60 protein-coding genes, 2 pseudogenes and 1 riboswitch (1 of these 63 only partly in view) are annotated in these 57671 nt (G+C 37.4%); of the genes and pseudogenes, 45 read left to right on the top strand and 17 right to left on the bottom strand.

From position 1 onward, the window contains the following. The 8 genes from KHA97_RS09210 to KHA97_RS09170 all read left to right on the top strand — a co-directional run. Nucleotides 1–1543 carry the 3' end of a carbohydrate binding domain-containing protein gene (locus KHA97_RS09210; protein ID WP_213124465.1) on the top strand. 2531 nt of this gene lie to the left of the window's left edge, so the window shows 1543 of its 4074 coding nt (coding positions 2532–4074); its start codon lies off the left edge, out of view; its stop codon occupies nt 1541–1543. 136 nt (nt 1544–1679) lie between these two features. Beyond that, nucleotides 1680–2525: a DUF72 domain-containing protein gene (locus tag KHA97_RS09205; RefSeq protein ID WP_213124464.1), complete on the top strand. Its 846-nt coding sequence runs from the start codon at nt 1680–1682 to the stop codon at nt 2523–2525. A gap of 409 nt (nt 2526–2934) precedes the next feature. Further along, nucleotides 2935–4293 carry a bifunctional metallophosphatase/5'-nucleotidase gene (locus tag KHA97_RS09200; protein ID WP_325167435.1) on the top strand — a complete coding sequence of 453 codons (1359 nt, stop codon included), beginning with the start codon at nt 2935–2937 and terminating at the stop codon, nt 4291–4293. Between the two features lie 66 nt (nt 4294–4359). Next, nucleotides 4360–4662, top strand: coding sequence for a YunC family protein (locus KHA97_RS09195; protein ID WP_213124462.1), 303 nt, complete (start codon nt 4360–4362; stop codon nt 4660–4662). A 71-nt stretch (nt 4663–4733) separates the two neighbouring features. Further along, nucleotides 4734–5480: a sporulation protein YunB gene (gene yunB, locus KHA97_RS09190; RefSeq protein WP_213124461.1), complete on the top strand. Its 747-nt coding sequence runs from the start codon at nt 4734–4736 to the stop codon at nt 5478–5480. A 72-nt stretch (nt 5481–5552) separates the two neighbouring features. Beyond that, nucleotides 5553–5731: riboswitch (Lysine riboswitch) on the top strand. A gap of 95 nt (nt 5732–5826) precedes the next feature. Next, nucleotides 5827–7398, top strand: coding sequence for a Na+/H+ antiporter NhaC family protein (locus KHA97_RS09180; protein ID WP_213124459.1), 1572 nt, complete (start codon nt 5827–5829; stop codon nt 7396–7398). Nucleotides 7399–7591: 193 nt separating this feature from the next. Continuing rightward, entirely contained in the window at nt 7592–9112 is a 1521-nt protein-coding gene (locus KHA97_RS09175) for a sodium-dependent transporter (RefSeq protein WP_213124458.1), read from the top strand. Beyond that, complete coding sequence (locus KHA97_RS09170) at nt 9112–9228, top strand: methionine/alanine import family NSS transporter small subunit (protein WP_213124457.1); 117 nt, start codon at nt 9112–9114, stop codon at nt 9226–9228. Before KHA97_RS09175 ends, KHA97_RS09170 begins: the two co-directional genes overlap by 1 nt. Nucleotides 9229–9263: 35 nt before the next feature. On the opposite strand, the gene KHA97_RS09165 is transcribed toward KHA97_RS09170, so the two are convergent. Both KHA97_RS09165 and KHA97_RS09160 read right to left on the bottom strand, forming a co-directional pair. After that, a complete protein-coding gene (locus KHA97_RS09165; RefSeq protein WP_213124456.1) occupies nt 9264–10244 on the bottom strand; it encodes a M23 family metallopeptidase in 981 nt (326 codons plus the stop codon). A 60-nt stretch (nt 10245–10304) separates the two neighbouring features. Then, nucleotides 10305–10988, bottom strand: a complete 684-nt coding sequence (locus KHA97_RS09160; protein ID WP_213124455.1) for a YhcN/YlaJ family sporulation lipoprotein — start codon at nt 10986–10988, stop codon at nt 10305–10307. A 111-nt stretch (nt 10989–11099) separates the two neighbouring features. Between KHA97_RS09160 and KHA97_RS09155 the strand changes: the two genes are divergently transcribed. Next, entirely contained in the window at nt 11100–11375 is a 276-nt protein-coding gene (locus KHA97_RS09155) for a YutD family protein (RefSeq protein WP_213124454.1), read from the top strand. Nucleotides 11376–11413: 38 nt separating this feature from the next. Here KHA97_RS09155 and KHA97_RS09150 read toward each other — a convergent pair whose 3' ends face one another. Continuing rightward, nucleotides 11414–11728, bottom strand: coding sequence for a cytosolic protein (locus KHA97_RS09150; RefSeq protein ID WP_213124453.1), 315 nt, complete (start codon nt 11726–11728; stop codon nt 11414–11416). 134 nt (nt 11729–11862) lie between these two features. Between KHA97_RS09150 and KHA97_RS09145 the strand changes: the two genes are divergently transcribed. Then, nucleotides 11863–12300, top strand: coding sequence for a DUF86 domain-containing protein (locus KHA97_RS09145; RefSeq protein ID WP_213124452.1), 438 nt, complete (start codon nt 11863–11865; stop codon nt 12298–12300). 62 nt (nt 12301–12362) lie between these two features. Here KHA97_RS09145 and KHA97_RS09140 read toward each other — a convergent pair whose 3' ends face one another. Then, nucleotides 12363–12872, bottom strand: a complete 510-nt coding sequence (locus KHA97_RS09140) for a phosphatidylglycerophosphatase A family protein (RefSeq protein WP_213125716.1) — start codon at nt 12870–12872, stop codon at nt 12363–12365. A gap of 141 nt (nt 12873–13013) precedes the next feature. Between KHA97_RS09140 and yutH the strand changes: the two genes are divergently transcribed. Then, the gene (yutH, locus tag KHA97_RS09135; protein WP_213124451.1) at nt 13014–14018 is read left to right on the top strand and encodes a spore coat putative kinase YutH; all 1005 of its coding nucleotides are present in this window, start codon (nt 13014–13016) and stop codon (nt 14016–14018) included. A gap of 57 nt (nt 14019–14075) precedes the next feature. On the opposite strand, the pseudogene KHA97_RS09130 reads toward yutH, so the two are convergent. After that, a pseudogene (locus tag KHA97_RS09130) lies at nt 14076–14332 on the bottom strand (NifU family protein). 84 nt (nt 14333–14416) lie between these two features. Between KHA97_RS09130 and KHA97_RS09125 the strand changes: the two are divergent. Further along, on the top strand, nt 14417–14749 hold the full coding sequence (locus tag KHA97_RS09125) for a YuzD family protein (protein ID WP_213124449.1): 333 nt from the start codon (nt 14417–14419) through the stop codon (nt 14747–14749). Nucleotides 14750–14796: 47 nt separating this feature from the next. Here the strand turns inward: KHA97_RS09125 and KHA97_RS09120 are convergent, their stop codons facing one another. Continuing rightward, complete coding sequence (locus KHA97_RS09120) at nt 14797–15864, bottom strand: NAD(P)/FAD-dependent oxidoreductase (protein WP_213124448.1); 1068 nt, start codon at nt 15862–15864, stop codon at nt 14797–14799. Nucleotides 15865–16184: 320 nt separating this feature from the next. Here KHA97_RS09120 and KHA97_RS09115 point away from each other — a divergent pair, with 320 nt between their 5' ends. Both KHA97_RS09115 and KHA97_RS09110 read left to right on the top strand, forming a co-directional pair. Next, the gene (locus KHA97_RS09115) at nt 16185–16421 is read left to right on the top strand and encodes a YuzB family protein (protein WP_213124447.1); all 237 of its coding nucleotides are present in this window, start codon (nt 16185–16187) and stop codon (nt 16419–16421) included. A gap of 65 nt (nt 16422–16486) precedes the next feature. Beyond that, nucleotides 16487–16849: a HesB/IscA family protein gene (locus tag KHA97_RS09110; RefSeq protein ID WP_213124446.1), complete on the top strand. Its 363-nt coding sequence runs from the start codon at nt 16487–16489 to the stop codon at nt 16847–16849. An 809-nt stretch (nt 16850–17658) separates the two neighbouring features. Here the strand turns inward: KHA97_RS09110 and KHA97_RS09105 are convergent. Then, entirely contained in the window at nt 17659–18657 is a 999-nt protein-coding gene (locus tag KHA97_RS09105; protein ID WP_213124445.1) for an NAD(P)/FAD-dependent oxidoreductase, read from the bottom strand. 333 nt (nt 18658–18990) lie between these two features. Between KHA97_RS09105 and KHA97_RS09100 the strand changes: the two genes are divergently transcribed. From KHA97_RS09100 to KHA97_RS09085, 4 genes are all read left to right on the top strand, one after another. Then, nucleotides 18991–20208, top strand: coding sequence for an NAD(P)/FAD-dependent oxidoreductase (locus KHA97_RS09100; protein WP_213124444.1), 1218 nt, complete (start codon nt 18991–18993; stop codon nt 20206–20208). Between the two features lie 180 nt (nt 20209–20388). Further along, a complete protein-coding gene (locus tag KHA97_RS09095; protein WP_213124443.1) occupies nt 20389–20715 on the top strand; it encodes a YuiB family protein in 327 nt (108 codons plus the stop codon). 136 nt (nt 20716–20851) lie between these two features. Next, nucleotides 20852–21562: a 3D domain-containing protein gene (locus KHA97_RS09090; RefSeq protein WP_213124442.1), complete on the top strand. Its 711-nt coding sequence runs from the start codon at nt 20852–20854 to the stop codon at nt 21560–21562. Between the two features lie 244 nt (nt 21563–21806). Then, nucleotides 21807–22232 (top strand): hypothetical protein, encoded by a 426-nt coding sequence (locus KHA97_RS09085; RefSeq protein ID WP_213124441.1) that lies wholly within the window; start codon nt 21807–21809, stop codon nt 22230–22232. A 79-nt stretch (nt 22233–22311) separates the two neighbouring features. Here the strand turns inward: KHA97_RS09085 and KHA97_RS09080 are convergent, their stop codons facing one another. After that, complete coding sequence (locus KHA97_RS09080; protein WP_213124440.1) at nt 22312–22803, bottom strand: divergent PAP2 family protein; 492 nt, start codon at nt 22801–22803, stop codon at nt 22312–22314. Nucleotides 22804–22951: 148 nt separating this feature from the next. Between KHA97_RS09080 and KHA97_RS09075 the strand changes: the two genes are divergently transcribed. The 5 genes from KHA97_RS09075 (at nt 22952) to KHA97_RS09055 (ending at nt 27116) form a co-directional block, all read left to right on the top strand. Then, nucleotides 22952–24451, top strand: coding sequence for a leucyl aminopeptidase (locus tag KHA97_RS09075; protein WP_213124439.1), 1500 nt, complete (start codon nt 22952–22954; stop codon nt 24449–24451). A 95-nt stretch (nt 24452–24546) separates the two neighbouring features. Next, entirely contained in the window at nt 24547–24810 is a 264-nt protein-coding gene (locus tag KHA97_RS09070) for a hypothetical protein (RefSeq protein WP_213124438.1), read from the top strand. Between the two features lie 581 nt (nt 24811–25391). Then, entirely contained in the window at nt 25392–25775 is a 384-nt protein-coding gene (locus KHA97_RS09065) for a PaaI family thioesterase (protein ID WP_213124437.1), read from the top strand. 66 nt (nt 25776–25841) lie between these two features. Then, the gene (locus KHA97_RS09060) at nt 25842–26207 is read left to right on the top strand and encodes a DUF2188 domain-containing protein (RefSeq protein WP_213124436.1); all 366 of its coding nucleotides are present in this window, start codon (nt 25842–25844) and stop codon (nt 26205–26207) included. 18 nt (nt 26208–26225) lie between these two features. Continuing rightward, nucleotides 26226–27116 (top strand): aminoglycoside phosphotransferase family protein, encoded by an 891-nt coding sequence (locus KHA97_RS09055; RefSeq protein ID WP_213124435.1) that lies wholly within the window; start codon nt 26226–26228, stop codon nt 27114–27116. A 35-nt stretch (nt 27117–27151) separates the two neighbouring features. On the opposite strand, the gene KHA97_RS09050 is transcribed toward KHA97_RS09055, so the two are convergent. Both KHA97_RS09050 and KHA97_RS09045 read right to left on the bottom strand, forming a co-directional pair. Continuing rightward, nucleotides 27152–28330: an MFS transporter gene (locus tag KHA97_RS09050; RefSeq protein WP_233713511.1), complete on the bottom strand. Its 1179-nt coding sequence runs from the start codon at nt 28328–28330 to the stop codon at nt 27152–27154. Between the two features lie 167 nt (nt 28331–28497). Further along, complete coding sequence (locus tag KHA97_RS09045; protein WP_213124434.1) at nt 28498–28890, bottom strand: kinase-associated lipoprotein B; 393 nt, start codon at nt 28888–28890, stop codon at nt 28498–28500. Between the two features lie 85 nt (nt 28891–28975). On the opposite strand from KHA97_RS09045, the gene KHA97_RS09040 reads away from it, so the two are divergent. The 3 genes from KHA97_RS09040 (at nt 28976) to KHA97_RS09030 (ending at nt 31136) form a co-directional block, all read left to right on the top strand. Further along, nucleotides 28976–29755: a peptidylprolyl isomerase gene (locus tag KHA97_RS09040; RefSeq protein WP_233713426.1), complete on the top strand. Its 780-nt coding sequence runs from the start codon at nt 28976–28978 to the stop codon at nt 29753–29755. 138 nt (nt 29756–29893) lie between these two features. Beyond that, nucleotides 29894–30103 (top strand): hypothetical protein, encoded by a 210-nt coding sequence (locus KHA97_RS09035; RefSeq protein WP_213125713.1) that lies wholly within the window; start codon nt 29894–29896, stop codon nt 30101–30103. A 493-nt stretch (nt 30104–30596) separates the two neighbouring features. Continuing rightward, complete coding sequence (locus tag KHA97_RS09030; RefSeq protein ID WP_213124433.1) at nt 30597–31136, top strand: superoxide dismutase family protein; 540 nt, start codon at nt 30597–30599, stop codon at nt 31134–31136. 201 nt (nt 31137–31337) lie between these two features. Here KHA97_RS09030 and KHA97_RS09025 read toward each other — a convergent pair whose 3' ends face one another. Together KHA97_RS09025 and KHA97_RS09020 are read right to left on the bottom strand one after the other, a co-directional pair. Next, nucleotides 31338–32501, bottom strand: a complete 1164-nt coding sequence (locus KHA97_RS09025) for a MalY/PatB family protein (RefSeq protein ID WP_213124432.1) — start codon at nt 32499–32501, stop codon at nt 31338–31340. Nucleotides 32502–32572: 71 nt separating this feature from the next. Further along, the gene (locus KHA97_RS09020; protein WP_213124431.1) at nt 32573–33388 is read right to left on the bottom strand and encodes an alpha/beta fold hydrolase; all 816 of its coding nucleotides are present in this window, start codon (nt 33386–33388) and stop codon (nt 32573–32575) included. 173 nt (nt 33389–33561) lie between these two features. Between KHA97_RS09020 and yugI the strand changes: the two genes are divergently transcribed. The 8 genes from yugI (at nt 33562) to KHA97_RS08980 (ending at nt 41998) form a co-directional block, all read left to right on the top strand. Beyond that, the gene (gene yugI / locus KHA97_RS09015; RefSeq protein WP_213124430.1) at nt 33562–33954 is read left to right on the top strand and encodes a S1 domain-containing post-transcriptional regulator GSP13; all 393 of its coding nucleotides are present in this window, start codon (nt 33562–33564) and stop codon (nt 33952–33954) included. A 559-nt stretch (nt 33955–34513) separates the two neighbouring features. Next, entirely contained in the window at nt 34514–36058 is a 1545-nt protein-coding gene (gene pruA / locus KHA97_RS09010) for an L-glutamate gamma-semialdehyde dehydrogenase (protein ID WP_325167434.1), read from the top strand. Nucleotides 36059–36089: 31 nt separating this feature from the next. After that, complete coding sequence (locus KHA97_RS09005) at nt 36090–37280, top strand: ornithine--oxo-acid transaminase (protein WP_407658011.1); 1191 nt, start codon at nt 36090–36092, stop codon at nt 37278–37280. Nucleotides 37281–37322: 42 nt separating this feature from the next. After that, nucleotides 37323–38567 carry a Glu/Leu/Phe/Val family dehydrogenase gene (locus tag KHA97_RS09000; protein WP_213124427.1) on the top strand — a complete coding sequence of 415 codons (1245 nt, stop codon included), beginning with the start codon at nt 37323–37325 and terminating at the stop codon, nt 38565–38567. A gap of 464 nt (nt 38568–39031) precedes the next feature. Further along, nucleotides 39032–40381: a glucose-6-phosphate isomerase gene (locus KHA97_RS08995; RefSeq protein ID WP_213124426.1), complete on the top strand. Its 1350-nt coding sequence runs from the start codon at nt 39032–39034 to the stop codon at nt 40379–40381. A gap of 97 nt (nt 40382–40478) precedes the next feature. Next, nucleotides 40479–40883, top strand: a complete 405-nt coding sequence (locus tag KHA97_RS08990; RefSeq protein ID WP_213124425.1) for a YugN-like family protein — start codon at nt 40479–40481, stop codon at nt 40881–40883. A gap of 58 nt (nt 40884–40941) precedes the next feature. Continuing rightward, nucleotides 40942–41163, top strand: coding sequence for a hypothetical protein (locus KHA97_RS08985; protein ID WP_213124424.1), 222 nt, complete (start codon nt 40942–40944; stop codon nt 41161–41163). A gap of 112 nt (nt 41164–41275) precedes the next feature. Continuing rightward, the gene (locus KHA97_RS08980; RefSeq protein ID WP_213124423.1) at nt 41276–41998 is read left to right on the top strand and encodes a TerC family protein; all 723 of its coding nucleotides are present in this window, start codon (nt 41276–41278) and stop codon (nt 41996–41998) included. A 295-nt stretch (nt 41999–42293) separates the two neighbouring features. Here the strand turns inward: KHA97_RS08980 and KHA97_RS08975 are convergent. After that, nucleotides 42294–42596: pseudogene (locus KHA97_RS08975) on the bottom strand (response regulator); the annotation flags it as partial. Nucleotides 42597–42926: 330 nt separating this feature from the next. Here KHA97_RS08975 and KHA97_RS24595 point away from each other — a divergent pair. The 7 genes from KHA97_RS24595 (at nt 42927) to KHA97_RS08935 (ending at nt 50293) form a co-directional block, all read left to right on the top strand. Next, the gene (locus KHA97_RS24595) at nt 42927–43943 is read left to right on the top strand and encodes an N-acetylmuramoyl-L-alanine amidase (RefSeq protein ID WP_407658010.1); all 1017 of its coding nucleotides are present in this window, start codon (nt 42927–42929) and stop codon (nt 43941–43943) included. Between the two features lie 220 nt (nt 43944–44163). After that, nucleotides 44164–45090: an ROK family protein gene (locus tag KHA97_RS08960; protein WP_213124422.1), complete on the top strand. Its 927-nt coding sequence runs from the start codon at nt 44164–44166 to the stop codon at nt 45088–45090. Between the two features lie 16 nt (nt 45091–45106). Next, nucleotides 45107–45694, top strand: a complete 588-nt coding sequence (locus KHA97_RS08955) for an SIS domain-containing protein (RefSeq protein WP_213124421.1) — start codon at nt 45107–45109, stop codon at nt 45692–45694. A gap of 65 nt (nt 45695–45759) precedes the next feature. Further along, complete coding sequence (locus KHA97_RS08950) at nt 45760–47262, top strand: FGGY-family carbohydrate kinase (RefSeq protein ID WP_213124420.1); 1503 nt, start codon at nt 45760–45762, stop codon at nt 47260–47262. 344 nt (nt 47263–47606) lie between these two features. Further along, nucleotides 47607–48134, top strand: a complete 528-nt coding sequence (locus KHA97_RS08945) for a sigma-70 family RNA polymerase sigma factor (protein ID WP_213124419.1) — start codon at nt 47607–47609, stop codon at nt 48132–48134. Continuing rightward, nucleotides 48127–48858 (top strand): hypothetical protein, encoded by a 732-nt coding sequence (locus KHA97_RS08940; RefSeq protein ID WP_213124418.1) that lies wholly within the window; start codon nt 48127–48129, stop codon nt 48856–48858. Before KHA97_RS08945 ends, KHA97_RS08940 begins: the two co-directional genes overlap by 8 nt. A gap of 454 nt (nt 48859–49312) precedes the next feature. Then, complete coding sequence (locus tag KHA97_RS08935) at nt 49313–50293, top strand: NAD(P)-dependent alcohol dehydrogenase (RefSeq protein WP_213124417.1); 981 nt, start codon at nt 49313–49315, stop codon at nt 50291–50293. Nucleotides 50294–50512: 219 nt separating this feature from the next. On the opposite strand, the gene KHA97_RS08930 is transcribed toward KHA97_RS08935, so the two are convergent. The 3 genes from KHA97_RS08930 to KHA97_RS08920 form a co-directional block, all read right to left on the bottom strand. After that, the gene (locus KHA97_RS08930) at nt 50513–50977 is read right to left on the bottom strand and encodes a low molecular weight protein-tyrosine-phosphatase (RefSeq protein WP_213124416.1); all 465 of its coding nucleotides are present in this window, start codon (nt 50975–50977) and stop codon (nt 50513–50515) included. Between the two features lie 1045 nt (nt 50978–52022). Next, complete coding sequence (locus KHA97_RS08925; RefSeq protein ID WP_213124415.1) at nt 52023–52445, bottom strand: hypothetical protein; 423 nt, start codon at nt 52443–52445, stop codon at nt 52023–52025. Between the two features lie 335 nt (nt 52446–52780). After that, nucleotides 52781–52933: a hypothetical protein gene (locus tag KHA97_RS08920; RefSeq protein WP_213124414.1), complete on the bottom strand. Its 153-nt coding sequence runs from the start codon at nt 52931–52933 to the stop codon at nt 52781–52783. A 476-nt stretch (nt 52934–53409) separates the two neighbouring features. Between KHA97_RS08920 and KHA97_RS08915 the strand changes: the two genes are divergently transcribed. The 4 genes from KHA97_RS08915 (at nt 53410) to KHA97_RS08900 (ending at nt 55818) form a co-directional block, all read left to right on the top strand. Beyond that, a complete protein-coding gene (locus KHA97_RS08915; protein ID WP_213124413.1) occupies nt 53410–53730 on the top strand; it encodes a PadR family transcriptional regulator in 321 nt (106 codons plus the stop codon). Nucleotides 53731–53801: 71 nt separating this feature from the next. After that, nucleotides 53802–54143 carry a DUF1048 domain-containing protein gene (locus KHA97_RS08910; protein WP_213124412.1) on the top strand — a complete coding sequence of 114 codons (342 nt, stop codon included), beginning with the start codon at nt 53802–53804 and terminating at the stop codon, nt 54141–54143. A gap of 163 nt (nt 54144–54306) precedes the next feature. Next, the gene (locus KHA97_RS08905) at nt 54307–55068 is read left to right on the top strand and encodes an ABC transporter ATP-binding protein (protein WP_213124411.1); all 762 of its coding nucleotides are present in this window, start codon (nt 54307–54309) and stop codon (nt 55066–55068) included. Continuing rightward, on the top strand, nt 55069–55818 hold the full coding sequence (locus KHA97_RS08900) for an ABC transporter permease (RefSeq protein WP_213124410.1): 750 nt from the start codon (nt 55069–55071) through the stop codon (nt 55816–55818). Nucleotides 55819–56057: 239 nt separating this feature from the next. Here KHA97_RS08900 and KHA97_RS08895 read toward each other — a convergent pair whose 3' ends face one another. Continuing rightward, entirely contained in the window at nt 56058–57503 is a 1446-nt protein-coding gene (locus tag KHA97_RS08895) for an RCC1 domain-containing protein (protein ID WP_213124409.1), read from the bottom strand. Nucleotides 57504–57671: the final 168 nt, after the last annotated feature.

The raw sequence follows: 57671 nt of genomic DNA, 5'->3' as shown, positions 1-57671 counted from the left end.
TGACGGAAGTTCAAGAGCAACGATGGAAGCGGTAAACGGTGAAGCGAAGGTTGCCGTTCAAAACGTAGGAGCGAATCCTTGGGACGTGCAATTGTATCAGCCGGGACTTGCCTTAACAGAAGGGAAGACATATGTTGTTTCTTTCGATGCAAGATCCACAATCGAGAGACTACTAGAAGTAGTCATTGATAATGGAGCCCCTGCTTATCATCGTTATTTTAATGAAACTGTTCAGTTGACTGATACGGAAAAAACATATTCTTTCGAATTTAAAATGACGAAGGATGACATGACGACATTCCAATTTTTACTTGGCAATGTAGGTGGACAGCAATTAGCGAATTCACATGATGTATTTATTGATAACGTGAGATTAGAAGTTAAAGGTGCGAGGGAAGCTCTAGGAGGCAGTGATGACGTTGATCCAGTCGATCCAACGGACCCACCGGAAGAGAAAAAGTGGAAGGAAGTTGGAGAAAACCTAGTGATTGACGGAACATTCGATACAACGAAAGAATTTGGAACGGCACCTGATCAATTGATAGATGGTTGGAATATCTTTAACATGGGCAAGCATGTCGATTGGGCTGGTTTAGCAGATTTTTCAGTTGAAAATAGCAGTCTCAATGTAAAAGTAAGGCAAGTAGGATGGAACTGGTACGATATACAACTTTTGCAGAATCTAAACGTCCCAAGTGGAACATACAAAATTCAATTTGACATGAGTTCAGAACAAGACAGGCCAGTTTATGTAGAACTTGCAGGCTCAGGTATCAAAACATTTAATATTACGAAAGAAATGAAATCGTACGAAGTGATCGTTGATGTTCAATCTGATGGGGTAAAACAATTCATGTTCGGATTGGGAAGGAATTCAGGTGATGTTGAACCACCAGTTCCTTATACGATCAACATCGATAAGGTAAGGCTTGTAAAAGTGGTAGAAGTAACAGATGAGCCGACAGATCCAGAAGATCCAGTCGATCAAAAAAAGGATCAAGTTGAAGCGAATTTCCAGATGAACGGAAATAATGCGGTAACTTCTGATGCTGATTTCGAAAATTTTTTAGATGAGTTGAAAAATGAAGGAACTGTTGTCATTAATTTAGCTAACAATAAAGACAATACGTTTGTTCGTCTCAGTGAAAGGCAAGTAGAGTTATTAAAAGAAAAATCAGCAATGGTTAAAGCTAATTTGAACGATGATGTTATTTTGTCTATCCCTTCTCAAGTATTTAAAAACGATAAAGGAAAAGTTGAAATAAGTGTTAAGAAAGAAAAGACCGTTAATGGGGCTGTCAGCTCTGTCTACAATTTGGAAATGAAGCAAGGCGGACATACGATCTCTGAGTTTGGTGATCTAAATGTAACGTTGTCTATGAAAGTGGACAAAGGAAATGGAGATCTCAGCATTTACTATAAGGGAAAGAATGATTGGATTAAACTTGGAGGGACTAATCTAGATGGACTAGTGACAGTCGATACAAACCAATTTAGTTCTTTTGCAGTTTTTGCTCAAGATCCTTCCAATAAAAAGAAGTAGTTATGGAAAGAAGGCGGCCCAAATTTGTAGCCGTCTTCTTTTACTTTTTGTACGCTGGATAGCCCATTTTTCTTCAATAATAATAAAAAGTTTGGTACATTTTTAATATCAATTAGTAAATAAAGTTGGTGAGCGCATGATTTATATAGGCGTAACAGGGTGGGGAGATCACGATACACTGTACAGCCATGGAATAGGAGCCCGTGATAAGTTAAAGGAATATGCGGCGCATTTCCCAATTGTAGAAGTGGATGCTTCCTTTTATGCGATTCAGCCGGAAAAAAATAGTGCGAAATGGGTACAAGATACACCTGATCGCTTTCGTTTTGTTGTGAAAGCCTATCAAGGTATGACGGGCCACCAAAGAGGCGAAATACCTTTTGCTAATAATGATGAAATGTTTGAAGCTTTCATTTTGTCAATCCAACCATTTATCCAAAGCGGAAAACTAGCTATGGTTTTATTTCAGTTTCCGCCATGGTTTGACTGTACAAAAGAAAATGTTGGTTACTTACGATACTGCCGTGAAAAAATGCAGGATATTCCAATAGCTCTCGAGTTTCGAAATCAGACTTGGTTTTATCCTCAATATAAAGAAAGTACGCTTCAATTTATGGAAGAAGAGGGATGGATTCATAGCATTTGTGACGAACCACAAGTGGGATTAGGATCGGTTCCTACGATTCTGCATTCGACAAATAAGGAAAAAACATTAGTCCGTATGCATGGTCGTAATGTTGCCGCTTGGATGAAACCGAACGGGAATAATTGGAGAGAAGTTCGCTATCTGTATCGCTATAATAAAGAAGAACTGCTAGAATGGAAAAAATGGATTATCCAATTACAAAAAGAAACGAAAGATATATATGTCCTTTTCAACAATAACTCTGGTGGAGATGCAGCGGACAATGCTAAACAATTTATTGAAATGCTTGGGATTGAATATACAGGTTTAGCATCGAAGCAGCTTGGTTTATTTTAGTTGTTCTTTAAAAAGGTAAACTGAGAAATCGTCATTGCATACCGAGTTGTGAAGTAAATTTCTAATTTGAACACATTCCGTGATTCATAAAACGCTCAATTGCTAGATTGAGGTATTATGCAATCGTGCCTGAGTAAGTTCCAGTTGTCCCGCGAATCAATCTTTATCACGGCAAATCTTGTGTGGCTGTCGAAATTGTATCGTGAATCAGTCTTAACCACGGCAGCTCTTCTGTCAATGTCTCAATTGTGCCGTGTATCAGTCTCAATCGCAGCAGACCTTGTACTCTATGCGTCAGTTTTGCCGCGTATCCGTTTCAATCAAGGCAAAACTCGGCCATTTGTTACAATTTCGCCGTCCATTTGGAAAATCCTTATATTATTTAAAGGAATTGTTAGGAAGTGTATCCGTGAAAGAAAAGATTCACATTTATCATACGAATGATCTCCATAGCCATTTTGAAAACTGGCCAAAAATCAAATCCTTCCTCTCAGAAAGGAAATCCTTCCACGAAGCAGCAGGAGAAGAAATATTTCTTTTCGATTGTGGGGATTTTATGGATCGCTGGCACCCGTTTACAGAGGGTTCGATGGGGAAAGGGAATACAGCTTTATTTAATGAAAGCCATTATTCCGCTGTCACCATCGGAAATAATGAAGGAATTACTTTGCCATTTCAAGATTTGGATGCTTTGTACGAGGAAGCCAATTTTGATGTAATTGTGGCGAATTTATATCTTCCCGATTATAAAAGACCGAATTGGGTTCAACCATATGTCATTTATGAAACGAAGCATGGTTATAAAATTGGCGTTACTGCAGTGACAACCTATTATCAAAAACTATATAGGTTACTAGGCTGGGAGCTTTCGGAGCCTTTTACGGAACTTGAAATGCAGCTTAATCGTTTGCAAGATGAGGCAGATATGATCATTGTTCTTTCGCATTTAGGGATCCATGATGACGAAAAAATGGCGGCATTATTCCCACAAATCGATTTAATCCTAGGAGCCCATACTCATCACTTTTTTCACGAGGGGCAAAAGAGTCATAACACCATGATGGCGGCAGCAGGAAAATATGGTCGTTTTGTCGGGTATGTAGAAGTTGATTTAATGAAAAAGCCTGTCAATATCAAGCCAACGCTTTTTGAAACAGCGTTTCTTCCGCCCGAAAATGATGACTTTAATCAAGAACTTGAAAATATCGGTAAGAAGCAACTCGACGTCAAAGTAACTCAGTTACATCATCCCTTAGAGTTTTCCTGGGATCGACCATCTCCTTTGACAAATATCCTGTGTGAAGCCTTACATGAATGGTGTCAGCCGGATTGTACGCTAATTAATTCAGGATTAGTTCTTACTTCTCTTCAAAAAGGAGATGTAACGAAATACGATATTCATCAAATGCTGCCCCACCCTATAAATCCATGTACTGTTGAACTGACTGGTGCAGAGTTAAAAGAAGTCCTTTTACATGCGGAAAAAGATAAAGAATGGGTAGATCTTGAAGTAGTTGGTTTAGGTTTTAGAGGATCTGTCATGGGGGTTTTCGTTCATTGCGGTGTTGATGTAGATAAAATAGAACAACAGGTTTTAATTAAGGGAGTTCCAATCGATCCTGAAAAAACGTACACACTTGGAACAACCGATATGTTTACATTTGGCAGGTTTTTTCCGGAAATAAGACGATCTGAAGTAAAGCATTATTTTATGCCTGAATTTCTCCGCGATATAATGGAATGGAAATTAAAACGCATGCAAGATTGACCAATATCTACAGTAAACTATTTTCGCCTCTGTACATACATATGAGTATGGGGAGGAGTGAATAAAATGGTTTCTATGGAACCTTTAATGATAGAAGGACATACGTTTATAGCTACAACTGTTTTATTGCCAAAGACCACTTTACTGACAATTTCAAATGATAAAGGATATATAATGTGCGGGGCTCTTGATGTGGCATTGCTTAATGAGCGCCTCGTAGACCGTGAGATAATTGCTGGAAGGGCTGTTGGCGTAAAAACAATAGAACAATTAATGCGTGCGCCCCTTGAATCAGTTACGATTACGGCGGAAAAATTAGGGATTCACGTAGGGATGTCTGGCACGGATGCATTATTAAAAATGGTATAGAAAATGTAGGACAAATTTTCTAAACTAACTTTACCTTCTTAAGCATACATTTGCATTAAGGGGGGATTTTTTTGGCTGTATTCCGTTATCGAAAAATACGGCGTGGCCCTTTGCCATTTCGTTACGTCATGCTTTTATCTTTTGTGTTTTTCATTTTTTCCACTGCATTAGGACTTTGGATTGTAAATAATGGGATAAAACCGACATTAATCAACTATGCTGAATCCCAAACGAATAAAATTGCTCCAGCAGTCATCAATAAAGCAATTGAGGATGTTTTACCAAATGTAAAGGACCTAAATGAAGTTGCTGAAATATTGCCAAATGGGGCTGTAAAATATAAAGCAGATATTATTAACAAAACACAAGCCGATTTATCGAGGGCCATCCAAGTAAATTTAAAGCAGGCTGAAAAAGGAAACCTAGAGTCACTCCAAGCAGAAACAGGTGCACAAATTGATTACGACAAATCAAGTAAAGGTGAAGGAATTGTTTATTCTTTTCCGATCGGGCAAGCGACTAACAATGCTTTGCTTGGAAACTTAGGACCAAGAATCCCGATTAGATTTACGGCAGTTGGTAGTGTACGTTCAAGTGTTGACTCAAAAGTTGAGCAATATCCCATCAATAATATATTTGTAACAGTTTTTATTCCAATTGAGGTCAGTGTTCAAATTATTATTCCTTTCGGATCAAAAAAAACAGTTGTAAAGCAGGAAGTTCCACTAGCTATCGGATTATTTCCTCTGGCCGTCCCTGATTTTTATAATGGGAATGGAAATACGAACCCATCTATCCAATTTCCGACAAATCCTTAGTGCTATTGTAAGTAAGGTAGGAAAATGCTATATTGATATAGGTGTTTAAATTAAATAGACCTTATCAAAATCGGATGAGGTAGAGGCGCGAAAGAAATGAGTAATCTGTGTAAGGATGACGAACGATGATCACAGAGGAAAGGTTCTTTTGCCGAAGCGAGGATCTTCGTCAAATGGTTCTCGCTGGTGTTGCTTTGAAAAAGAGTAACACTCTCATACTTTGTAAAAAGATATGGGGAGCTACAGATCACGATGGAGGAACTGTACATTACAAGAGTAATGATAGATCTCTATCATTGCTCTTTTTATTTTAATGTCTAGCTCCATTGCAAAATTAGGAGGAATTATGGAACATTCAATTTTATCTTTACTTCCGCCGATATTGGCGATAGTGATGGTTATTATTACAAAAAGAGTGCTGCTCTCTTTAGGAACAGGGATAGTCGTTTCGGCATTGCTGTTGTCAAAAGGTAATGTTTCGGAAGGTGTAGCAATATTATGGAGCGCAGTAAAAGGAATTTTTATTGAAGATGGAGCTTTGAATACATGGAATGTGTATATTCTATTATTCTTATTTTTACTTGGTGTGATTACAGCTCTGATTAATATTTGTGGAGGAAGCAGAGCCTTCGGAGAATGGGCGATGACGAAAGTTAAAAATCGTGCAGGTGCTCAAATTCTTGCAGCTATTTTTGGTATCATCATCTTCATTGATGATTATTTTAATGCACTTGCAGTCGGACAGGTGGCTCGTCCTATTACAGATCGACATCGAGTCTCAAGGGCAAAGCTTGCATATATTATTGATTCGACATCTGCTCCAGTATGTGTTGTGTCTCCGATTTCTAGTTGGGGAGCTTTTATTATTGGGATTATCGGTACCGTTTTAATCCAACACAAAGTAACTGATATATCAGCTTTTACTGCATTTATTAAAATGATACCGATGAATTTGTATGTATGGACTACGTTGGCGATGGTTTTTATCATCGCATGGCGAAATATTGATTTTGGAAGTATGAAAAAACATGAAGAGCGGGCAATCTCGACAGGGGTTCCATATGATCCGAGTAAAACCATTCAAGGTGGAGTTAAAGATGATCTGCCAATTAGTGAAAAAGGAAAAGTCGGTGACTTATTATGGCCGATTATTGCTCTTTTTGTAGGAACATTAGGTGCTATTATTTGGAGTGGAGCAAAGGAAACTGAAGGTAAAATTACATTGATGGAAATATTCGGAAATGCTGATGTGTCAGAAGCGCTTGTGATCGGTGGTTTATTTGGATTGTTTGTCACCATCAGTTTGTTTTTCCGACAATATGTCAAGCATCGTTCAGTCGAGCGGGGAATGCTTTTTACTGGGATTAAAGTAGGCATTAAGTCAATGATGCCTGCTGTGTTAATATTATTATTTGCTTGGGCGATCATTACGCTAATAGATGAATTGGGTACAGGTTTATATTTAGGAAGCTTAGTTGAAAAATCACAGTTGAATCCTGCCTTTTTGCCATTCATATTATTTATTGGAGCAGCGGCAATGGCTTTTGCTACAGGTACATCTTGGGGATCATTTGGAATTTTGCTTCCAATTGCTGGTCAAATTGTTTCTGTGACGGATATATCCTTGTTGTTACCAGCTCTTGCTGCGGTCCTAGCAGGTGCAGTTATGGGTGATCATTGTTCCCCCATTTCCGATACGACGATACTTTCATCTACAGGAGCGGCTTGCAACCACATGGATCATGTCATGACTCAATTGCCATATGCATTAGTATCTGGGGCAATTAGTGCAGTTGGGTACTTAGTACTAGGTGTAACGGATAGTACGATTTTAGGTTTAATTACAGTAATAATATTATTAGTGGCTTTACTTGCAGTATTACGTAAATATAACCAATCGGAAGTAAGAACAGGGTGATATCATCCTGTTCTTTTGTTATATTAATATAACTTTTATTGAAAAATGACAAGTCCGAAAAATGCCAAAAACTAGAAAAAAATTAAATATTTTCTGTTTTGACAAGATGGGCTTATCTAGCTATAATATCTTTAGATTACAAATAATCTGAAAAAATAAAATCTTCCAAATGGAAGGAGAAAGGGGAAATTAAATGGAAAATCGCGCGCAGTTCGGTTCGAGAGCCGGTTTTATTTTTGCGGCAGTTGGTTCTGCGATTGGACTCGGAAATATTTGGCGTTTCCCAGCGGTTGCCTATGATAATGGAGGAGGAGCATTCTTTCTTCCGTATTTATTTGCATTACTGACAGCTGGTATTCCGCTTTTGATTCTTGAGTTCGCAATCGGACACAAGTATAGGGGATCTTCACCTTTGTCATTGGCAAGGGTTAAAAAAGGCGGAGAATGGATTGGTTGGTGGCAAATCTGTATATCCTTTGTCATTGCGACATACTACGCGGTAATTATTGCTTGGGCGCTAGCTTACACGTATTTTTCATTTAAGCTTGAATGGGGCACAGATACAACTCCATTCTTAATTGAAAATTATTTAAAAGTTGGCGGTACAGATACGATGGGAAGTTTCGTTCCAGGAGTATTATTTCCTCTTATCCTTGTTTGGCTTATTGTACTTGGGATTCTTTTCGCCGGCGTTAAAAAAGGAATTGAAATGGCTACAAAAATCATGATTCCTTTACTTGTAGTTTTATTTTTAATTATCGTAGTTCGAGCATTAACTCTTGACGGTGCTATGGAAGGCTTGAATCAATTTTTTAAACCTAACTGGTCCACAATATTGGACGGAAAAGTTTGGGTAGCAGCTTACGGACAAATATTCTTCAGTTTATCTATTGGTTTTGCAATTATGATTACTTATTCAAGTTATTTACCGAAAAAGTCCGATATTACGAACAGTGCATTTATTACCGGATTTGCTAACTCAGGATTTGAGTTACTTGCTGGATTTGGTGTATTCGCTGCATTAGGTTTTATGGCTGCGCAGCAAGGCGTACCAGTAAATGAAGTTGTAAAAGGCGGAGTTATTCTTGCATTTTCTATTTTCCCGACCATTATCAATCAATTGCCTGCATTTAACGAAATATTCGGTATCTTATTCTTCGTTTCCTTAACATTGGCAGGTTTGACTTCACTTATTTCTATTGTTGAAACGTATATTGCCGGTATACAGGAAAAATTTAATATTAGTCGTACAAAAGCCGTTCTTTTTGGCGGTGGAGTTACTGCAATCGTTTCTTTAGCATTTTCTACACAAAATGGTCTGAATCTTCTGGATGTAGCCGATTACTTTATTAACCAATTCGGTGTAGCTATGGCGGGACTCTTTGAAGTTATTTTCATTGCTTGGTTTGCGAAACAGCTTAAACCACTTCAAGCCCATGCTGATTCAGTATCCGATATTAGATTGGGAGCATGGTGGAGAATCAGTCTTTCAATCATAACGCCAGTCGTTTTAGGTTATATGATGTTTGATAATTTACGTCAAAACTTGACTGGTGATTATGGTAACGGTGATTACCCACGTGAATTCATATTCAAATATGGTTGGACAGTTGCCATCGGTGCGATTCTAGTAGGCGTATTGTTAACATTAAAACCGTGGAAGGGGCATGCCCTTGAACAACCTGCTTTCGAAGAGAAGAAGGAGGTTTCATAATGACTGGTAGTGCAATTACTATGATGATAATTGGGGTCGTCATTATTTGGGGAGGATTAGCAGCGAGTGTTGCTCTTGCCATTTCTAAAGCAAAAGAAGCAAAAAGAAATTCGTAATATTAAAAGCTTCGGGTGTCAGAAAACCCGAAGCTTTACCTTTTTGCTCGTTCAAGTCGTTCCCATAATCTTAAATGGGGATATGGATCAAATGACCACTCATGAATCCCATTATCCTTGTACATTCCGAAATGTAAATGTGGAGGAAATTTTCCAGAGGTCCCAGGAGGACCGTATCCGGAACTACCTACGCTTCCTATTACTTGACCTGGTGAAACGATATCACCAATCTTTAAATCTTTAGAGAAACCATTTAAATGTGCGTAATAATGATACGTATTATTTAAATCACGAATCCCAACTCTCCATCCCCCGTACTTATTCCAGCCTTTTAATTCAACTACACCGTATCCAACTGCGCGTACAGGCGCTCCATAACCTGCGAAAATATCCGTTCCTTCATGGATTCGCCTGCCACCCCAGCCACGTCGGTCCCCCCACGTGTTTTTATACGTATAATTATACCCTTTCGGAATAGGAAAAGCCCTATCGTCTAAATCTACTCGATTAAATTTTCTATATACTTTAGCATTTGTCATGATCGATCTAACGGTTTGGTCCCGTTTATAATAATCCCAGATAGCTATACGAAATGCTTGATCGTTCATTCCGTACTGAGAAAGGTATTTTGCCAAAGTGAATAAAAGATCCTCTCCGTTATTTTTATCTGCTTTTCCATCGCCATTGCCATCCATTCCTTTTCCATTGAAAAAATCAATCCTTATAGGATTCGTATCGTTTGGATTCGGATTTAAAGGACCTGCCCATTGTTGGGGGGATAGGTAATATCCTGTTATGCTGTTGGGCTTTGGTAAATCCTTTCTTACGTAGCGGATACTCCGTTCGAATTGATCGATTGCAGCTACATAATACCAAGGTATTCCTGAGACGGATTCAGTTTTTTTATATAAGTTCATTCTTTTATCATAAATTTCTTTTTGTGATAATTCTTTTGCTTCTACTGTACTATAAGGTAGGAAAAAAAATATTAAAATGACGGGCAAGAGTTTTTTCATCGATAGTACCTCTTTCAAAATGATGCTTGGCCTCGAGAAATCAGGCCAAGCATTCAAACGTTATTTTTTATTTTCAAACTGCTGCCTGTAATTGGAGCGTTCCAAATGATGATTCCGATCACCAATTGCTTCACCATTAGCATTTTCACCGTCATTTAATTTTCTACCTTGTGGAGATCGCTCCAGCATTAATTTTACCGTATCCCTTACGGTTTTATCTTTATCCGTAGTGCGGGCATTCATTGATGCGATATTTTCTACGTTTTGACGTAATTTAGGATCATCGGTCACATAAACATGGTACCAACGTGGGACAACACTCATTGCTGTTTTCTTTACTTGGTCTGCAATTTCAAAACGTTCATCATTGCGGTTTCCGTTTGTCGTATACGCTATTAAAACTTCTTGGTCGGTTACGAGCACACTCGCATCGTCTACACCTGGCAGCATAACCAATATTTTGCTTATACTATTAGCAGTCTCTTCTCTGTCCATCCCCTGAATAGCTCTAGTATTTTTAACATCACCTGCTGGGATAGGGCTTTTTACTTGACGCACATATCCATATAAATCATCATCCTGCTGGTTACGGTTATAATTCGATCCATGTTCCGCTACATTTATTGAATTTCCACTTTTATGGTAAACATGATTATCCTCGGCTGTTCTCTTGTTATTATTATTGGCACCACAACCAACCAACATTGCACAAACAAAAATAATTGGAATTGATTTATTTTTCATATCAACTACCTCCTCTTTTAATAGAATGTGCAGGAAAATATATTTTTTTCTTAGTAATTGTTGGGGATTAAGCTATAATTTAAATAACCATTTGAAATATCGGAGGGTAACATGATCATTATTAATAATTGTCAATATGAGTTGGTAAATGAATTTCGAGACGGATACAATGAGGAAGCTTTTCGAGCTCGTTTCAGCGATGTTTTATCGAAGTATGATTACATTGTGGGAGACTGGGGGTACGGCCAGCTGCGCCTAAAAGGATTTTTTTCTGATCAAAATCAAAAAGCCTCATTTGATACAAAAATAGGAACATTAACAGAGTACTTATACGAGTATTGCAATTTCGGCTGTTCTTATTTTGTTTTGAAAAAAGTGGAAAAATAATTTAGAGGTGTCCCTTGAAACTAATGGGACACCTATTTTTAACTATCTTGATATGGTATCTGAGTTTCTCTTTCAGGATCATCATGTGTATTATGTGCATTTGGTCCCTTACGGGGGTTATCCTCGTGCATGGATTTAAACTCGTAGTTGAAAGCACTGTAAGACCGTTGACCTTCTTCCCAAGGTGTCGATTTATTTTCGACTGGAGTATCTTTTCCGCGCGGAGCACCATAAGCGCCTTCGGGAAGGTCTTCAGGAATAACATAATTTCTTTGCTTGGCTACATTCGATAATTCTGTATAGGGAGGGTCTTGTTTATCTTGGTTATTTGCCTTAGGTCGATCATTAGCCATATTCATTCTCCTTTTTAGCTATATCTTAACCAGCCCAATTCTATATATCCTTTTCAAATTTTTCCTCATTGGACCACAAGCTGTTATGTTTGATATGATAAATAGTGAAAAATATCAAGTGGAGGCATCAGCCTATGTATTTTGTAGATAGGGAAAAAATTGAAGCAATATTACTTTTTATGGAAAAACAAATAGAGCTAATCCAAAATCATAACAGTTGGAAATCTGAAATAGAAAAAAGTGCTTTAGAGCGGGGGGTACATACCATTATTGAAGCAGTTCTTGATACAGGAAATGCGATGATTGATGGATTTATTATGAGGGATCCAGGTAGTTATGAGGATATAGTTGATATATTGACGGATGAAAAAGTGGTCGATGAGGAGTTGTCACTAGTGCTAAAGGACATTATTTCGTTTAGGAAAATGCTTGTCCAACAATATTCCAATGTCGATCATGACGCATTACTAAATGTTGTTTCTACTTCAATAAATACACTACTAACATTTCCTGAACGGGTTAGGACGTATTTAACGCATGAGCTAGGTCCTGTCTCAGCTTTTAAAAATTAGAAAAACGGCCTTGGATGGCCGTTTTTTCTATTAGGATTTGTTTAACGACTCAAAGGAGCCTCTTATATTTCCCCTTTAGAACTATGTGCGAGTCTGCTTGATGCGGCGGCTGCAATTGCACCGACAATATCATCTAAAAAAGTATGACATTTCCCAGAAGAATGATCATTTAATTTTTCTAGTATGCCTGGTTTTTGCTTATCAATATACCCGTAATTTGTAAAACCAATGGAGCCATATACATTCACGATTGAGAAAGCAAGAATCTCATCTACACCGTAGAGACTTTCATCACTCGCAATAATCGATTGTAACGGTTCGTCCAGCTTCCCATTTTCAGCAAGTATATCCAACTGAATCCCTGTTAAAATGGCATTTTGCACTTCTCTTTTTTGAAGAACACGTTCAATATTGTAAATACATTCCTCCATTTGCAAATCTGGATGGTATTTTTTTTGAAGGAACATCACTAGCTCTGCAATATCTTCAATTTTTACCCCGCGTTCTTTTAAAAGACGCCGTGCAGTTTCTTCAGAAATACTTATGTCTCGTTCATTGTACAATTGTCTCATCCTTCCCGTAATTTCCTCATTAAATATCTTTTGCAAAATTTAGCCTCAAACTACTCGGCAAGAAAACATATTACCTTCATATAATTGAATATCAGGATATACCATGCGCTTTGCAAAGAGCAAATGAAAGAGGGATGCTCCATGTCAGAAAAAATATTGGAATATTATTTTGGTATGACACCAGAACAAACGATACAAGACGGAAGCACCGTTCGGTACATGGTAGATAACTCACTTTATACTATTATTCAAGTGACTCATTTGGAACAAGAGGCGTTAATTGAATTATATGAGATGTCGGAACATATGGCAAAGTATGGAGATAATAAAGTGTCTACTTTTGTTCCAGCATTAAATGAAAAATTTCTTGTTACCCATGAGAATCAAGATTATGTACTCATGCATAATTATGTTTTTCCTCCATCGCGCAATAAAAACTCGGGAATAAAGCTTGCGAAATTTCATGAACGTGGGAAGTTGATCCAAGCACCAATTTCCGGGGCAAACAGGGTAGGACAGTGGAAAACGTATTGGGTTAAAAGACTTGAACAAATAGAAAATGTATGGTCAGGTGTTGTACAGGAGAGAACGGGAGAAGAGTTTGAAAAATTATTTATCAGGTCATTTCCATACTATCTTGGTCTTTGCGAAAATGCTATTCAATATGTAACGGATACAGAACTTGATGAAGAGTTGACTTTTTCAGATATGGGGACCATTGGCCATCAAAGATTCCGTGAAAATTTATGGAACAACGAAATGGAAATTAGAAACCCATTTGATTGGGTATTTGACCATCCCTCTCGTGATATTTCAGAATGGATTCGGGACTGTTACTTTCGCAACAAAAGATCATTTCAACCTGAGTTGACTCAGTTTTTACGAGGATATGAATCCGTCTCTCCATTATCATCATTTTCATGGAGATTAATCTATGCCCGTTTACTTTTTCCGTTGCATTATTTTTCTTGTATTGAAGATTATTATCTCACTTCATCTCAATGGACTCAAAAGCAATTAGAAGAAAGATTGAGCCGTTATTTACGTGATGCACAAGAATACGAACGATTTTTGGGAAGCTTCTATCAATTAGCTGGAGTGGGACATGGACACTTCCCGGTCATTGATTGGTTAATCCCTTCATAATGAAAAATAAAGAGCCTACAATTAAATAGGCTCTTGTGAATTAATATATAATTAGTTTTAGAATACCTGCTCTACTTCTAGTACGCCAGGGACTTCCTCAACCAATGCACGTTCAATTCCAGCTTTTAATGTGATAGTGGAGCTTGGACAAGTTCCACATGCACCAAGTAGACGGAGTTTTACAATTCCATCATCTACATCAACGAGTTCACAATCTCCGCCGTCTCGAAGGAGGAATGGGCGTAATTTATCTAAAACTTCTTGAACTTGTTCCATCATTGTTTGTTCATACATTGATATCGACTCCTTTCCATATAACCATTATAATCAGTATAAAGAAAAAAATCTATAAAACAATCGAATTCGATTTTTCGTTATAAACAAGGGAGAGAAACATAATGAAAAAGGAAGTTGAAATTTTTGTTTATGGAGCAGAACAGATTTGTGCAAGCTGTGTTGGTATGCCTTCATCTAAAGAAACGTACGAATGGTTGGATGCAGCAATTTCAAGAAAGTATCCAGAACAGCCGTTTACCATTAAATATATTGACATTTTTAATCCACCAGAGGAAGAGAAACACCGATTATTTGCAACCCATGTCATAGAAGAGGACTTATTTTATCCAGTCGTAACAATTGGCGAGGAAATTATTGGTGAAGGTAATCCGAAATTAAAGGATATTTATAAAGAAATGGAGAAGTACGGATATGAAGAGGTCAGTCCAAAATAAGGACTGACCTCTCACTTTTTTATTGTTTTTTGAAGTACTTATCAATTTTAACCTTTATGGAACTTATACATCCAAAGAACTCCGGATTTCAGGATTCTTGCAATTCTTCCTGTTATGGCGCGATCGGCCATTAAGCCAAACCCTTGCTTTTTCCCTAGAGATCCAAGAACGCCTTTTAATTTTATGGTAGGCATTTCTTGCGGAAGTTCTTTTCCTTCCCAGCGTTTTGTTAGGACCATCACGATTTGCTCCGCTTGTCCTTCCGCCAGCTGTGCACTTGGTGCATATGGAAGGCTTGCGCAGTCACCTACAACATACACATTTTCGTGATTAGGAACATTATGGTATTTTGTTAAAATGACCCTTCCTTGTTTATCTTTCTCGACATTTAGGTCACGTACAATTTTATTTGGCTGAATTCCTGCGGTCCAAACGATAACATCTGTATGAACAGGTTCATTGTTATTGAACAATAATTGATCTTCTACTTTTGTAATATTTGCTTCGTTAACGACATCAACGCCATTCATATTAAACCAATTTTGTACATAACGACTAATTCTTTCCGGAAAAGAGGAAAGAATTGTTTTGCCACGGTCAAATAGTTTGATGATTAAGTCTGGACGGCTTTCTCTGAGTTCACTGGCAAGCTCAATACCGCTTAAGCCACCACCAACAATGCTAACAATAGAATTAGCTGGTAGATTATTTAGCTTTTGATACGTATCCCGTGCTTTCCCAATTGTTTGAATGCTATAAGTATATGTATCTGCACCAGGAATGTTATGGTACTTATCCTCGCACCCTAACCCAATAATGAGGTCATCAAAAGAAACGGAATCTGAATTAGACAAAAGAATTTCTTTTTTCTCTAGATTGATTTCCGTTACTTCACCATAAACAATATTTAAATTTAGGTGTTCAGGAAAAGCTACTCGTACCTCTTGGTCTGAAATCGTCCCAGCTGCGAGGGCATAGTATTCCGTTTTTAAAGAATGATATGGCACTCTATCAATGAGTGTAATGGTTACATCGTCCGGCAGATGATTTGGCAGTAATTCACGAAGGACACGCATATTTCCATATCCTCCACCGAGCAATACTAGTTTTTTCATGAAAAATATCCCCTTTTTGCCGTCTACTTGAAGAAAAATAGTAAAAAATGTTAATAATGATAGCACATTGATTATAATCCCACGTAAAAGTATAGCTGATTCCCATTTTATATACAACATACGAGAAAAAGGAAAAAACATTTGGGATAATTTCAAATTTTCCCTTATAGTATAATCCTACCCTTTGACTATCAAGGTCTAAACAGGTAGGATTATATTGTTATGTCAGGCTCTAGTGACTATCGACTGCAGGCTTCTTTTGAGAAAGTCAATAGGCGCGATGAGAAAGGTGCTTGTGCTTTTATTCAGAGGTGATTTTTTTGAATCCAATTATCGAGTTTTGTATAAGTAATTTGGGTAGTGGAGGATACGAAGCTTTACAAGTGTTAGAGGAAGATCCTAATTTGGATATTGTAGAATACGGCTGTCTTGATCATTGCGATTTATGTGCCGAAAGTTTATATGCGCTCGTCAATGGTGAGGTTGTAACAGGGGAGACTCCTGAATTGCTTGTTAAAGCTATTTATCAATATATAGAAGAAAATCCAATGTTTTAATTGGTTGAGAATAATGCATTAGAAGTATATACTTAATGTATACGCTAGATGAAAGGAGTGCACTTATGAGTACAACCATAACACTTACAGAAGCCGCAGCTTTACAAATAAAAGATATGATGAAACATAATGGAGAAGAAGATGCATATTTTCGTTTTTCCATTAATGGTGGTGGCTGTAGCGGCTTATCATACGGCATGAGCTTAGACCACGAAAAATCAGATACCGATGAATTTTTTGAACAGTTTGGTATCCCTGTTATTATAGATCACGAAAGTGCTCCGCTTTTAAAAGGAACGGTTATAGACTATAAACAATCCTTAATGGGTGGAGGCTTTACAATCGACAATCCGAATGCCCTCGTGTCTTGCGGATGCGGCTCATCTTTCCGAACAGCAAATGTTCAAGGTTCGCCGGAGAAATGTTAGGAAAGAGGATAAAGGATTATCGTTAAAGGATTTGTATAATAAACTGAAAACGAGTAAGAAATCGTTTAATTAATGCTTCTTAATGTATCTTAATAATACATTAGGAAGCTTTTTTATGTATTCATTAAAATAGAGGATTTACTATTCGAATAAAAATAACCAATTAAATAGAAAAAGAATATATCGATAAATCGATGGTAATTCTCGATGAAATAGCATGAAAAAGGAATTTGATCGATAAATCCGTGGTAATTCTCGATGAAATAGCATGAAAAAAGGATTTGATCGATAAATTCAGGGTAATTCTCGATGAAACAGCATGAAAAAGGAATTTGATCGATAAATCCATGGTAATTCTCGATGAAACTGCATGAAAAAAGAATTTGATCGATAAATCCATGGTAATTCTCGATGAAACTGCATGAAAAAAGAATTTGATCGATAAATCCGAGGTAATTCTCGATGAAACTGCATGAAAAAGAATTTGATCGATAAATCCGAGGTAATTCTCGATGAAATAGCGCGAAAAAAGAATTTGATCGATAAATCCATGGTAATTCTCGATGAAACAGCATCAAAAAAGAATTTGATCAATAAATCCTATATATTACAGTTATAATCCATAAGGTGTATAGGCCCCTTACAGACGGTAATTATTACATCCAGAAAATTAACTAAAATTGGTTGTTTTTTAAAAAAATAATAAATAGCAATAGGGTAGGAAGAAAAATGGAGATTCTATCCAGTTCCTTTTTTATTCTTCCAAACGTAAAAAAATAGAGCCAGGATCAATTCCTGGGCCCTATTCTTTATTGATCAAACATGGAAGTACTATGCATCGGCTGCAAGCGTGCTTTCGGATCTATATATGCTTTTGCATTGCTTACGGCAGTTGGAGCTTCGCCGAAACCTGTTGCGATGAGCTTAACTTTTCCAGGATAGGTTGTAATATCTCCTGCTGCATATATACCTGGAATATTTGTTTCCATCCTACTATTCACAACAATTGAGTTTTTCTCTATTTCCAATCCCCAATCTTTAATCGGACCGAGTGAAGAAACGAACCCATAATTTACAATCAAAGAATCAAGTTCCAACGTAATTTTACCTTCTCCTCTTACTTCTTCAAGTAAAAGTTCTCTAATGGCTTCATCATCACAATTAAGATTAGAAGCTACATAAGGAGTGAGAATTTCTACTTTAGAATTCTGCAGCTGAACCACGCTGCTTTCGTGTGCACGGAATTTATCGCGACGGTGGATCAATGTAACTTTTTCAGCAATTGGCTCAAGCATGAGCGCCCAGTCAACCGCTGAGTCACCGCCTCCAAGAATAGCAACACGTTGACCTGCAAATTTTTGCATATCATCTATAAAATAATGGAGATTTTTTCCTTCGTATTTTATTGCTGGTTCAATCTCGAGTCTGCGAGGTTGGAATGCTCCTATTCCCGCAGTGATAATAATTGTTTTCGAATAATGGATTTCCTCTTCCGATGTAAGCTTAAACGTTCCATCTTCCAATTTTTCCACATTCGTTACGGCTTGACCAAGACAAACAGTTGGCGAAAACATCGACATCTGTTTAGTTAAATTATTTACCAGTTCCTGGGCTTTAATTTTTGGAAAACCCGCTACATCATATATATACTTTTCAGGATAAAGGGTGGAAAGTTGACCGCCAAGCTGTGGGAGGCTTTCAATAATCTTTACGCTTGCATCTCTCATTCCCCCGTAAAAGGCAGTAAACAGACCTGTTGGCCCTCCTCCTAAAATGGTTATATCATATATTTTTTGATCTTCTTTCAAAGAAAATCCCTCCCATAATACTTGAAAAAATTCATCTTTCACATCATATCACATACAAGCGTTTCTTACCTACTCCTATAGTTTTCATACGAAAGTATGACGCAACTGATAGGATTGATTTAAGAATATTAATAATTTTCGTTTTTAGTCAAAATTGCTTGAAAAAGAAGCAGAAAAGCATATAATGTAATGGAGATGTTAATAATTTATGACATTTTTCTGGCTTTTTTTTCTTATTGTACGTGAAGTGAATCACATTAAGAAATTATAACATTTTAATTATTTTCCCGTACAAACTATTAATAATACGTTGTAAAGGTGGAAGTGTAGATTATGAAGAGGCCCAAAATCGTTGTATTAGGTGCTGGTTACGGAGGCTTAATGACTGTAACTCGTCTGCAAAAACAGCTTGGAAGTAATGATGCTGACATCGTTCTAGTAAACAAAAATGATTACCACTACGAAACTACATGGCTACATGAAGCTTCTGCTGGTACTCTTCATCATGACCGTGTTCGTTATGATGTAAAAGATGTAATCGATCGAAGCAAAGTTGATTTTGTTCAAGCAACCGCTTTAAAAGTGGATCATCAAGCGAAAAAAGTTATTCTAGACAATGGAGAACTAGATTACGATTATTTAGTTGTCGCTCTTGGCGGCGCTTCAGAAACTTTTGGTATTCAGGGGTTAGACAAATATGCATTCTCAATCGTCAATGTAAATGCAGCACGTCAAATTCGTGAGCATATTGAATATCAATTTGCTACATATAAGGCTGAAGAAGTAAAAAATCCAAACCGCTTAACAATTGTTGTTGGTGGTGCTGGATTTACAGGAATTGAATTTTTAGGAGAGTTAGGAAACAGAATTCCTGAACTTTGTAAGGAATATGATATCGATCAAAAGCTTGTAAGAGTTATTTGTGTAGAAGCAGCTCCATCTGCTCTACCTGGTTTCGATCCTGAACTTGTTAAATATGCTATGGCTAACTTAGAGAAAAAAGGCATCGAATTTAAGATAGGTACAGCTATAAAAGAGGCTACACCAGAAGGAATCATCGTAGCAAAAGGTGAAAACGAAACAGAAGAATTTAAAGCTGAAACAGTTATTTGGGCAGCGGGTGTTCGTGGAAACCCAATTATCGAAGCATCTGAATTCGAAAACATGCGTGGTCGTGTAAAAGTAGAACCAGATCTTCGTGCTCCTGGGCTCTCTGATGTGTTTGTCATCGGTGACTGCTCACTTGTAATTAACGAAGAAATTAATCGTCCATATCCACCAACTGCACAAATAGCTATGCAGCAAGGTGAATTGGTTGCCAGAAATATCGCAAGACTAGTGAAGGGTAATACACATTTAGAATCATTCACATTTGATAATAAAGGTACTGTATGTTCACTAGGTGACGATGATGCGATTGGAGTAGTATTTGGAAAGAAAGTAACGGGCACAAAAGCTTCATTTATGAAAAAAATGATTGATAACCGTGCATTGTATATGATTGGCGGAGTGCCACTTACAGTGAAAAAAGGAAAATTTAACATTTTCTAAACCTTAAAAAGGGAAAGGCGGATTCTTAATTGTTTCTGCCTTTTTCTATTTTTGTTTGATTGGAGCGGAAATCAACATACAAGATTAATCTTAATAGTCATAAATTTGTCTCAATATGACGATTGACGCCCTTTCTTTCATCTAGTAGACTTGGACATAGTGTAAAATCAAGGGGGGATTTTGTCCATGTCAATCATTCCAATTTTACTAGTATCCATGCTGTTGTTTTTTGTTTTATTCTTTGGCATTGGATTTTTATTAAATATGCTGCTGCGGATGACATGGATTATGGCGATCGTATATCCAATCATAGCGCTATTAATTATAAATAAAGTAAACTTCAGTGAATACTTTACAAATCCCGGAGCATCATTCTCAAGTTTAGGAAAAAGTATATCTGAATTGGCTGCATTTGATATTGCCATATTAGCAAGTGGACTATTAGGTGCCATTACTTCTGGTTTAACAATGAGAGTGCTTCGTGCGAAAGGATATAGAATGTTTTAGAGACTTTCTTTTAAGGAAGTCTTTTAATTTTGCTGAAGAAATGTGATTTTAAAATTCATATTTTTCTGTTTTTTATGCACAAAAGGAATATTTCCTCTCAAAATGGGAAAGTAATAATTTTGAGAGGAGTGTATGGATGTTATCTATTAAACAAACAGGAAAAAGAATTATTATGATTGTTTTATTTATTTTAGCTTTTTCAACAACATTAGAATCTATTACTGGAATGAATGTTAGAACATTCGCAGCTAGAACGGCCCCGATTATGAATGATTTTGAAAAATGGTTATTTGTGTTTCCACATATAAATGAAAGACGATCTTCACTAAAAAATTTATATAGCTCCATAGAGGATCAGTTTACATATAAGGCAAGTTCCTCTAAAAAAGATGAACATAAATCGTTGGAAGATGAAGATTGGTCTCAATATCCTACTATGGAGGTTATTGCAACAGGCTACACAGCTGGAGTTGAATCAACTGGAAAAAATCCTGATCATCCTCAATATGGTATTACATTTTCTGGTGTGAAGGTTAAAAGAGATTTATATTCAACCATTGCAGCTGATACTAACGTATTTCCATTAGGTACGATTTTATATATTCCTGATTATGGTTATGGCGTAGTAGCAGACACCGGATCAGCCATAAAAGGAAATACGATAGACTTGTATTATGAAACTGTTGATGAAGTTTATAAGAAGTGGGGCAAACGAAAGCTAGAAGTATATATCATTCAAAAAGGGAATGGCACTTTAACAGAAAAAGATTTAAAGACGTTAAATGAAAATGAGACCATGCAAGTATTCCGGCAAAGATTTCTAAAAGATAATGCAAATGATCAATAAATAAAACGACTGTTTTTTCCTTAGGAGAGAACTTACAAATTATATAATTTTAAGACAGACTCAACTTGGTGGTCTGTCTTTTTATTTTTAATGTTGACATCAAATGATACCTACTCGACTTACAATTTTAGGTAGCTTAATGCATTTTTACAAAACATAAATGACATTCCCTGCTCGTGTTATAAAGGGTTTGAATGGTAAATCACGAATATAATATTAAAAGAATGGAATGAAGGGGTATTAAATGATTAAAATTAAAAACTTAATTATAATTGCTGTCTTCACAACAGCAAATATGGGATGTTCTAATACAGCACCTAAAGAATATCATTTGAATCAACTAACTAGAGTTGATGTTCAAATTTTCTCAGGAGAAAATATTAATAATGAAATAATTATTACAGAGGAAGAAAAGATTAGAACTTTTAAAGAAGTTTTAGAAAAAATTGATTGGGAGCAGAACGTAAAAGCTGAAATGGATGGCAAAGAAGATATTAAAGCTACTTTATTCTTCAAGTTTGATCGGAATATGCCAGAAAGATTATTTGAATATTTAATCTGGTTTAATGAGGGGGCCTCTTCAACGATTATTGACAGGGAAAAACATGCTTTAGGAACTTTAGACAAAGAAGATACCCAAACCCTAAAAGATATTCTGTTAAATGATTAAAGAGCAAGTATGACCTGCTCTTAATTGTGTTCTTTAAATTAGAGATTATTTTCATTAAAACTCAAGCTGCTTCTTTTTTCTATAATGCCACTAATAAATTATGGAGAATGACTGCCCATATAACGCCTGTTAAACCACCAAAAAATACTTCAACAGGTTTATGACCTAATAATTCTTTCAACTTTTTAAATTCTATTTGTTTTTCTTTATTTGTCTTTCCTTGCCAATCTTGTATATCGGAGATCATTTTTTGAAAGTCAAGAGAAAGTCTATTTAGAACTACAGCTTGTTCCCCAGCTTGTCTTCTCACCCCTGTCGCATCGAACATGACGATAATGGCAAAAATCGCAGATACCGCAAAAAGCGTTGATCCTAATCCTTCAACAAGTGCTACACTTGTTGTTAATGCCGTAACTCCTGCTGAATGCGAGCTTGGCATTCCGCCAGTAGAGGTAATCAGGGTCCAATCTATTTTTTTGGTCATGATAAACTGCAAAGGTACTTTAACAAATTGCGCGAAGAATATTGCTGTGATTGCGGCCCAAAAAGGGAAATTATGCAGGAAATCCATTGGTAACTCCTTTCACATTGTCACAAGTGTCGGTTCCATTTATATTACCACAATATAATCAAAGAAATCATGCGTAATTTTTTTAGAAAATTTCGATACTCGAAATATACAATCCTTTCATTTATAATTTATATTGAGGTGAAATGAGATGTTCAAAATATTGAACGAAAATCCATTTGAAAGTAAAGTGGAATGCTTAATTGTTGGGCTTTTTGAAAAACCTGAAAAATTTACTGGAATGCTTGAACAGTTAGATGGAATGTTTGATGGAGAGCTTACAGAGCTTGTTAAATCAGGGGATCTTTCTGCAAAATTCAAATCAGTATCTGTCATCCATGGTTTAGGGAAATCAAATGTTAAACGATTTGTTTTTGTGGGTCTAGGTAAGGAAAAGGAAATAAATTTTACAACTTTGAAGGAAGCATTTGGAGCTGCAAGTAAAAAGTTGACGAACATACGCATCCGCAACCTGGCAATAGCCTTGGATTCATTTATATGTGAAAAAATTGCGGCAGATGATGCAGCCTTGGCATTTAGTGAAGCATACATAATGGCTACATATGAGTTCCAAGGTTATAAACAAAAATCAAATGAACCGGAAATCAAAATTGAAACAGTAGAGATTTTCACGGATGCTAATCTAGATGAAATCAAGCTTGCAGCTGAGATAGGCAGCTCCTATGGAAAAGGAACGAATTCTGCTAGAACACTCGTAAACTTGCCCGGAAATATGCTGAAAGCAAGTGATCTTGCCCAATACGCAAAAGAATTGGGAGAAAAGCATTCATTTGAACTAGAAATATTAAATAAATCGGAAATTGAAAAACTGGGAATGGGAGCATTTTTAGCGGTAAATCAAGGCTCTGCCGAACCACCTTATATGATTGTTTTAAAATATCAAGGAAAAGACGAATGGAAAGATGTGATTGGACTCGTCGGAAAAGGGATTACGTTTGACACAGGCGGTTATTCCATTAAGCCAAAAGACGGCATCGTCGGAATGAAGTCCGATATGGGGGGAGCTGCTGCGGTATTAGGTGCAATGGAGATTATCGGAAATCTGCGTCCAGAGCAAAATGTAGTAGCCGTCATCCCAGCAACTGATAATATGATTAGCGGAAACGCCTTTAAACCAGACGATGTCATCACTTCTTTCAGCGGAAAAACGATTGAAGTATTAAATACGGATGCGGAAGGGAGACTTGTGCTCGCTGATGCAGTTACTTATGCAAAACATCATGGTGCGAATTATTTAGTTGATGTAGCCACTCTTACTGGTGGAGTGATTGTAGCACTGGGACTTGATAAAACTGGTGCTCTTACAAATGATGAAGCTCTGTTTGAAAAGGTGTTGGAAGCATCATACGAAGCTGGAGAATTCATTTGGCGTCTTCCTTACACTGAAAAGGATAAAGAGAGAGTCCGCGGCAGTAAGATTGCAGATTTAAATAATTCTCCAGGAAGAGAAGGACACGCCATTATGGGCGGTGCATTTATTGGGGAATTTGCAGAAGAAACACCATGGGTGCATTTAGATATAGCAGGAACAGCTACTACTAAATCTGAATACGATTTAGGACCTGCAGGTGGAACTGGTGTCATGGCGCGAACATTAGCCTTGTTCGTTGAAAATTTTGAAATGGAGTAAACAATGTATTTGCATAATTGCCCATGCCATCTAGACCTTTGTCGCATAAACAGATATAGAAGGGCATTTGTTTATAGACGAAGGAGGTTGCTAAAATGATGTATTATCGCGGCCCTGCACCTTATGCTGATGAACGCTTTCTTTGGGGGGGATTGTTTGGTGCTCCACTCATAGGTGGTTTTTTTGGAGGGTTGATAGGTGGAGGTATTGGCGCAGGACTTGTCAGTGCATTTTCCCGTCCACGACCTTTCGTAGCTTACCCGCCAGTTGCGCCGTATGCATACGGAGGAGTGCCGCCTGTACCTTATGGCTATGGTGCATATGGAGCACCTGGAGGCTATGGGGCTCCATATTATTAAAGAAAATTATGTTGCTTATAAAGCAATATGTATACGAAGGGCTCTCCGTTTTGTGGGGGCTTTTTGTATTCTTAGGAATTAATTATTGGGAACTATGTGAAAAACTTTAAAGAATTTGGTTCCCGTCAGCTCCAGCGCCTAACAACTAGCTAGCTTCTTGTCCTTTTCCCTACGATAAGTCAACATCGGTTCGTCTTGTCTAGCTGCAGGCTCCAGCCCCTCGAGCTCAAATAACCTGAGTCAAAAAAAGTCAAAATACGGACTTTTATGACTCAGAACATTTTCTTGTCGGAGACCCGCAGGATGCGGGGCAGGAAGGCGTCGCAACAGGATGTTGCGTATTTAGCCTTCCTTCTTTATACAGGCGCCTGCCGCTTTTCCAACTCACCGTGTTTCCTTTATCTCAGTCAAAGGACGGCTAAGGAACGTCGACTAAAAACGCCACATCCTCATGTCTTCGTCGACGGACCCGAATCCTACGGGCCTGTACGTCGATGGACAGGCGCTTTCGCTTTTGTTCATGGGAAAGGGATTAAGGCACCCGATATAGAATAATATATTAAGGAAATGGAGTGTGAATAATGGAAAACCAAAACTCTCTTCTAGATGCCTTAGGTATTGAGATGGTTGAAATTGAAAAGGGAAAAGTCATCGCCACCATGCCTGTAAATGATCAGACGAGACAGCCTTATGGCTATTTGCATGGAGGAGCTTCTGTTGCATTAGCAGAAACGGTTGCAAGCATCGGAACCACTGCTTTAATAGATTTGGAAAAACAAATATGCTTCGGGTTAGAAATTAATGCTAATCATGTCCGATCAAAAAAAGATGGAGTCGTAACAGCTGTTGCTGAAGTCCTTCATCATGGAAAAAGCACAATGGTTTGGGATATCAAAATTAAGGATGAGCAAGGAGAGCTTATCTGTATCTCGAGATGCACCGTTGCAATCGTTCCAAAAAGATAGTGTGTTTTAGGAAATTTAATACAGGGAAAAGGTATGTATATTGTTAATTAAGGAGTGATGATGTACATGCCTTGGTCAAAGCATGACTACCCTGATTCCATGAAACATTTACCAGAGCGAGTACGTGAAAAGGCTATTGAAATTGCAAATGCTCTCCTAGAGGATGATAAAGACGAAGGCAGAGCAATAGCGATTGGTATTGCTCAAGCTAGGAAATATTTTGGAGATGACGAACATGAAAGGCAAGAGTATCACATTATGGCAGATGGCGAAGATTGGGTGCTTAAAAGAAAAAATGGAAAACACGCTATTAAAAGAGAAGATACAAAGGAAGACTTATTGGAAGAAGCAAAAGAGTATGTGAAAGATCATGATGGAGTCTTATTTGTTCACACTAAAGATGGTGAGGTTTCTCAAAAGCTTTATGATTAAAAGCTAGCTTGTTGGGGGATGGACGAAATTATTTTAGAAGAAAATAAATCGATTGAACAAAAGATTGCTGCTTTAAATAAACATAACCTGTTAGACTTTAGGATTGTAGATTGGAAGAAGCTTAGAGGTGGAACCTCTAGCACTGTGTTAAAGTTGACAGCTGATAATGGCAAATCATATGTGTTTAAGGAAAACGAAAGAGATATCATCACTGAAGAGACATTTTTTCTAAAATCTTATGAGCATCTAAAGGTTTTGCCTAAAATCATTTATATAGATGAGGATCAGCAGTATTATATCTATGAATATATGGCAGGGGAAATTAAAAGCAATTTTAATAATAAAAAGGCTAATTTACACATTCTAGTGGATGACCTTATCATTCACTATAAACCATTCTCGGAAAACAAATGGGGATACACCTATCAACGATATGACAGTTTTAAAGATTTTCTACTTTCAGAAGTTAATGATGCATGGAAAGTGGTTAGCAAGGTACTAACATCTCAGGATTATAATCTGGTTAAGTCAATCGCTGAAACAAGAGATCAAGGTGAAAAACCATACTTGTTGCATGGAGATTGCGGAGTCCATAACTTTTTGCAAAAAAATGATTGTCTCATAGGTGTCATTGATCCTTTGACCCTTGCAGGTCCGCCTCTTTTTGAGCTTGTCTTTGCTTTTTGCTCCTCGCCGGATCAGCTGACATATGAGGTTATTTTTGATGTGGCACGAAAGCTTCCAACTTTTCGTCATGATAGAAAATATTTAGTGGGAGAAGTAATAATAGGGCTATATCTTCGTATAGAGAGATGCATATATCATCATCCAGATGATTTGCCTGCTTATTTAGCTGCATGGAAATACTGGAATTCTCTGTTTGATGTGCAAAATATAAAATGCCAATAATGAGGATTGAGTGCTCATTATTGGCATTTAAATGTTTAAAAACTCTCTTTAAACCGTTGCTGTTCATGTCTTAAGTTCCACCATAGGATTCCAAACGCAACCAAGAACAAACCCCCAGTTACATAAAAGACAGATGAGATTCCTGCATGACCAGCAACAAATCCACCTAAAGCCGGTCCAATCACGTTTCCTAAAAATCGGAAGCTTTGATTATAGCCAAGAATTTCTCCTTGCATTTCGAGTGGTGCTTCGATTCGAATATAGGCAGTAATACAAGGTATCATTCCTCCAACGGCCATTCCATAAAGAAATCTCAATCCTACTAATTGCCATAATTCCGTTACGAGCGCTTGAGGGATGATTAAAATGGCAGCAAGAACGAGGAGGAGGAGCAATACTTTTTCGTAACCGATAGAATCTCCAAGCTTACCCCATTGACGAGTTAATAATAAATTCCCGAAACCAGTAGCTGAAAAGGCTAGCCCCGATAAAAAAGCAATGCTTGTAGCATGGGTCAAATCGCTAACGTATAGAGCAAGTAAAGGCTGGATACTAAAATTTCCTACTTGGATCAGTAATGCAATCAACATTACCCAGACAAGCATTTTGCGATTGAGTATTTGTTTGATGACCTCTTTTTGAGTTCGGGGAATTTTCGTTTTCACTTCTTCGTGTTGCTTTATTTCTTTTATTCCGAATAACACAACCGTTGTTGCAATCATGACAGAGACAGAAGTGATAATAAAGGTATATTGAAAACCAACATTATCCGCCATCATTCCACCAAGGATTGGACCGAAAAGACTTCCCGCGACATTACCCATCTGCAAAGTTCCGAGTGTCTTACCAGCTTCCTTTTTCGGTGTTTGTTTTGAAATGAGTGCGATAGAAGTTGGGATAAATCCTGTTACGAACCCCATGACCATTCTTAATATAAATAATCCGAAAACACTATGAATGACTCCCATGAAAAAAACAGAGGAGGCAATGCCGTAGCCCGTTATTAAAAGGATTGGCTTAAATCCATACTTATCACCAATTCGACCCCAAATTGGGGAAACAATAAAAGCACTTAAAAAAGTGACACCAAAGACAAGTCCCGACCAGCGTTGTATATAATCATGGCTAAAATCGCCGAGAGTCCCGATATACAACGAAATGAAGGGAAGAACCATCGTCATACTTGCGGCAATGAGAAAATTGCAAATCCACATAATGAGGAAATTGCGTTTTTCGATACGAATTGAAAACACCTTCTTATTTAATTTTGAAAAATATTTCGACTCCCTAAATATTAGTATATAGAAATCTCATATTTTTTCAACAGCTCTGCACAGAATGGGTACACAAATAAAGAAGCGACCAAAGTAATGGCCGCCTTTTAAAAATGAATGGAGTACATTAATTCGTATTCCTTTATTACTCCTTCTAACGCTTGAAGACTTTTTAAACTGTAAGCATCATCCGGCTTTGCCTCTAATTGATCCTTCAGTTTTTGCACTGCAGTTATCAACGATTCCTTATAATCAAGGACATCATCTTCGTAAGGCTTTACCATTTTTACTGGAATATTTGCCTGTTCACGGTAGGCAAGTGCTTTTCTTTCGTGGAAAAATGGTACGTCCACCTCGTTCGGATGATGCAAATCACCTTGCCTTGGATGATTAAGTACGGTTAGACAGCGGACCGTATAAGTATCCTGATTGACAGCTGTAATTTCACCAATATATTTACCGGTTTTATTAAAGGCCGTAACAATTTGTCCAATTTGCATGCACAATTCCCCCTTTCTTTCTATTATGGAAGAGGGGTGCGTTTTTTTCAATTTTCATGTAATCTTATCTATGGAGGTTTTATGTATGAAAAAATTTCTTTTTTTACTAATGTTTGTTACCATATTATCTGCATGCGGCACAAATTCCCCAGAAATAAAGCTAAATGAGGAAGCTGCTTCAGGCAGTAATCAATCTGAAGAGAAAAAGGCAAATGAGGAAAGCGTTGACCAAACCGAAGAGAAAAAAGGAGATGCAGAAATGTCTGAACAAGTAGTATATCCACAATTGTCCACTGAAGTGGCGGAAAATGAAAAGTTAGTGCAAATGAATACAAATATGGGATCAATTAAAATTAAATTGTTCCCTGAACAAGCTCCAAAAACAGTAGAGAACTTTTTAACACATGCAAAAGAAGGATATTATAACGGAATTATCTTTCACAGGGTCATCAATGATTTCATGATTCAAGGTGGAGATCCGACTGGTACAGGACGTGGCGGAGAAAGTATTTACGGAGGGTCTTTTGAAGATGAATTTTCCTTACAATTATTCAATCTTCGCGGTGCTCTGTCCATGGCTAATGCTGGACCAAATACAAACGGAAGCCAATTCTTTATCGTCCAAAATAGTCACATGGATCCTCGTTTGAAAAGCCAAATGGAGAATGCAGGTTTTCCGAAGGAAATTATAGAGGCGTATGTTGAAAATGGAGGTACACCACATCTTGACCATAAGCATACTGTGTTTGGACAAGTTGTAGAAGGTATGGATGTTGTCGACAGTATTGCAAATGTAAAAACGGCACCTGGAGATAAGCCTCTTGAAGATGTTGTAATTGAAAGTATTGATATTATTAAGGAATAAAATTGAGCCGTCCAATATGGGCGGCTTTTCACATTATTGTCGACTTTTTCGGAATAGGCGCCTTGGTTTTATAAAAATATCTCTGATATAATAAATACTGTATTCATAAAAAAGGAAAGGATGTTTTCCTTGTTAATAATGTTAAAATCGTTTGTTTTATATATGCCATTTCTTTATTTTCCGGAGGATAAGACTGAATATATTCCAGCAGCTCTTTCGATGTCGATTTTTATCCTTGCGGCGATTTTTACTTTTATCTTTATAAAAAAACATTCCAAAAAGCAAGAAGCAAAAACGAAAGATTTAGAAGAACAAATAAAACGTGAACAACAGGACAAGCATCTATAAACATGGATGCTTTTTTTCTATATTTAAGGCAAATTAATTATGGAAAGTAAAAAAATCTATGACGTCGAGTATTCTTTATTGCGATCAAAGGCTAAATCACTAAAGGATTAGGGGAATTGTCATATCTACTTGTCAATAAGACCTTAATCGCTTTAGAAGGCGCTGAGTTGTTATTATTCTCACAAGAAAGAGTACCTTTGTAACAATAGTTGAGCGATTGGACGTGACTGGCACAATAACTCGAGCCTTTGTCACAAAAATTGTGCGATTGGAATTGATTTGCACAAAATCTGGGGCATTGGTCTTAATTACTGAGCGATTGATCTTTAATTAATACATAAATCGAGCATTAGTCTTACGGCGGAATTCACGTATAACTTGCTCATCGATACGATTGGAATTAAGTAATGGATACTATGTTCTTTAGAAAAAGGATATTTCAATTTTCTCATGGCAATAATGACGAATAGGGAATTTTAACGGAGGGTTGGCTATGAGAAAAATTATTTTGTGTTCCATTTGTCTATTTCTTTCTGCATGCTCAAATCCACATCCAAAGAAATTAGACGTAAATATTAAAAATCCGGATGGAGATTCTCTTGGGAAAATAAAACTAGAAGAAAAGGCTGAGGGCATTAAATTTAAAGTTGATTTAAAGGGCTTGCCTCCAGGAGTACACGCTATACATATTCACGATAAAGGGAAATGCACCCTACCTGATTTTTTATCGGCAGGCGATCATTTTAATCCAGACAAGAAGGAACATGGGCTCCTCAATCCTAAGGGTTCCCATGCTGGAGACCTTCCGAACTTAATTGTGAAAGAGGACGGAAAAGTAAAAACGGATTTTACTGCTAAAGGAGTGACCTTTAACGAGGCAAAAAATTCCCTTTATACAACAGAGGGTACCTCGATTGTCATTAACGAGGGAGCGGATGATGGCATGACTCAACCGGCAGGAGATTCTGGGGAAAGGATTGCTTGCGGTGAAGTAACAAAAGATCGAAAGCCAGCAAAATCAACTAAAAAGTAAGTGAAAAGTACTGCTCCGCCTTATTGGTAGAACAGTACTTTAGTTCCCGTCTAGCTCCAGCGCCTAGCGCCTAGCAAACTTTCGGTTTCTTCCTACGATAAATCAACATCGTCTCGCCTTTTAGGCTCACCGTGTTTCCTTTATCTCGTCAGAACCCTAAAAAGTTTGTACGTCGCTGTACAGGCGCTTATACTTTTGTTCTTAACTAAAAGCCAATTTCAATCTTTCGATGCCTTCTTCAATAATAGAGCGAGGACAAGCCGTATTAATTCTAATAAAGCCTTCTCCACCTTGGCCGTAAGAATTTCCAAAATTGACTGCCAGTCCGGCTTTTTCAATTAGCCTTTCTCGAATTTCCTTATCAGAAAGCCCGGTTTTTCGGCAATCCACCCAAACAAGATAGGTGCCTTCTGGTTCTATCACTTCTAAATCAGATAATTCTTTTTCAATTCCTATTTTAAGAACATTAATATTTTCTTTTATGTATGCCAAAGCATCATCAAGCCATTTTTCCCCATGTTGATAGGCAGCTTCCATCGCAATAATTCCAAACGTATTTAATGTATGAAAGCCTTCCTTCTTTTGGATATCTTGTAATTTTTTTCGCATATCAGCATTTTCAACGATGATGAAAGATGACTGTAACCCTGCAAGATTAAATGTTTTGCTGGGTGCCATAAAGGTTACAATAAAATCCGAAAATGAAGGATCCAATGAGCAGATCGGTATATGCTTATGAGGAGCAAAGACAAGATCGGCATGAATTTCATCTGATGCGATCATGACTCCATATTCTCTACAAAGCTCTGCTATTTTAACGAGTTCCTCCTTAGACCAAACCCTTCCCGATGGATTATGCGGGCTGCATAGTAAAAAGAGTTTTACTCCGCTTTTCAATTTTTCCTCAAAATCGGCAAAATCAATTTCGAAGCGTCCATTTTTAAAAATAAGTGGAGAATTGACGACTTCTCTCATATTGCTTTCAATCATATTAAAAAAAGGCGTATACACAGGAGATTGCAAAAGGACCTTATCTCCGACCTCTGTAAAGGCACGAATCGCCATACCGATCGAAGGAACAACCCCAGGACTATACATAAGCCATGAAGGCTTTATATTCCACTGATGTCGTTTACTTATCCAATTTACAATCGCATTTGCTGTGTTATCCCCAATAAGGGTATAACCAAAAATACCATGCTCTACCCGCTGTTTCATTGCATCTAAAACTTCAGTTGGAGGGCGGAAATCCATATCGGCTACCCACATTGGGAGCAATTCATTTTTTCCGAAGGCTGCTTTCATTCCATCCCATTTTACGGACGATGTATTTTTTCTATCAATATTTTCTTCAAAATAATTCATTGATGGGCTCCTTTCAAAATAATTCCTTATATCTTCAATCATAAAGCCGGAAGGATGGATTTTACAAGTAACTATATGAAATGCTTTATTTCTTCGTAAACTTTTTTAGGTTTTTCTTCAGGCAACAAGTGGCCTGCGTCATTTAAAACGACTAGCTTAGAATGTGGCAAGTCTTCAGCAAGATGGTTCCCAATTTTTAATGGGACTACCTTATCATACTCCCCCCAAATAAGTAAGCATGGTGTTTGAATCGTTTGTAGTGCTTGAGGAGCAAGATCTCCTTCTCTATGGCGAAGCATTTTGGCCAAAGCTCGGAAAATCTCATTATGATGAAAAGGCTCTTCGTATCCCTTAATCATTTCTTCATCGATGATTGATTGATCGTATACGACAAGTTGCAAATTTCCTTTTACCCCGGATTTCTTAAGATAAGATTTCACAACAAGACCGATGAATGGAACATATGTTAAAAATTTAAGATGTGTTTTTGCACGTGGTACATACCCGGAACAACAGATAAGGATGGCTTTTGTAATTAGTTCGGGTCTTAAAAGAATCATATTTAACACAATCTGGCCGCCCATTGAATGTCCGGCTGCAATGAAATTTTTATAACCGAGCCTTTCAATAAGAGTTAGAATAGTACTGGCAATATTGGCATATGTATAATGGAATTTCGTTGATTTTCCGCTTTTTCCGAATGGAGGAAAATCAATCGAAATAATATTGAAGTCATTTTTTAAGAGAGGTATTAATCTCCGGAAGCTAAAAGTCGATGATAGAAATCCATGTATTAACAAGATAGTATCCTTGGCACAGGGCTGTTTATATTCTTCATAGTAAATATCTATTCCATTTACTACCATAGAGGAACGTGTTTGTTCCATCGTACCACCTCCAATTTATATAATACCCTATTAAAAAGGTTTGAAAGATTAGCCCAAGGGAAAATTTCTTATATAAGATAATGAAGCGTATTTTTGATTCTATTAATTCTCTATGATATAATTTACAATTGCGTAAATTAGGAGAAAATCTAATATAAACTAGGAGTGGTTCTATGACTACAAAATATGAAACGGGAGCAGTATTAACCGGTAAAGTAACCGGAATCCAACCATATGGAGCTTTTATTGCATTAGACGATCAAACACAAGGACTTGTTCATATTTCAGAAATTAAACACGGTTTTGTAAAAGATATCAATGAAGTTTTATCAATTGGTGAAGAAGTAAAAGTAAAAGTGTTAAACGTTGACGAAGAGAAAGGGAAAATCAGCTTATCCATCCGCGCTACCGAAGAAGCACCTAAGCAACAAGCACCTCGAACTCCCCGCCGTCAAGGTACAATTAAAACAGAACCAGCTGAAACAAGTAACGAAGGTTTTAACACTTTAAAAGATAAACTGCAAGAATGGATCGAGCAATCACGCGATGAACTAATTAAAAAATAATTTTGTTTAAAGGATGTCCTTCATAAGGGCATCTTTTTTTTATAATCGGGAATTTGGATATTTTTCACTTAATTATTATAGTTTTCGTGCTTCCTAGCTAAGTCGTCTATCATTTTTCTGGAGTCTCGACCGAACTTTGGAACGTGAACTACAAACGTCAGCGTTGGCGCACCAACATCCTTTTTGCTGTAAGAATCAAATAGACTCATGCGCTTTTGTTCCTCTCTAGGAAATTATAGATTGGAACCTTGTGGATAAATATTAGCAGGTAGTTCCCGTCTAGCTTCAGCGCCTAGCGCCTAGCAAACTTTCGGTTTCTTCCTACGATAAGTCAACATCGACTCGCCGTGTTTCCTTTATCTCGTCGGAACCCTATTGAGGAACGTCGACTAAAACCGCCACGTCCTGTGGCGACGTCGACGGACCCACATCCTGTGGGCCTGTACCTCGCTGAACAGGCGCTTGCGCTTTTGTAACTGAGATACAGTTTCTATTATGCTCATGAAAAAAATATGTTACTATTTATGTGAAGTAAAAAATGCCGATAGGGGGACGTAGTGTGATTCTTTATAGACATGAACCTTTTACAGATTTTTCTAAAGAGGAGAACAAGCTTGCTTTTGAAAAAGGATTACAAATAGTTAATAGTTATCTTGGTAGGGAATATCCGTTGATCATTGATGGTGAACGTATATCAACCGAAGAGAAGATAGTTTCTATCAACCCGGCAATTAAAGACGAAATAATTGGATACGTTTCCAAAGCGAATAAGGAGCTTGCTGAAATGGCGATGACTAGTTCTTTAAAGGCTTTTGAAACATGGAAAAAAACAAAACCTGAAACAAGAGCAGATGTTTTATTTAAAGCTGCTGCCATTATTAGACGTAGAAAACATGAATTCTCAGCACTTTTAGTTAAAGAAGCAGGAAAACCTTGGAATGAAGCGGATGCTGATACGGCTGAAGCGATTGATTTTATGGAGTATTACGGCAGACAAATGCTTGAAATAAAAGATGGAAAGCGCGTTGAAAGCAGGCCAGGAGAGTTTAATCGTTATCACTATATACCACTTGGTGTAAGCGTTGTTATTTCGCCTTGGAATTTTGCTCTAGCTATTATGGCTGGTACAACTGTCGCTTCCATGGTAACGGGAAATACTGTGTTATTAAAACCTGCATCCACAACCCCGGTCATTGCGGCAAAGTTTGTTGAGGTGCTTGAAGAAGCCGGAATGCCAAAAGGGGTAGTCAACTATATTCCAGGAAGTGGAGCAGAGGTCGGGGATTATTTAGTCGATCATCCGAAAACTCGTTTTATAAGTTTTACAGGTTCTAGAGAAGTAGGAACGAGAATTTATGAACGAGCTTCAAAAGTGAATGCAGGTCAAATTTGGCTTAAGCGTGTCATTGCAGAAATGGGTGGAAAAGATACAATCGTTGTAGATAAAGAAGCTGATCTTGAGTTGGCAGCAGAAGCAATCGTTAAGTCCGCCTTTGGCTTTTCCGGGCAAAAATGCTCGGCGTGTTCACGAGCTGTTATTGTAGAAGACGTTTATGACCAAGTACTTGCACGAGCAGTAGAGCTAACAAAAGAACTAAAAGTAGGGGATCCAGCTCTTCAACATCATTTTATGGGACCCGTAAATGATCAAAGTGCGTACAATAAAATAATGAAATATATTGAGATTGGAAAAGAGGAAGGTAAGCTTATGGTCGGAGGAGAAGGTGACGATTCCAAAGGCTACTTTGTTCAGCCGACCATTTTTGCAGATTTAGATCCAGAAGCAAGAATGATGAAGGAAGAGATTTTTGGTCCAGTTGTGGCGTTTGCAAAAGCAAAGGACTTTAAAGAAGCAATTGATATTGCCAATAACACAGAATATGGATTAACAGGTGCCGTCATTACAAAGAATCGTGAACATCTAGAGCTTGCTCGCGAAGAATTCCATGTTGGTAATCTTTATTTCAACCGTGGATGTACTGGTGCAATCGTCGGCTATCAGCCTTTCGGAGGTTTCAATATGAGTGGAACCGATTCTAAAGCAGGTGGACCTGATTATTTACTACTTCATATGCAAGCTAAAACAACGTCCGAAATGCTCTAATTTCTTATCTGGAAAACAGGGGGTTTTGAATTTGGGTACAGAGGAAATCATTGCGCAAACCGAAAAATTCGGAGCAAAAAATTATAATCCTCTGCCAGTTGTTATTTCTGAGGCAGAAGGGGTATGGGTAATAGATCCGGAAGGAAATAAATATTTGGATATGCTGAGTGCATATTCCGCTGTTAATCAAGGGCATCGTCATCCTAAAATTATCCAAGCATTAAAAGATCAAGCAGACCGTGTTACTTTAACTTCGCGTGCATTCCATAATGATATGCTCGGACCATGGTATGAGAAAGTATGTCAATTGACGAATAAAAATATGGTTCTTCCTATGAATACAGGGGCCGAAGCGGTCGAAACAGCAATAAAAGCAGCAAGGCGGTGGGCATATGAAATAAAGAACGTTAAGGAAAATAAAGCTGAAATCATTGCTTGTGAAGGTAACTTTCATGGCCGAACGATGACCGCTATTTCTCTATCATCAGAAGATGAATATAAATACCGATTTGGCCCAATGCTACCTGGTATTAAGCTTATTCCCTATGGTGATATTGAAGCTTTGAAAAAAGCCATAACGTCTGACACTGCTGCATTTTTATTAGAGCCGATTCAAGGAGAAGCAGGAATCATCATTCCTCCTGATGGTTTTTTAAAAGAAGCTTATAAGATTTGTAGAGAAAACAATGTATTATTCATTGCGGATGAAATACAATCTGGATTAGGGCGATCGGGGAAAATGTTTGCTTGTGATTGGGAAGCGGTTGAACCGGATATGTATATATTAGGCAAGGCTTTAGGCGGTGGAGTATTTCCAATTTCCTGTGTTGCGGCAAACAGTGATATTCTTGGAGTGTTCAACCCAGGTTCCCACGGTTCAACCTTTGGTGGTAATCCAATCGCCTGTGCTGTTTCAATAGTTGCGCTTGATGTGATTCATAATGAAAATCTTTGCGAGCAATCACTTGAACTTGGACTATATTTTATGTCAAAATTAAATGAAATTGATAATCCGACGATAAAAGAAGTAAGAGGAAAAGGTTTATTTATCGGAGTCGAGTTATATGAAAATGCTCGCCCATATTGTGAATCTTTAATGAAAGAAGGACTTCTTTGTAAGGAAACACATGAAAACGTCATTCGTTTTGCCCCTCCATTAACGATTACTAGAGAAGAATTGGACTGGGCGATTGAACGGATTAAAAAAGTACTCGTAAAATGATATAATGAACCTGATTACAAAATAAAGAGGCGAAAAATAACAATGGCAGAAAATCTTAACCTATTTACATCAACACAAGAGGTAATAAAAGATGGCCTCCATAAGCTTGGTTTCGGTGAAGAGATGTATGAACTTTTAAAAGAACCGATGAGAATGTTGACCGTACGAATTCCAGTAAGGATGGATGATGGATCTGTCAACATTTACACAGGTTTTCGAGCGCAACATAACGATTCAGTTGGACCTACAAAAGGTGGTGTCCGTTTCCACCCAGACGTAACAGAAGAAGAAGTAAAAGCAATGTCTATGTGGATGAGTATAAAATGTGGAATTGTTAATCTTCCTTACGGTGGGGGAAAGGGCGGTATCATCTGCGACCCTCGTACGATGTCTATGGGCGAAATAGAGCGTTTAAGCCGCGGGTACGTTCGTGCTATTAGTCAAATAGTCGGTCCAACAAAAGATATTCCGGCACCCGACGTATACACAAACTCTCAGATCATGGCTTGGATGATGGACGAATATAGCCGTCTTCGTGAAAATGATTCTCCGGGCTTTATTACAGGAAAGCCAATTGTGCTTGGTGGTTCACAAGGTAGGGAAAAGGCAACTGCTCAAGGTGTAACGATATGTATTGAAGAAGCTGCCAAAAAACGAGGAATCGATTTAAAAAATGCCAGAATCGTTATTCAAGGATTTGGAAATGCAGGAAGTTTTCTATCTAAGTTTTTATATGATGCGGGAGCAAAAATCGTAGGTATTTCTGATGCGTATGGAGCTCTCCACGATCCTGATGGTTTGGATATCGACTACTTACTAGATCGTCGTGACAGTTTCGGAACAGTTACAACCTTGTTTGATAATACAATTACAAACAAAGAACTATTTGAACTGGATTGCGACATTATCGTACCAGCTGCAGTGGCTAATCAAATTACTGCAGAAAACGCACCTAATATTAAAGCATCCATTGTTGTTGAAGCAGCAAATGGCCCGACAACAGAAGAAGCAACTAGAATATTAAGTGAAAGAGGAGTTTTACTTGTTCCGGATGTCCTTGCAAGTGCCGGAGGGGTTACCGTTTCTTACTTTGAATGGGTCCAAAACAATCAAGGTTACTATTGGACGGAAGAAGAAGTTAACGAAAAGCTTCAAACAAAGCTAGTTGAAGCATTCGAAAATGTTTACAATACCGCCGAAAGCCGTCGAGTAAATATGCGACTTGCAGCATATATGGTCGGCCTGCGCAACGTAGCAGAGGCTTCCCGTTTTAGAGGATGGGTGTAATATAATGATTAAAATACCACAGTGAGAGTCACTGTGGTATTTTATTTCGAGTGTATTGAATTTCGTTGAAGGCGTATATAACTAGGAATCGAAATGATGGAATCACCGTTGTACTTGGCCATAGAAAAAACTTTTGTACTGCACAACCTTTATTTTTGCGAAAGAATACCAATCCAGTTATTGGTCCCCTTGGCAAAGTGGAAAAGGTAACTGAAGGTTACGATTTGGTATATATACAAAAGTCGAGTAAAAATTGGCACATTGCACGTACAATAATTAACTAAAAATTGAATACGAATTTTAAAAGTGCCAGTCCCGTTACATCTATATAAAACACCTTTCCATAATAGAAGGTAAGAAGCTTATTCCACTAAGTTGTACCTCGCGTGCTTTAATTTTCTTGAAAATCTCCCCTCGTTGGGCTAGAGTATACCATATAGATTTTGTTCTAAGGAGGAAAAGTGATGGGACATCTTAAGTTTGATTACTCAAAAGCACTGACATTTTTCGGTGAACATGAAATTACATATTTACAAGCAGCAGTTGAAACAGCTCATAAGCAATTACATGAAAAAACTGGAGCTGGAAATGATTATACTGGTTGGGTGGATCTTCCGGTTGATTATGATCAAGAAGAATTTTCTCGCATAAAAAAAGCATCAGAAAAAATCAAAAAAGATAGTGATGTTTTGCTAGTTATTGGAATAGGCGGTTCTTACCTAGGCGCACGTGCAGCGATTGAAATGCTTAATCATAGTTTTTATAATGCTCTGCCTTCTGAAAAACGTAAAACGCCTCAAGTCTTTTTTGTAGGAAATAATATTAGCTCGACATACATGAAGGATTTAATGGATTTGCTTGACGGAAAAGATTTTTCTATCAATGTTATTTCTAAATCGGGAACCACAACGGAACCTGCGCTAGCTTTCCGTATTTTCCGCAAACTTTTAGAAGAAAAGTACGGAAGTGAAGAGGCTAAGAAACGTATTTACGCGACAACTGATCAAGCGAAGGGTGCATTGAAAACATTAGCAAATGAAGAAGGCTATGAATCATTTGTTATCCCGGATGATGTGGGAGGTCGCTATTCTGTTCTAACAGCAGTCGGGTTGCTTCCAATTGCGGTGAGTGGTGTGGATATTGAAGAAATGATGAAAGGTGCTGCAGATGCCCGCGACGATTTTAGCAGTCCTGAGCTTGATAAAAATATTTCTTACCAATATGCGGCCATTCGCAATGCTTTATACAATAAAGGAAAAACAATTGAAATGCTTATTAACTATGAACCAGGCTTGCAATATTTTTCCGAGTGGTGGAAGCAATTATTTGGTGAAAGTGAAGGAAAAGACCAAAAAGGAATTTTCCCTTCATCAGCTAATTTTTCTACAGATCTTCATTCACTTGGTCAATATGTACAAGAAGGCCGTCGTGATTTATTCGAAACGGTCATTAAGGTGAAAAATTCTCGCCATGAGCTTGTCATCGAAAGTGAAGAAGGCGACTTAGATGGATTGAACTATTTAGAAGGTAAAACGGTAGATTTCGTAAATGATAAAGCATTTGAAGGTACACTTTTAGCTCATACAGATGGCGGTGTTCCCAATTTAGTAGTAGAAATTCCTGCTATGGACGCTTACACTTTTGGTTATCTCGTATATTTCTTCGAAAAAGCTTGTGCGATAAGCGGATATTTACTTGGTGTTAATCCATTTGATCAGCCAGGAGTAGAAGCATATAAAGTAAATATGTTTGCACTTCTTGGAAAACCTGGATTCGAAGAGAAAAAAGTAGAATTAGAAAAAAGATTGAAATAATGTGGAGGCACCTACGTAATGTAGGTGCTCCTTTTTTATGAGAATAACCCTTCGTTTTCCATGGAATAATAGTTGGAAACGAAGGAGTGATTGAAAAGTGTTTGAAATCAATTCAACGATAGAAGGCAAGGAGTTTAATTTACATAAGTTGGAACAATTACTGAAGCCTAAGGGATATGTCATTGGTGGCAATTGGGAATATGATCGTGGTTTTTTTGATTATAAAATGGCTGATGATGGTGGATATCAATTCCTTCGCGTTCCATTTACCGCTGTTTGGGGTGAACTTGATACACCAGGGGTCGTCGTAAAATTAGGAACACCATTTGTTCTATCTCATGTATATCAAAAGGGGTTGGATGACCATGCTGATAGTAGCAATATGTCGGCTTCGTTCAACCAATTTTCCGAACCGGAAGATTCTGATGGCAGCCTCGATGAAAAGTATATTCAAATGGGGAAAGACTTAGTAAACGAATTAGAAACCATAGTATCTTATTAAATTCTATTTGATGAAATTGAACGCCTGTTCCTTAATGTTTTTAAAAGGAGGTTTATAAATGAGGAGACTTCTTGTAGAATCTTTGGCATCCGGAGTTAAGTTAGAAATGATATATGTATCGGATAAAATGGTTGTAACTCAAAGGACGATCAAGGTTTTAGCACTAGGAGAGTCAACATTTAAGGCCTTCTGTTATTTGCGCAGAAAACAAAGGTTTTTTAAGATTGAAAATATCCTTTCTATAAGAGTTCCGAAAAAGAAGTTTAGCCGAGGGGCTTAAATTGGTAAATGATAATATCCTTTATTATTTCCAATTCAAGCTAGTGAATAGTAGTGATGCAGAAATTATGATATAATAGAAAAGTTAACTTCCTTAGAAAGAAGGAAATATAATGGACGTAGCATCAATACTAGGAATTACATTTAGCTCGGCAGCCATCGTTGTATTGTTGAAAATTATCGCTATTGATATTGTATTATCAGGTGATAATGCAATTGTAATTGCTATGGCAACTAGAAACTTAAAGAAGGAACTACAGAATAAGGCTATTATTTGGGGTACGGCTGGAGCGGTCATCTTAAGGATCGTATTTGCCATCATAATCGTTTGGTTATTGCAGATTCCTTTTGTAAATATTATCGGTGGTGTATTGCTTTTATGGATTGCATACACTGTTCTTGTTGGTGGAAAAGATGAGTCACATATATCATCGCATAATGGATTTATGAAAGCAGTAGGAACGATTATAATGGCGGACGCCGTAATGAGCTTAGATAATGTTGTTGCGGTAGCTGGTGCTGCAGATGGTCACGTTATGATGATTGCCATAGGAGTTGCAATCAGTATACCGATCATGATTTTCGGCTCTAAATTTATCGTAAAAGTTATGGATAAGTATCATTGGATTGCTTATGCAGGTTCCGGCATTTTAGCATGGACGGCTGGAGAAATGCTGTTAAAGGACAAGCATATTGACGAGTGGATCGGCATCTCTGAAGGACTAATGACTTATTTAACAATTGCATGCATTACAGTACTTGTCCTACTTACAGGATATTTTACAAATAAAAGAAATGCCTTTAAAAGAAGAGAAGGGCAGCAGTATAGCCAATAACATTAATTTTAAACAATCAGTTACAAGTAAACGTAGCTGGTTGTTTTTTTGTTGTCTTTGGAAGAGTTTTGGAGAATGTTTCTTTGTAAGGGGATTATGGTAATTCCTTTTAATGGACCGATTCATAAAAAAGAGTACGTTAATTGCTCTATCTATATTAACAAGAATGAAATTTTTAAATCCAAGCATTATTTAATTCTAAAGAAATGTTATTGAAAAAAAGAAAAAAAGTTACATTTAGGCACCTTTAAAATTTATTTTTTTATATTTCCAGAAACGAGGACTGAACCTAAAACATGGAAAAAGGCTTGCTGATATAATCATCTGCACCAAAACCTAGACCTAACGCTTTATCTATGTCACTCCCTTTTGCAGAAATGATTAAGACAGGAACTAAACTTGTTGTTCTTATCTGCTTTAGAAAATCCATCCCATTTAGCTTAGGGAGCATTAAATCAAGTAAGATTAAATCCACTTTATATTTTTTAAGAAGAGCCAATGCTTCCTCTCCATCAAATGCAGTAAGTACCGTAAAATTCTCCTGTTCCAAGTGACTTTTAACCAATTTGCTAATATCTCTATTATCCTCTACAAGCATAACATTCCTTTGCACACTTTCACTTCCATTCTTTGTGCGAATATCACCACATTTAAAAAAATGGCATATTCAATTTTTTATCTCAAAAAAACAATTTCGATGCCCAATCAAAAACTCCTTCTTATCCCATTAAATGGATCTTAACTAGGATAACATATCGTCTTTTAAATATCTTTATTCATTTAACAGAAGATTCATGGACTTGAAGTTTGTTATGGGCGTAACCGTAATGGCGAAGTATTCATATCATTATAAATAGAAGGGGTTAAAAATCTAAAAAGGTGCTTGCCATGTCAATCGTGATAATTCATGTAAAAGGAGGAGAGCAAAGTGGTGAAAATCTTTATTGACCCTGGCCACGGGGGTTCTGATACAGGAGCCACAGGATATGGATTAAGGGAAAAAGATTTGACATTAAGCATTTCCAAAAAAATTGAGACAATGTTAATAAATGAATATGACAATGTGCAAGTAAAGATGAGTCGTACGGGTGATCAAACCGTTTCATTAATTGAACGGACTAATGCAGCAAATGCTTGGAATGCAGATTTTTTGCTTTCAGTCCATATTAACGCTAGTGGTGGTTCAGGCTTTGAAAGTTATATTTATATTGGACAATTTCCAAGTCGTGCTGCAACTGACCAAAAACGAAATATCATTCATGACGAGGTCATAAAAGCTACTGGGTTGATTGATCGCGGAAAAAAAGAAGCCGATTTTCATATGGTCCGTGAGTCCCAAATGCAAAGTGTGTTAACTGAAAATGGCTTTATTGATAACGCACACGATGCAAATCTGTTAAGCCAGTCATCCTTTTTGGACAAGATAGCAAGAGGACATGCAAAAGGATTAGAAAAAGCATTGAAGTTAAAAAAGAAAGCTTCTCAACCATTAGCTGCTGTATCTTCAACATCGGTCACTTCTTCATCAAATGAGAAAGCAAATGATGAAAAATACAAAGTTAATAAAACGTTGGATGGCTACTATACAGCAGTTGATGCAAAGGCAGAAGGTAATAAGAAAACCACAGTAACAAAAGGGGATTATTTCGTATTCAACCGTTCACAAGGAATGGTTAACGTTACAAAAGTAAAAGGGATGCCAGGGAGTTGGATTAATCCAAAACATAATAACGGGGCAAATGGACCGGAAAATTTCCTGATAAGAGTGAAAGCAAATGAATTATGGTATTACAACAAACCTGACTGGAATGCTCGGGAAGGAAAGGTTAAGAAGAGGGAAGTATTTACAGTAGTCGATGCTTTCACCGTAAATGGATCAAAAATGTACGAATTAAAAAGTGGAACATATATTACTGCAAATCCTCAGTATGTAGAGAAAATATAGGCTAAAAAGCTATAAAACTACCATTATGGTAGTTTTATAGCTTTTTTATTTTAAAATTATTTGAAATAATGAAATAATTATTGACAATGATATTGCAAACATTTCTAATATAGTAAAGTGAATACATAAATTAACAGTATTTACAAAATAGTGCTTTGTTAGATACTCAACTCTGATACTACTTCAAATTTTATATGATTTAGATTAGGGAGTGAATGGATTGCCCAATCAAAAAGTGGTAGCCGGAATAGATTTAGGTGGGACAAAGACCCTAATAGGACTGGTTGATAGCACAGGGAAAATATTGATTACTAAACAGTTTCCAACAAACATCCATGACCATCCTAAAGACCATATTGAAAAATGTATAAAAATTTTAGGTGATTGTATACAAAAAATAAGTATCAATGAGGACTCATTACTTGGGATTGGTGTGAATGTACCTGGATTGGCTGATCCTAAAAATGGCGTCTTAATTCATGCACCTTATTCAGGATGGAAAAATGTGCAGGTTAAAAATTATCTTCAAGAAAGATGGTCGGAAATACCGATTCGAATTGCAAATGATGTAAATTCCTGTGCTTTGGGTGAACTTGTTTTTGGAAAAGGAAAAGAGTTTAATCAATTTCTTTGGGTGACAATCAGTACTGGAATTGGCGGAGGAATAATAATTGACCGCAAAGTTTATGAAGGTGAACATTTTATTGCTGGTGAGATAGGACATTTAGTCGTTGAATGGGAAAATGGCAATCTTTGTGGCTGCGGAAATTGCGGATGTTTAGAGGCACATGCATCCGGAACCGCAATTGCTAAAATGGCGGAAATGGAAAAAATATCTCCTGCAACAGCAAAAAATGTCGCGGAATTGGCTTATAACGGAAATAAAATAGCCTTAGATATTTATAGGCAAGCTGGCGAATATATTGGGAGAGCATTTTCATATGCAGCAAATGTTTTAAATCCAGGTGCAATTATTATAGGCGGGGGAGTTAGCTTGTCATTCGACTTGCTTGAGCCGCACATCCGAAAAACATTTCGGTCGGCAGTAATTGATGAATCAAATAAAAACATTCCTATTTTAAGAACAGCTCTTGGGTACGAAGCTGGCTTAATAGGGGCTGCTAGTTTGATATATGCAAACGAATGATAAGGAGCTGAATGTTTTGTTTCGATCCTACTATATTGAATATCAATCCGAATGGTTAAGGGTAATCCAACAGTTAGATGTCAGTATCATTGAAAAAATTTACAAGACGATTAAAAACTCAACCGAAAAGAATCATCAAATATTTGTGTTGGGGAATGGAGGAAGTGCAGCTTCTGCTTCACACTGGGCATGTGATTTTGGTAAAGGAGTCAATGTAGATGGAGTGAAAAGGATACGAATATTCAGTTTGACTGATCAAATTCCACTTATGACAGCCTATGGGAATGATATGAGTTACGCAGATATTTTCGTTGAACAGTTAAAAAATGTCTTAAATCCAGGAGATATCGTCATCGGTCTTTCTGTATCCGGCGACTCCGAAAATGTAGTTCGAGCATTTCAATATGCAAGAGATTCGGGAGCAACCATTATATCATTAATTGGAGAAAAAGCAGGAAGAATGAAAGGTCTTTCTGATATTTCACTTGTTATTCCTTCAAGTGACTACGGAGTAGTGGAGGATGCTCATATGTATGTTAACCATGTAATCTCACAATATATGAGGAAAGAGAATGTTAGGAATAAATTGTTACTAGAAAAATAATACATTTTGTTTGGCGGATTAGGGAAAATAAGACTGTCTTAAAGTAGATGTGGAGGAAAAATCATATGAAAATGCTGCTTGGGATTGATGTTGGAACTACGAACTGTAAGGCTGCTGTATTTGATGAAATGGGAAAATGCCTGAAAATTGCTAGCAGAGCGACAAAGACCCATTATCGAGAAGATGGGCAAGCTTTTTATAACCCAGATGAGATTTGGGAGATTGTATCTTCAAATATAAAAGATGCGATTGAAGATTATAAGCAATCCATTTCAGTCATTGGGATTACAAGTATGGCAGAAACAGGGCTGCTCATTGATAAAAAGTCTATGTTGCCGAAAACGGAAATGATCCCTTGGTTCGATAAACGGGCAATGGAAGAAACAGAGTTTATTTTAAAATCATCAGATCCTATTGATCGTTTTTCTAAATCGGGTTTACGGCCTAGTTTTAAATATGGTTTGCCGAAGTTATTATGGTTAAAAAAACAAGATTCTAATATTACAAGAGATGCGGTTTGGCTATCTGCTTCAGATTTTATCGCATTTAAACTAACGGGAGAATTTGGAACAGATTATTCACTTGGGGCAAGGACGTACGGTTTTCGAATCGATGAAAAAATATGGGATGTTCCTTGGTTAAACACATTTGGATTAGACGATACCTTATTTCCTGCGGCTCACCTGGCTGGAACACCGATTGGAGAAGTAAATAATCAAGAATGTATTGATTTCGGGCTTTCAAAAGGTACACCAGTTGCAGTATCAGGTCATGATCACGTTTGTGCGGCTTTAGCTGTTGGAGCAGTTAATCCCGATACTATACTTGACTCTATGGGAACAGCTGAAACATTAGTTGGCTCTTTTAAGGAGAGACGACTTGGAGAAAAGGAATTCAAATCAGGTTTATCTTATGGCTGTCATGTCGTGAAGGATCGGTATTTTTGGATGGGAGGAAATCCATCTTCAGGTGGATCGGTTGAATGGATGCGTTCACAACTTTCTGATACCCAACTATCGTATGACGAAATGCTTCGCTTACTTGCAGAAACTACGGAAGGTCCTACTGGAATTTTATATTTTCCATATTTGTCTGGAAGTGGGGCTCCGAATCCAAATCCATATGCAAAAGCAGCTTTTATTGGCTTGGAAAAAAATCATGGAAGAAAAGACATCATTAAGTCAATGCTTGAAGGTACAGCGTATCAAATGAAATTAGTTCAAAAATCAGCTGAAGAAATTGCTGGAAAAGAGATAACCAAAGTAGTGGCCGTAGGCGGCGGCACGAAAAATAAATATTGGATGCAAATAAAAGCAGATGTGTCAGGATGTACATATTCTATTCCTGATATAAGCGAGTCCACCCTACTAGGCGCAGCGATGGCGGCTGGAATTGGCAGTGGAATATATCGCGATGAACTAGAAGCTATTGAAAAAATTAGCAATCAGTTTCTTAGTGAAATAAGACCAAATGAAGTAAATCATTCTGCTTATCAGGCTGTTTATGAACGGGATTATCTTTTGATGGAAGAGCTACTTCGAACTTATTATAAAAAACAACAAAGTTGAGCTAAGTATGATTTAGGAGATTATGAAAAAGGGCTATTTTTGGTCGGTAAAAGCTTGAGGAATAAGAGGATAAATATTGATTATATATGTCAAAAATGGTCAAGGAACGATTATTCAACACTTTATCTAATACACTAATTAAACTTAACATTTATCGTGATTAGCTTCATTAAGGACAGTTTAGTGTCCTTTTTTTATGGGGAAATCGCCATCTCTCAGCAATCCTAATTCTGCTGAAAATTTACATAGGGGTAAATTAATTATTTAGTTTCAAATTAAATACGGAAATATATGGGAACCTTTTGCAATCTTTAAAGTCTAATGATCGAAGGGGGGAGAGCGAATTGGAAACGGATGTATTGTTAGCGCAAAAAGGAGATAAAGAGGCGTTTTCTCGTTTAATTGAAGAATGCCAGCTTACTTTGTACCGTGTTTCAAAAGGCATCTTAAAAGATGATACGGATTGTGCCGATGCCATACAGGAAACAATACTCAAGAGTTACCATTCTATTATTAATCTAAAACAACCAAAATATTTTAAAACATGGCTTACTAGAATACTTATCAATGAATGTAACGACATATTAAGAAAAAGGAAAAAAATAATTTTATTAGAATCAGTTGATGATATTGGAAGTAGTGAAGAAAATACGGAAGCACTTATCGATCTAAAGTTAGCATTATCGAAGCTAGAATATAACCATCGTACTGTACTTATACTTTTTTACTATGAAGAGTTTTCAATTAAAGAAATTGCACAAATACTGAAAGTAAGGGAAGGGACCGTTAAATCAAGATTGAACCGTGCTCGTCAGAAACTCTCATCTGTCCTCAATCTATATAAGGATGAAAGGGGTATAGAAAATGAATAACAGTAAAATTGACTTTGCTTTGAAGAAGCAGTTTGAAAAGGAACAACTGGAAGTTCCTGAATTGATAAAACAAAGAATACACTACACACTGGAAAACTTACCAGAAAGAAAAAAGCCAAAAATTATATTTTACACTGGTAAATTTAAATACGTTTTAGGAAGTATCGTTTGTCTAATGTTAGCATTCGTAACGATCATTCCTTTTATCTCTAATCAGTTTCGATCAGGGAACCATTATGCTATTCCTGACGACATGACAACTGTTCAATTAGAAACTTTTACTACGGTCATGCCTAAGTCATGGAAAACAGTTGAATTTGGGGATGAAATGAACCGTATGATTAATATAGGACCACCTGATCAAAGTGTGTGGCTGACAGTTTCAGAAGGGGTTTACTTTATAACGACTGGCGTTGGAGAAAGGAACATTTTGATGGAGAATTTTGAATCAAGTGATTCGTATAAGGATTTTGTTGATAAAATGTTTAATTATCATCATTCTTCTCATGGAATGTCTATTGAAGAAATTGATAAAGTTGACAATATCCCTATTTTTATGAATAAAATTGATGACCAGATTATGTTAATGGCCTATCCTGTCGTGGACAAAAAACCCTTCGCCATTTTCATGCAAAGCGGTGAGATTAATACTGTGGAGAAGCTAAAAGAGGAAGGGTACTATCAGTATTTTAAGCAAGCCATTCTGTTAACTCATCCTAATTAATGAGCAATACCTCATTAAATTTTGAAAGAGTAAGAGTTTTGATTTTTATTAAATGGTGATGGTTGAGATACCTAGTTTCATTAGAAAACATAAGTTTCTCGTTAATTATTAAACAAATGACTGTGTCTTAGTTTATTGATGTAAAATAAGAACTGTAGAAAAAGATTTAGATATTGATATATTCGAAAATCGGTGCGTTTCCGTAGTATGAAATGCACTTTTTCTAATGCCACAAATCTAACATGCTAACGGGACAGGTTACTTGAAGAAGGGATTAACACAAGTTAGGAAGAAATATATAGTATTCCACATAGAATGATATTCATAATGGTAGTCTTAAAATAAACATACTCTAAAAACAGGAAACTCTTAACTTCATCAAAACCCTTTAATAATGATTAAAGGCAGGAACAGATGAATTTCGTCCATACTCAAATGTGAAGGAGAACCCATGATGAAAGCAATGGTTTACAATAAATACGGAACGACTAACGTTCTTAATCTAAAAGAAATAGAAATTCCTACTCTAAAAGAAAATGAAGTATTGGTAAAGATTCATGCTGTTTCTGTGAATTCTTGGGACTGGGACCTCCTTAGAGGCAAACCTTTCCTGGCTCGTCTTGGTGGAATGCTAAAACCAAAATACAAAATCCTCGGTGCTGATATAGCAGGAAAAGTTGAAGCAATTGGTAGAGAAGTAAGTCATATCTCTGTAGGGGATGAAGTATTCGGAGACGTATCCTGGTGTGGTTGGGGTGGGTTTGCAGAATATGTAAGTGTTAATGCAGAAGCATTAACGCTAAAGCCTGCCAGTATGACATTTGAGGAGGCAGCTGCGATACCACAAGCGGGAGTTCTAGCTCTGCAGGGGCTTCGTGATAAAGGACAGATTCATGAAGCTAAAAAGGTCTTAATTAATGGTGCTGGTGGAGGTGTTGGGACCTTTGCATTGCAAATTGCCAAATTATATGGGGCTGAAGTAACTTGTGTGGACAGTAGGAAAAAATTAGATACACTAATCGCCATTGGTGCAGACCATGTGATTGATTACACTGAAGAAGATTTCACACAAAGAGGAAAATTTTATGATCTGATTCTCGATGTTGTTGGAACTCGGTCTATCTTCGACTACAAGCGTGTACTAAATCCTAAAGGCAAATATGTTATGATTGGAGGCTCCATGTCTCTGATCTTGCAACTATTGTTGCTTGGACCCATGATTTATAAAACTGAAAGCAAAAAAATGTCTATCCTTGTTCATAAACCAAATAAAAATGACCAAAATTTTTTAAAAGAACTTTTCATTACTGGTAAACTTGTACCTGTTATAGATAGACGATACTCGTTAAGTCAGGTTCCGGAGGCTATTCGTTATCTTGGGGAAGGACACGCCAAGGGAAAGGTGGTTGTCTGCTTGGAAAATAATCAGACTTAAACAAAAATTTTGTTGAAATATATTAAGAGTGTTACCATTCCTAGCAAAGTAAATTTGTGAACTATTGTACTTAACAAACAGGTGCTATAGTGGTGGATTGGGGTTGTGGCAGCAGCGATCCCTCCCTTAATTAAAATAAGGGCTACCCAATTAATTAACGGCTTCTACTTCATTAGCTGGATCTGTTTTGACCGTCGCATTAAGATAGATGCCTTGTTGTTATAAGTTTTGTTCGCTGCGTATTTTGTTGAGTAATGCCCGGCAACCAACCGAAACAAGACGATAGGTTTCATCAAAATCACCTGTGTAAAATGGATCGGGGACATCTTTCCTGTACTTGGTCAGGTCTAGTAGCCTAATGATCTTTGGATGATTAGGCTTACCGGTTATCCTATAAATATGTTTTATGTTGCTTTCGTCCATACCAATAATATAATCGAACTTCCAAAAGTCTTTTTTCTTTAGTTGGCGTCCAACAAGCCCATCGGATGAGATATTGTATTTCTTTAGAATATCAAGAGTTCCTTCGTGCGGAGGGAAGCCGATTTGCCATGGACTGGTCGCAGCAGAATCAACTGCGATTTTGTTTGTCAAATTTTCTTTTTTGACTAAGTAACGAAATAAAGCTTCAGCCATCGGTGAACGGCAAATATTCCCCAGGCACACAAATAAAACGTTTATCATGTACTACCCCTTTTTATTTATCTTATTTTTTCCATTTTAATACGCTCTTTTGTAATGAATTATGTATTTACAAAATAGTGGATTGGACAGATGTGTTGTCTTGCACACCTTAGCCATTATTGGAGTCTTTTTATACCAATCTGCTCCTATGACGATAAGGAGTATAAACATACTATGATTAGAACAAAATCAATTCCTATTTACCATCTGCCATGTATAGAGCCTCATTTCCCTTTCTTTTTGTCATTACAACATATGTACAAAACAGAAATTTGGAACGGCCCTAGTACTGATTTTAGTGAATGTTCCCAAGAAATCCTGTGATATGTCTTTCATTATTTAGTGTTTAAAATAACTCTTTTTTCTCTAACAGCTGATTTGTAATGAACTACATTTAAGCTCAAGGGTGCGTTAATCGAGAAGGATTAACGCTTTTTTTGTTGAAGTTATTAAGATAACAGGCAGGTTAGTGAAAAAAGAAAAACTAAAAGCTGAAACATATAGTTCCATCAATCGTATAAAAGGAACGTAAAAATCATATTATTCAACACAGCAATTCTAACTATGAGCAGAATTGTAAATAATTATTTTCTTGAAGGGAGCATTACCCCATGCAAAGGTTAAAATTTATGGTTAAAACATTTCTTACTGAACCTTTGTGGTTTAAATTACTAATCTCTATAACTTTCCTTGCTTCTATTATTCTAAGCAGTTCATCTCTTTCAAATTACGCTTATATGCAAAGTTTTTCGAAATTAGCTGCCGCTATCTTCTTTTTAACATATGGTCTTAAAATTAGAAGGAATTTTAAAAAGGCTATAATTTTATACCTTTGCACAACCATATGTATTTATCTCTCTATCGCCTCAATATTTTAACTTTTTTAAAGTAATTGTACTAAAGGGGGGTATCTTAATAATTAGGCTGCTATTTGCAACCCTTTCTTATTGGACTAACGGGCAGGATAGTTGAAGAAGAAATTGTTTATTAACTTCACAATTGACGGAAATTGTTTACTAGTAAAAGAGAAGGAATAAACCTCCTCTTATGGACACTTAGTAATTGTTATAGCATCTTCAGGAACAATTTTTGCAATAGATGTAGTATAGCTTGATCCATTCTTATCAATAGATTTGAAAAAAAGATCAAACCTGACTTGAATATCACTTTTTTGTAAAAAAAGCGAAAATAAATTTCGTTGGTAGCCATATACATCACTACCACTAGGAACTGATATACCTTCACCACTAGTAACTAATAAAACTCCACCTGGTGTCGTCATACAACTTGTAGGGTTAAAAGATTTTGCTTCAAAAAATGTTCCATCTGGGGACGTTATAGTAAGTGAACTTCCAGAAGGATTTTCACAATCAGGACAAATGTTTGCTTCATAAAAAGTGTCACCTTCACCTTCGAAGTATTTAAGAGTTGCGGAACAATCACAAGGACAATATTTTACAATTCCCAATTACTTCACTCCTTTCTTTAAAAGATTATGCTGTGAAATTTTAAAGTGCTTGGAGAATTATGTAAAATGTATAAAATATGCGGTTATCATTAGATAATTATTTGATGTTAATGAACAATACGAGGAAATTGTGTATTAGTAAGATATTCCTTGTTAACTAAAGGAATAAGTAAGGGTGAAGTTGTGAAGAAAACTTAAACTATCGAGTGCGTTGATTAGAGAAGGAATAACGCATTTTTTGATGAAGATATTTCTACTAACAGGCGGTTTGTTCAATTGAATAGTGGGATTATAACAAGTTAATAATCAATTGTTACAAGAGGGGGACGTTCTCCTCAAATATGTTCTATCTCTTGAATAAAATCTAATAAACTAGCTAACCCATCAAGATCATGTTTTACTTTGAAACTTTTCTTGTAGGGCTTCTTACTTTCCAAATATGCTTGAACCTGACTTACACTTTTGCCAAATCCAGACCAATGACTCATTCATTAAAAATCCTCCTTCAATAATATAATTGCCGATACCCCCTAAATCCTCCTCATAGTGTCATAGCTTCGCTGGTTAATTGTTCCAACCAGCCTCAAACATGTTTCTACAAGTAGGGGTGAACTGTTTTGCGGACGAGGTCTTAGCCCCAGGTCGCTTACGTTCTACCCCGGCTACAGTTATCAAATATCGATATAAAAAATGGTCAATCAGAAATATTTTCTGGCTGACCATATAATACGAACGGACGTTTTTCTTTAATAAGAGGCCGTCTTTTTGTTATGCCCCAACCCATATAAGAGATTAGATGTTGTTATGGTAAAGAAAAGATTGTGAAGATGTATAGTTGACACCCCTACTACTCGGTGTTACAATGTACCTGTAATAAGTAATACTCAATAGCGTGATTTCCCAAAAGCTATTGATTAAAATTTACCTTACTACTAAGTTATACAGAATAGAGGTAGCTCTAAACATGGAAAATTTAACTGAAATGCTAAAAGGTTCACTGGAAGGCTGTGTGCTGGAAATCATCAGTCGTCATGAAACCTATGGCTATGAGATTACCCGCCGCCTGAACGAGCTTGGGTTTACCGAAGTCGTGGAAGGGACGGTCTACACGATCCTTGTGCGATTAGAAAAGAAAAAACTAGTCAACATAGAAAAGAAACCGTCAGATATGGGGCCGCCCCGCAAGTTTTACACACTTAATGAGGCTGGCCGCCAGGAACTTGAATTGTTTTGGAAAAAATGGGATTTTGTATCATCAAAAATCAACGTCTTGAAATCAAACTAGCTTCATAAGTTATTCCATCCGATAATTTTGGACTGTAATGTTGAGCTTTATAAAAAAGGAGGAAAAATAACATGTTGGAAATGTTCAAAAAAATGATTGGTGATAAAAAAGAGTATAAGATGATGATGGCACGGGTTGAAGCCCTGCCAGAGGACTACCAGTTTGTATTTAAGAAAATTCAAAACTACATGTGGAATTTCGCAACTGGCAACGGGATGGATATGCTGCACATGCAGTATGAATTGATCGAGTTGTTCGAAGCCGGTGCAGCTGAAGGCAGAAAAGTGTTGGAAATCACTGGGGACGATGTGGCGTCCTTTGCCGATGAACTACTGGCAAACGCTAAAACCTATGTCGCCAAGTATGGTGAAGATTTGAATCAAAGTATCAAGAAGCGATTTGGAAAAAAATAAGTTCAATAGATAATACCGACTGAATAGCTGGTTACGAATTGTACCTTCGTTATTCAGTCATATTTACAACTCAGTAGTAAGTATTACTTATTATCAGCGATACAGAATAGTGGAGTAAAGTAATCTAACTCGGCAAGGACACTTTTTATAAGGAGGAAAAAATATGAACACTGTAGCGATTTCAGTAAAAGGGTTAAAAAAATCCTTTAAAGACAAGGAAGTCTTAAAAGGGGTGGATTTTGAGGTGCTACGTGGCGAAATTTTTGCACTGCTAGGATCAAATGGAGCGGGTAAGACGACAACGGTCAACATCCTCTCAACGCTAATGAAACACGATGGCGGCGAAATAGGTATTTGCGGCTATGACGTTCAGCGTCAACCCAATTATGTTCGCCAGAGCATCAGCTTAACAGGACAGTTCGCAGCTGTAGACGGCATGCTTACCGGGCGGGAAAATCTGATGATGGTCGCCAAGCTGCGGGGAGTTTCCAATCCTGCTCAAGTCGCTGACAATCTGCTTGCAAGATTTAGTCTGCGTGACGCGGCCAATCGCCGGGCGGACAAATATTCCGGCGGGATGAAGCGACGTCTTGACATCGCCATGAGCCTGATCGGGACGCCAGCTGTCATTTTTCTCGATGAACCGACGACAGGGCTTGACCCCGAAGCGCGGCTTGAAGTCTGGGATACCGTCAAGGAGCTTGCCGGCAGTGGCACAACCATCTTGCTCACGACCCAGTATCTGGAGGAAGCCGAACAACTGGCGGACCGTATTGCCATCTTGCACGGCGGAAAAATCATCACGACCGGTACCCTAACTGAACTCAAAGAAATGTTCCCGCCAACAAAAGTGGAGTACATTGAGAAGCAGCCAACATTGGAGGAAATTTTCCTCACGATCATCGGCAAAAAGGAGGAGATGTAAATGAAAAGTAAAACAAGGGTATTACTAGGGCGTTTAATGCGTAACATTTTGCGCAGCCCGGATACGATAATCACAGTGGCGATTACGCCGATTATGATGATGCTACTGTTTGTCTACGTTTTTGGCGGCGCCATAGAGACAGGATCGGATAACTACGTCAATTATTTATTACCGGGAATCTTGCTGATGGCTATCGCATCCGGCGTTGCATACACTTCTCTACGGCTGTTTAATGATGTAAAGAGTGGTCTGATGGCGCGTTTCATTACCATGCCCATTAAGCGCTCGTCGGTATTGTGGGCTCACGTGTTGACCTCGCTAGTTTCCAATTCGCTTACTATTGTGGTAGTTATCCTCGTCGCGCTCTTGATGGGCTTTCGTTCCAGCGCTGATATCCTGCATTGGCTCGCGGTAGCTGGGATACTCGCACTGTTTACGCTGGCGCTGACATGGCTGGCGGTCATTCCCGGATTGACAGCGGGGTCAATGGAAGGGGCGACAGCCTACTCGTACCCGCTGATTTTCCTGCCGTTTATCAGTTCAGCCTTTGTTCCAACCGAAACCATGCCTAAAATTGTCCGTGCGTTCGCTGAGAACCAGCCCGTGACTTCAATCGTGAATGCAATTCGTGCTCTCTTGTATGAAGGGTCTGTTGGCAACGATATTTGGATCGCACTTGCTTGGTGCATCGGCATTACGGTTATCGCTTACTTGTTCGCCAGTAAACAATTTAAACGCCAGTTAGGATAAGGTACACCATTATAGGATTAGCCATATCAATAGTCAGCCATTATAATGAATGCATTTGCTATCATATGGAACGCCGTATGCTTTGAAAGTCGCACGTATGGTGTGAACAAGGGGAAAAGGGAGCGATAATTTTGAAACATTTACCTAACTTTATAAATAAGTACATTTTTTATATAAGCAAAAAGAAACCTACAATCTATATGTGTTGTAGGTTTAACTATTTGTTAATGATAGTTAGTTTAAGTGGTTTGAAAATATTTATATGGACGATTCTTTTTACTATCTTTTTTATCACCTAATTGTCCGTGGTCATTACTCCCCCACAACCAGACGCTACCGTCCTTCTTCATTGCCATAGCGTGCTTTGTCCCAGCCGCAATATGAATGACATCATTCAGTTCGGGAATTTCTCTTGCTTCACATTTTTTTTCGTAGGTACCGTCTCCAAGTTGACCGTAATTATTTGATCCCCACGCCCAAACTGTGCCATTTTTCCTCAGAGCTAATGTAAATGCCCCACCAGCTGTGATTGCTTTTATATCGGTTAATCCAGAAACCATTCTTGGTTCACATGAACACCCGTTTACAAACTTTCCATCTCCCAATTGACCTTCATCATTGTATCCCCATGTCCAAACTGTACCATCATCTTTTAAAGCTACACCGTGCGAACCTCCTGCAGCAATTGCAACTATTTGATCGATCGTTTTCATACGCACAGGAATCGGACTTTGATCCTTTATTGGAAATTCGTTGGTCGAATCCCCATAACCGCCCCATCTCCATACAGTGCCATCACCTTTTAAGGCTAAAGAGTGAAAGAAACCTGCAGCCACTTCTTTAACACCTGCCAAATTCTCAACAATTAAAGGAGACTTACTCTCTTTGTATGATCCATTTCCAAGTTGACCATACCAATTTGGACCCCATGTCCATACCCTCCCATTGTCTTTTAATGCTAACGTATGAAACACACCTGCCGAAACAGAAACAACATGATCTAGACCCTCTATTTTGATGGGTACAGTAACATAGTCTTCGTTAGCATTTATTCCAAGTTGACCGTGGTCATTACTCCCCCATCCCCAAACAGTCCCATCGTTTTTAATAGCAAATGAATGATAATGCCCAGATGCAGCTGCTACTGTCTTTACATTTGACAGAATAGGAACAAGGGGCTTTTCAAGTCCAACTGAGCTTTCTTCCTGACCAAAATTCCCCCATCCCCAAACAGTCCCATCAGCTTTGACTGCCAAGGTATGTTCGTATCCTCCTGCAGCGTACTTTTTCTTGCTTTCTTCGATATCTGTAATATCAAAGCCTTCGAACATATCTTTCGGATTCATTTTCATCCCTCCATTTATGGATTCTATCGTTTTATATACTGTGTTGATGATTTCTTCCAGGCGTTTTTTCTTTTGGAGAAGAACATCTAAATGGACTTCTAATGCGTGCTTGCGATCGAAACCTGTATGTTCTAGATTTTTTTTGATTTCATTTAGTGAAAACCCCATTTCTTTGAAAAATAATATTTGCTGTAATCGCTCCAATTCGTAATCTGTGTAAAGACGATATCCTGCTTGGTTAACCGATTCAGGTGAAAGGAGACCGATTTTATCATAATGGTGGAGTGTAGCAATACTCACACCTACAAATTCGGCAACTTCTTTTACTTTGTATTTCATATCATCATCACCTCTATATATAATCATATATCCTCATGTACCATGAGAGTCAATAAAAGTAAGGAAATCTTTTTAAGCTAAAGGGGGACGTTAAAAGAAGAAGGATTAAGGCTTTTATTTGTTGAAGTTATTAAACTAATAGGCAGGATTTGAAGAAGGACTCTTTGT

This window comes from Lederbergia citri, from assembly GCF_018343625.1.
Lineage (GTDB): Bacteria > Bacillota > Bacilli > Bacillales > Bacillaceae_C > Lederbergia > Lederbergia citri.
Note: the sequence above shows the minus strand (reverse complement) of the source record. Positions and strands in the feature narration are given on the sequence as shown.

Bases quoted from the DNA above. Each gene is read 5' to 3' on its own strand.
- KHA97_RS09205 (WP_213124464.1), top strand. From the start codon at position 1,680: ATGATTTATATAGGCGTAACAGGGTGGGGAGATCACGATACACTGTAC.
- KHA97_RS09195 (WP_213124462.1), top strand. From the start codon at position 4,360: ATGGTTTCTATGGAACCTTTAATGATAGAAGGACATACGTTTATAGCT.
- KHA97_RS09180 (WP_213124459.1), top strand. From the start codon at position 5,827: ATGGAACATTCAATTTTATCTTTACTTCCGCCGATATTGGCGATAGTG.
- KHA97_RS09175 (WP_213124458.1), top strand. From the start codon at position 7,592: ATGGAAAATCGCGCGCAGTTCGGTTCGAGAGCCGGTTTTATTTTTGCG.
- KHA97_RS09170 (WP_213124457.1), top strand. From the start codon at position 9,112: ATGACTGGTAGTGCAATTACTATGATGATAATTGGGGTCGTCATTATT.
- KHA97_RS09165 (WP_213124456.1), bottom strand. From the start codon at position 10,244: ATGAAAAAACTCTTGCCCGTCATTTTAATATTTTTTTTCCTACCTTAT.
- KHA97_RS09160 (WP_213124455.1), bottom strand. From the start codon at position 10,988: ATGAAAAATAAATCAATTCCAATTATTTTTGTTTGTGCAATGTTGGTT.
- KHA97_RS09155 (WP_213124454.1), top strand. From the start codon at position 11,100: ATGATCATTATTAATAATTGTCAATATGAGTTGGTAAATGAATTTCGA.
- KHA97_RS09150 (WP_213124453.1), bottom strand. From the start codon at position 11,728: ATGGCTAATGATCGACCTAAGGCAAATAACCAAGATAAACAAGACCCT.
- KHA97_RS09145 (WP_213124452.1), top strand. From the start codon at position 11,863: ATGTATTTTGTAGATAGGGAAAAAATTGAAGCAATATTACTTTTTATG.
- KHA97_RS09140 (WP_213125716.1), bottom strand. From the start codon at position 12,872: ATGAGACAATTGTACAATGAACGAGACATAAGTATTTCTGAAGAAACT.
- yutH (WP_213124451.1), top strand. From the start codon at position 13,014: ATGTCAGAAAAAATATTGGAATATTATTTTGGTATGACACCAGAACAA.
- KHA97_RS09125 (WP_213124449.1), top strand. From the start codon at position 14,417: ATGAAAAAGGAAGTTGAAATTTTTGTTTATGGAGCAGAACAGATTTGT.
- KHA97_RS09120 (WP_213124448.1), bottom strand. From the start codon at position 15,864: ATGAAAAAACTAGTATTGCTCGGTGGAGGATATGGAAATATGCGTGTC.
- KHA97_RS09110 (WP_213124446.1), top strand. From the start codon at position 16,487: ATGAGTACAACCATAACACTTACAGAAGCCGCAGCTTTACAAATAAAA.
- KHA97_RS09100 (WP_213124444.1), top strand. From the start codon at position 18,991: ATGAAGAGGCCCAAAATCGTTGTATTAGGTGCTGGTTACGGAGGCTTA.
- KHA97_RS09090 (WP_213124442.1), top strand. From the start codon at position 20,852: ATGTTATCTATTAAACAAACAGGAAAAAGAATTATTATGATTGTTTTA.
- KHA97_RS09085 (WP_213124441.1), top strand. From the start codon at position 21,807: ATGATTAAAATTAAAAACTTAATTATAATTGCTGTCTTCACAACAGCA.
- KHA97_RS09080 (WP_213124440.1), bottom strand. From the start codon at position 22,803: ATGGATTTCCTGCATAATTTCCCTTTTTGGGCCGCAATCACAGCAATA.
- KHA97_RS09075 (WP_213124439.1), top strand. From the start codon at position 22,952: ATGTTCAAAATATTGAACGAAAATCCATTTGAAAGTAAAGTGGAATGC.
- KHA97_RS09070 (WP_213124438.1), top strand. From the start codon at position 24,547: ATGATGTATTATCGCGGCCCTGCACCTTATGCTGATGAACGCTTTCTT.
- KHA97_RS09065 (WP_213124437.1), top strand. From the start codon at position 25,392: ATGGAAAACCAAAACTCTCTTCTAGATGCCTTAGGTATTGAGATGGTT.
- KHA97_RS09060 (WP_213124436.1), top strand. From the start codon at position 25,842: ATGCCTTGGTCAAAGCATGACTACCCTGATTCCATGAAACATTTACCA.
- KHA97_RS09055 (WP_213124435.1), top strand. From the start codon at position 26,226: ATGGACGAAATTATTTTAGAAGAAAATAAATCGATTGAACAAAAGATT.
- KHA97_RS09050 (WP_233713511.1), bottom strand. From the start codon at position 28,330: ATGTGGATTTGCAATTTTCTCATTGCCGCAAGTATGACGATGGTTCTT.
- KHA97_RS09045 (WP_213124434.1), bottom strand. From the start codon at position 28,890: ATGCAAATTGGACAAATTGTTACGGCCTTTAATAAAACCGGTAAATAT.
- KHA97_RS09040 (WP_233713426.1), top strand. From the start codon at position 28,976: ATGAAAAAATTTCTTTTTTTACTAATGTTTGTTACCATATTATCTGCA.
- KHA97_RS09035 (WP_213125713.1), top strand. From the start codon at position 29,894: ATGTTAAAATCGTTTGTTTTATATATGCCATTTCTTTATTTTCCGGAG.
- KHA97_RS09030 (WP_213124433.1), top strand. From the start codon at position 30,597: ATGAGAAAAATTATTTTGTGTTCCATTTGTCTATTTCTTTCTGCATGC.
- KHA97_RS09025 (WP_213124432.1), bottom strand. From the start codon at position 32,501: ATGAATTATTTTGAAGAAAATATTGATAGAAAAAATACATCGTCCGTA.
- KHA97_RS09020 (WP_213124431.1), bottom strand. From the start codon at position 33,388: ATGGAACAAACACGTTCCTCTATGGTAGTAAATGGAATAGATATTTAC.
- yugI (WP_213124430.1), top strand. From the start codon at position 33,562: ATGACTACAAAATATGAAACGGGAGCAGTATTAACCGGTAAAGTAACC.
- KHA97_RS09000 (WP_213124427.1), top strand. From the start codon at position 37,323: ATGGCAGAAAATCTTAACCTATTTACATCAACACAAGAGGTAATAAAA.
- KHA97_RS08995 (WP_213124426.1), top strand. From the start codon at position 39,032: ATGGGACATCTTAAGTTTGATTACTCAAAAGCACTGACATTTTTCGGT.
- KHA97_RS08985 (WP_213124424.1), top strand. From the start codon at position 40,942: ATGAGGAGACTTCTTGTAGAATCTTTGGCATCCGGAGTTAAGTTAGAA.
- KHA97_RS08980 (WP_213124423.1), top strand. From the start codon at position 41,276: ATGGACGTAGCATCAATACTAGGAATTACATTTAGCTCGGCAGCCATC.
- KHA97_RS08950 (WP_213124420.1), top strand. From the start codon at position 45,760: ATGAAAATGCTGCTTGGGATTGATGTTGGAACTACGAACTGTAAGGCT.
- KHA97_RS08940 (WP_213124418.1), top strand. From the start codon at position 48,127: ATGAATAACAGTAAAATTGACTTTGCTTTGAAGAAGCAGTTTGAAAAG.
- KHA97_RS08935 (WP_213124417.1), top strand. From the start codon at position 49,313: ATGAAAGCAATGGTTTACAATAAATACGGAACGACTAACGTTCTTAAT.
- KHA97_RS08930 (WP_213124416.1), bottom strand. From the start codon at position 50,977: ATGATAAACGTTTTATTTGTGTGCCTGGGGAATATTTGCCGTTCACCG.
- KHA97_RS08920 (WP_213124414.1), bottom strand. From the start codon at position 52,933: ATGAGTCATTGGTCTGGATTTGGCAAAAGTGTAAGTCAGGTTCAAGCA.
- KHA97_RS08915 (WP_213124413.1), top strand. From the start codon at position 53,410: ATGGAAAATTTAACTGAAATGCTAAAAGGTTCACTGGAAGGCTGTGTG.
- KHA97_RS08910 (WP_213124412.1), top strand. From the start codon at position 53,802: ATGTTGGAAATGTTCAAAAAAATGATTGGTGATAAAAAAGAGTATAAG.
- KHA97_RS08905 (WP_213124411.1), top strand. From the start codon at position 54,307: ATGAACACTGTAGCGATTTCAGTAAAAGGGTTAAAAAAATCCTTTAAA.
- KHA97_RS08900 (WP_213124410.1), top strand. From the start codon at position 55,069: ATGAAAAGTAAAACAAGGGTATTACTAGGGCGTTTAATGCGTAACATT.
- KHA97_RS08895 (WP_213124409.1), bottom strand. From the start codon at position 57,503: ATGAAATACAAAGTAAAAGAAGTTGCCGAATTTGTAGGTGTGAGTATT.